General features: G+C 56.7%; 60 protein-coding genes, 1 tRNA gene and 1 pseudogene (1 of these 62 running past the window's edge). 29 read left to right on the top strand and 33 right to left on the bottom strand.

Translation table 11 applies throughout. From position 1 onward, the window contains the following. The first annotated feature begins 255 nt into the window (after positions 1 to 255). The 14 genes from FDM28_RS18040 (at position 256) to tatC (ending at position 8277) form a co-directional block, all read left to right on the top strand. On the top strand, positions 256 to 567 hold the full coding sequence (locus FDM28_RS18040) for a CopG family transcriptional regulator (RefSeq protein WP_240792061.1): 312 nt from the start codon (positions 256 to 258) through the stop codon (positions 565 to 567). After that, entirely contained in the window at positions 560 to 1024 is a 465-nt protein-coding gene (locus tag FDM28_RS17800; protein WP_206022004.1) for a PIN domain-containing protein, read from the top strand. Before FDM28_RS18040 ends, FDM28_RS17800 begins: the two co-directional genes overlap by 8 nt. Positions 1025 to 1042: 18 nt before the next feature. Then, the gene (gene hisC / locus FDM28_RS16715) at positions 1043 to 2191 is read left to right on the top strand and encodes a histidinol-phosphate transaminase (RefSeq protein WP_138517209.1); all 1149 of its coding nucleotides are present in this window, start codon (positions 1043 to 1045) and stop codon (positions 2189 to 2191) included. After that, a complete protein-coding gene (gene hisB / locus FDM28_RS16720) occupies positions 2188 to 2820 on the top strand; it encodes an imidazoleglycerol-phosphate dehydratase HisB (RefSeq protein WP_420853036.1) in 633 nt (210 codons plus the stop codon). Before hisC ends, hisB begins: the two co-directional genes overlap by 4 nt. After that, entirely contained in the window at positions 2820 to 3482 is a 663-nt protein-coding gene (hisH, locus tag FDM28_RS16725; RefSeq protein WP_138517211.1) for an imidazole glycerol phosphate synthase subunit HisH, read from the top strand. The genes hisB and hisH overlap by 1 nt, the downstream gene beginning before the upstream one ends. A gap of 68 nt (positions 3483 to 3550) precedes the next feature. Further along, positions 3551 to 4291 (top strand): 1-(5-phosphoribosyl)-5-[(5-phosphoribosylamino)methylideneamino]imidazole-4-carboxamide isomerase, encoded by a 741-nt coding sequence (gene hisA, locus FDM28_RS16730; protein ID WP_138517214.1) that lies wholly within the window; start codon positions 3551 to 3553, stop codon positions 4289 to 4291. A 3-nt stretch (positions 4292 to 4294) separates the two neighbouring features. Next, the gene (hisF, locus tag FDM28_RS16735; protein ID WP_087496505.1) at positions 4295 to 5074 is read left to right on the top strand and encodes an imidazole glycerol phosphate synthase subunit HisF; all 780 of its coding nucleotides are present in this window, start codon (positions 4295 to 4297) and stop codon (positions 5072 to 5074) included. A gap of 60 nt (positions 5075 to 5134) precedes the next feature. Then, a complete protein-coding gene (hisI, locus tag FDM28_RS16740; RefSeq protein ID WP_420853037.1) occupies positions 5135 to 5548 on the top strand; it encodes a phosphoribosyl-AMP cyclohydrolase in 414 nt (137 codons plus the stop codon). A gap of 16 nt (positions 5549 to 5564) precedes the next feature. Further along, a complete protein-coding gene (locus tag FDM28_RS16745) occupies positions 5565 to 5945 on the top strand; it encodes a phosphoribosyl-ATP diphosphatase (protein ID WP_138517216.1) in 381 nt (126 codons plus the stop codon). A gap of 9 nt (positions 5946 to 5954) precedes the next feature. Continuing rightward, a complete protein-coding gene (locus tag FDM28_RS16750; protein WP_138517218.1) occupies positions 5955 to 6356 on the top strand; it encodes a DUF4870 family protein in 402 nt (133 codons plus the stop codon). Then, positions 6353 to 6730: a histidine triad nucleotide-binding protein gene (locus FDM28_RS16755; RefSeq protein WP_138517220.1), complete on the top strand. Its 378-nt coding sequence runs from the start codon at positions 6353 to 6355 to the stop codon at positions 6728 to 6730. Before FDM28_RS16750 ends, FDM28_RS16755 begins: the two co-directional genes overlap by 4 nt. A gap of 47 nt (positions 6731 to 6777) precedes the next feature. Continuing rightward, positions 6778 to 7011, top strand: coding sequence for a Sec-independent protein translocase subunit TatA (gene tatA, locus FDM28_RS16760; protein ID WP_087496510.1), 234 nt, complete (start codon positions 6778 to 6780; stop codon positions 7009 to 7011). Between the two features lie 11 nt (positions 7012 to 7022). Continuing rightward, positions 7023 to 7466, top strand: a complete 444-nt coding sequence (gene tatB, locus FDM28_RS16765) for a Sec-independent protein translocase protein TatB (RefSeq protein ID WP_138517222.1) — start codon at positions 7023 to 7025, stop codon at positions 7464 to 7466. 22 nt (positions 7467 to 7488) lie between these two features. Then, on the top strand, positions 7489 to 8277 hold the full coding sequence (tatC, locus tag FDM28_RS16770) for a twin-arginine translocase subunit TatC (protein WP_138517223.1): 789 nt from the start codon (positions 7489 to 7491) through the stop codon (positions 8275 to 8277). A gap of 33 nt (positions 8278 to 8310) precedes the next feature. Here the strand turns inward: tatC and FDM28_RS16775 are convergent, their stop codons facing one another. Beyond that, positions 8311 to 9453, bottom strand: coding sequence for a S1C family serine protease (locus tag FDM28_RS16775; RefSeq protein WP_138517225.1), 1143 nt, complete (start codon positions 9451 to 9453; stop codon positions 8311 to 8313). Between the two features lie 483 nt (positions 9454 to 9936). On the opposite strand from FDM28_RS16775, the gene FDM28_RS16785 reads away from it, so the two are divergent. Together FDM28_RS16785 and pdxA are read left to right on the top strand one after the other, a co-directional pair. After that, entirely contained in the window at positions 9937 to 10692 is a 756-nt protein-coding gene (locus FDM28_RS16785; RefSeq protein ID WP_138517229.1) for a Nif3-like dinuclear metal center hexameric protein, read from the top strand. Continuing rightward, complete coding sequence (gene pdxA / locus FDM28_RS16790; protein WP_138517231.1) at positions 10689 to 11735, top strand: 4-hydroxythreonine-4-phosphate dehydrogenase PdxA; 1047 nt, start codon at positions 10689 to 10691, stop codon at positions 11733 to 11735. The genes FDM28_RS16785 and pdxA overlap by 4 nt, the downstream gene beginning before the upstream one ends. A gap of 72 nt (positions 11736 to 11807) precedes the next feature. On the opposite strand, the gene mscL is transcribed toward pdxA, so the two are convergent. Then, positions 11808 to 12236, bottom strand: a complete 429-nt coding sequence (gene mscL / locus FDM28_RS16795) for a large conductance mechanosensitive channel protein MscL (protein WP_138517233.1) — start codon at positions 12234 to 12236, stop codon at positions 11808 to 11810. A gap of 152 nt (positions 12237 to 12388) precedes the next feature. On the opposite strand from mscL, the gene petA reads away from it, so the two are divergent. The 6 genes from petA to FDM28_RS16825 all read left to right on the top strand — a co-directional run bounded on the left by petA (position 12389) and on the right by FDM28_RS16825 (position 16495). Next, a complete protein-coding gene (gene petA, locus FDM28_RS16800) occupies positions 12389 to 13003 on the top strand; it encodes a ubiquinol-cytochrome c reductase iron-sulfur subunit (protein WP_138517235.1) in 615 nt (204 codons plus the stop codon). Positions 13004 to 13013: 10 nt separating this feature from the next. Continuing rightward, positions 13014 to 14429 (top strand): cytochrome b, encoded by a 1416-nt coding sequence (locus FDM28_RS16805; protein ID WP_138517237.1) that lies wholly within the window; start codon positions 13014 to 13016, stop codon positions 14427 to 14429. An 18-nt stretch (positions 14430 to 14447) separates the two neighbouring features. Next, on the top strand, positions 14448 to 15203 hold the full coding sequence (locus FDM28_RS16810; protein WP_138517239.1) for a cytochrome c1: 756 nt from the start codon (positions 14448 to 14450) through the stop codon (positions 15201 to 15203). 100 nt (positions 15204 to 15303) lie between these two features. Further along, entirely contained in the window at positions 15304 to 15915 is a 612-nt protein-coding gene (locus tag FDM28_RS16815; protein ID WP_094482471.1) for a glutathione S-transferase N-terminal domain-containing protein, read from the top strand. Between the two features lie 19 nt (positions 15916 to 15934). After that, on the top strand, positions 15935 to 16372 hold the full coding sequence (locus tag FDM28_RS16820) for a ClpXP protease specificity-enhancing factor (RefSeq protein ID WP_138517242.1): 438 nt from the start codon (positions 15935 to 15937) through the stop codon (positions 16370 to 16372). Positions 16373 to 16419: 47 nt separating this feature from the next. After that, a tRNA-Thr gene (locus FDM28_RS16825) sits at positions 16420 to 16495 on the top strand. Between the two features lie 22 nt (positions 16496 to 16517). Here FDM28_RS16825 and FDM28_RS16830 read toward each other — a convergent pair. Further along, on the bottom strand, positions 16518 to 16826 hold the full coding sequence (locus tag FDM28_RS16830) for a DciA family protein (protein WP_420853038.1): 309 nt from the start codon (positions 16824 to 16826) through the stop codon (positions 16518 to 16520). A gap of 34 nt (positions 16827 to 16860) precedes the next feature. On the opposite strand from FDM28_RS16830, the gene FDM28_RS16835 reads away from it, so the two are divergent. The 5 genes from FDM28_RS16835 to FDM28_RS16855 all read left to right on the top strand — a co-directional run bounded on the left by FDM28_RS16835 (position 16861) and on the right by FDM28_RS16855 (position 23338). Beyond that, positions 16861 to 17817: a M23 family metallopeptidase gene (locus FDM28_RS16835; protein ID WP_138517246.1), complete on the top strand. Its 957-nt coding sequence runs from the start codon at positions 16861 to 16863 to the stop codon at positions 17815 to 17817. A 141-nt stretch (positions 17818 to 17958) separates the two neighbouring features. Further along, positions 17959 to 20712 (top strand): preprotein translocase subunit SecA, encoded by a 2754-nt coding sequence (gene secA / locus FDM28_RS16840; protein ID WP_138517248.1) that lies wholly within the window; start codon positions 17959 to 17961, stop codon positions 20710 to 20712. Between the two features lie 10 nt (positions 20713 to 20722). After that, a complete protein-coding gene (gene argJ / locus FDM28_RS16845) occupies positions 20723 to 21949 on the top strand; it encodes a bifunctional glutamate N-acetyltransferase/amino-acid acetyltransferase ArgJ (protein WP_138517250.1) in 1227 nt (408 codons plus the stop codon). Positions 21950 to 21974: 25 nt separating this feature from the next. Beyond that, entirely contained in the window at positions 21975 to 22838 is an 864-nt protein-coding gene (locus FDM28_RS16850) for an ATP-binding protein (protein WP_420853043.1), read from the top strand. Next, positions 22835 to 23338, top strand: coding sequence for an NUDIX domain-containing protein (locus FDM28_RS16855; protein ID WP_138517252.1), 504 nt, complete (start codon positions 22835 to 22837; stop codon positions 23336 to 23338). Before FDM28_RS16850 ends, FDM28_RS16855 begins: the two co-directional genes overlap by 4 nt. A 2-nt stretch (positions 23339 to 23340) precedes the next feature. On the opposite strand, the gene FDM28_RS16860 is transcribed toward FDM28_RS16855, so the two are convergent. From FDM28_RS16860 to rfbB, 10 genes are all read right to left on the bottom strand, one after another. Continuing rightward, positions 23341 to 23538, bottom strand: a complete 198-nt coding sequence (locus FDM28_RS16860; RefSeq protein ID WP_420853039.1) for a DNA gyrase inhibitor YacG — start codon at positions 23536 to 23538, stop codon at positions 23341 to 23343. After that, positions 23535 to 24290, bottom strand: coding sequence for a cell division protein ZapD (gene zapD / locus FDM28_RS16865; RefSeq protein WP_138517256.1), 756 nt, complete (start codon positions 24288 to 24290; stop codon positions 23535 to 23537). Before zapD ends, FDM28_RS16860 begins: the two co-directional genes overlap by 4 nt. 22 nt (positions 24291 to 24312) lie before the next feature. Continuing rightward, complete coding sequence (gene coaE / locus FDM28_RS16870; protein WP_138517258.1) at positions 24313 to 24921, bottom strand: dephospho-CoA kinase; 609 nt, start codon at positions 24919 to 24921, stop codon at positions 24313 to 24315. Positions 24922 to 24925: 4 nt separating this feature from the next. Next, a complete protein-coding gene (locus FDM28_RS16875) occupies positions 24926 to 25771 on the bottom strand; it encodes a prepilin peptidase (protein WP_138517260.1) in 846 nt (281 codons plus the stop codon). Then, the gene (locus FDM28_RS16880; protein WP_138517262.1) at positions 25771 to 26988 is read right to left on the bottom strand and encodes a type II secretion system F family protein; all 1218 of its coding nucleotides are present in this window, start codon (positions 26986 to 26988) and stop codon (positions 25771 to 25773) included. The genes FDM28_RS16875 and FDM28_RS16880 overlap by 1 nt, the downstream gene beginning before the upstream one ends. 19 nt (positions 26989 to 27007) lie before the next feature. Beyond that, positions 27008 to 28741: a type IV-A pilus assembly ATPase PilB gene (gene pilB / locus FDM28_RS16885; protein WP_138517264.1), complete on the bottom strand. Its 1734-nt coding sequence runs from the start codon at positions 28739 to 28741 to the stop codon at positions 27008 to 27010. Between the two features lie 107 nt (positions 28742 to 28848). Then, complete coding sequence (gene rfbC, locus FDM28_RS16890) at positions 28849 to 29397, bottom strand: dTDP-4-dehydrorhamnose 3,5-epimerase (RefSeq protein WP_138517266.1); 549 nt, start codon at positions 29395 to 29397, stop codon at positions 28849 to 28851. After that, positions 29397 to 30299, bottom strand: coding sequence for a glucose-1-phosphate thymidylyltransferase RfbA (rfbA, locus tag FDM28_RS16895; RefSeq protein ID WP_138517268.1), 903 nt, complete (start codon positions 30297 to 30299; stop codon positions 29397 to 29399). The genes rfbC and rfbA overlap by 1 nt, the downstream gene beginning before the upstream one ends. Position 30300: 1 nt before the next feature. After that, positions 30301 to 31206: a dTDP-4-dehydrorhamnose reductase gene (gene rfbD, locus FDM28_RS16900; protein ID WP_138517270.1), complete on the bottom strand. Its 906-nt coding sequence runs from the start codon at positions 31204 to 31206 to the stop codon at positions 30301 to 30303. Next, positions 31203 to 32288, bottom strand: coding sequence for a dTDP-glucose 4,6-dehydratase (gene rfbB, locus FDM28_RS16905; protein WP_138517272.1), 1086 nt, complete (start codon positions 32286 to 32288; stop codon positions 31203 to 31205). The genes rfbD and rfbB overlap by 4 nt, the downstream gene beginning before the upstream one ends. A 166-nt stretch (positions 32289 to 32454) precedes the next feature. On the opposite strand from rfbB, the gene FDM28_RS18150 reads away from it, so the two are divergent. Both FDM28_RS18150 and FDM28_RS16915 read left to right on the top strand, forming a co-directional pair. Next, positions 32455 to 32850, top strand: coding sequence for a pilus assembly FimT family protein (locus FDM28_RS18150; RefSeq protein ID WP_138517274.1), 396 nt, complete (start codon positions 32455 to 32457; stop codon positions 32848 to 32850). A gap of 26 nt (positions 32851 to 32876) precedes the next feature. Then, positions 32877 to 33515, top strand: coding sequence for a PEP-CTERM sorting domain-containing protein (locus FDM28_RS16915; protein ID WP_138517276.1), 639 nt, complete (start codon positions 32877 to 32879; stop codon positions 33513 to 33515). A gap of 79 nt (positions 33516 to 33594) precedes the next feature. Here FDM28_RS16915 and FDM28_RS16920 read toward each other — a convergent pair. From FDM28_RS16920 to epsE, 20 genes and pseudogenes are all read right to left on the bottom strand, one after another. After that, positions 33595 to 34044 (bottom strand): annotated as a pseudogene (locus FDM28_RS16920) (FxDxF family PEP-CTERM protein); the annotation flags it as partial. A 174-nt stretch (positions 34045 to 34218) separates the two neighbouring features. Beyond that, positions 34219 to 35202 carry a GDP-L-fucose synthase family protein gene (locus FDM28_RS16925; protein ID WP_138517281.1) on the bottom strand — a complete coding sequence of 328 codons (984 nt, stop codon included), beginning with the start codon at positions 35200 to 35202 and terminating at the stop codon, positions 34219 to 34221. A gap of 11 nt (positions 35203 to 35213) precedes the next feature. Then, entirely contained in the window at positions 35214 to 36329 is a 1116-nt protein-coding gene (gmd, locus tag FDM28_RS16930; RefSeq protein ID WP_138517283.1) for a GDP-mannose 4,6-dehydratase, read from the bottom strand. Positions 36330 to 36443: 114 nt separating this feature from the next. Continuing rightward, complete coding sequence (locus FDM28_RS16935; protein ID WP_138517285.1) at positions 36444 to 37880, bottom strand: phosphomannomutase; 1437 nt, start codon at positions 37878 to 37880, stop codon at positions 36444 to 36446. A gap of 159 nt (positions 37881 to 38039) precedes the next feature. Then, positions 38040 to 39362, bottom strand: a complete 1323-nt coding sequence (locus FDM28_RS16940) for a UDP-glucose dehydrogenase family protein (RefSeq protein WP_138517286.1) — start codon at positions 39360 to 39362, stop codon at positions 38040 to 38042. A 78-nt stretch (positions 39363 to 39440) separates the two neighbouring features. Further along, on the bottom strand, positions 39441 to 40547 hold the full coding sequence (locus tag FDM28_RS16945; protein WP_138517288.1) for a DUF1972 domain-containing protein: 1107 nt from the start codon (positions 40545 to 40547) through the stop codon (positions 39441 to 39443). After that, positions 40544 to 41602, bottom strand: coding sequence for a glycoside hydrolase family 99-like domain-containing protein (locus tag FDM28_RS16950; RefSeq protein ID WP_138517290.1), 1059 nt, complete (start codon positions 41600 to 41602; stop codon positions 40544 to 40546). Before FDM28_RS16950 ends, FDM28_RS16945 begins: the two co-directional genes overlap by 4 nt. Continuing rightward, complete coding sequence (locus FDM28_RS16955) at positions 41599 to 42717, bottom strand: glycosyltransferase family 4 protein (RefSeq protein ID WP_138517293.1); 1119 nt, start codon at positions 42715 to 42717, stop codon at positions 41599 to 41601. The genes FDM28_RS16950 and FDM28_RS16955 overlap by 4 nt, the downstream gene beginning before the upstream one ends. Continuing rightward, a complete protein-coding gene (locus FDM28_RS16960; RefSeq protein ID WP_138517295.1) occupies positions 42714 to 43943 on the bottom strand; it encodes a glycosyltransferase in 1230 nt (409 codons plus the stop codon). Before FDM28_RS16960 ends, FDM28_RS16955 begins: the two co-directional genes overlap by 4 nt. A gap of 5 nt (positions 43944 to 43948) precedes the next feature. Next, positions 43949 to 44884: a glycosyltransferase family 2 protein gene (locus tag FDM28_RS16965; protein ID WP_138517298.1), complete on the bottom strand. Its 936-nt coding sequence runs from the start codon at positions 44882 to 44884 to the stop codon at positions 43949 to 43951. Beyond that, the gene (locus FDM28_RS16970; RefSeq protein ID WP_138517300.1) at positions 44874 to 45896 is read right to left on the bottom strand and encodes a glycosyltransferase family 2 protein; all 1023 of its coding nucleotides are present in this window, start codon (positions 45894 to 45896) and stop codon (positions 44874 to 44876) included. The genes FDM28_RS16965 and FDM28_RS16970 overlap by 11 nt, the downstream gene beginning before the upstream one ends. Then, positions 45896 to 46981: an acyltransferase family protein gene (locus tag FDM28_RS16975; protein WP_138517302.1), complete on the bottom strand. Its 1086-nt coding sequence runs from the start codon at positions 46979 to 46981 to the stop codon at positions 45896 to 45898. Before FDM28_RS16975 ends, FDM28_RS16970 begins: the two co-directional genes overlap by 1 nt. 14 nt (positions 46982 to 46995) lie before the next feature. Continuing rightward, positions 46996 to 48489, bottom strand: a complete 1494-nt coding sequence (locus tag FDM28_RS16980; protein ID WP_170211833.1) for an O-antigen ligase family protein — start codon at positions 48487 to 48489, stop codon at positions 46996 to 46998. Further along, positions 48482 to 49672 carry a polysaccharide pyruvyl transferase family protein gene (locus FDM28_RS16985; protein ID WP_138517307.1) on the bottom strand — a complete coding sequence of 397 codons (1191 nt, stop codon included), beginning with the start codon at positions 49670 to 49672 and terminating at the stop codon, positions 48482 to 48484. The genes FDM28_RS16980 and FDM28_RS16985 overlap by 8 nt, the downstream gene beginning before the upstream one ends. Beyond that, complete coding sequence (locus FDM28_RS16990; protein WP_138517309.1) at positions 49669 to 50934, bottom strand: oligosaccharide flippase family protein; 1266 nt, start codon at positions 50932 to 50934, stop codon at positions 49669 to 49671. The genes FDM28_RS16985 and FDM28_RS16990 overlap by 4 nt, the downstream gene beginning before the upstream one ends. Before the next feature lie 28 nt (positions 50935 to 50962). Then, entirely contained in the window at positions 50963 to 51655 is a 693-nt protein-coding gene (gene epsI / locus FDM28_RS16995; protein WP_138517311.1) for an exosortase-associated protein EpsI, B-type, read from the bottom strand. A 1-nt stretch (position 51656) separates the two neighbouring features. After that, the gene (xrtB, locus tag FDM28_RS17000) at positions 51657 to 52556 is read right to left on the bottom strand and encodes an exosortase B (protein ID WP_206022006.1); all 900 of its coding nucleotides are present in this window, start codon (positions 52554 to 52556) and stop codon (positions 51657 to 51659) included. Beyond that, positions 52553 to 53404, bottom strand: a complete 852-nt coding sequence (gene epsG, locus FDM28_RS17005; RefSeq protein WP_138517314.1) for a chain length determinant protein tyrosine kinase EpsG — start codon at positions 53402 to 53404, stop codon at positions 52553 to 52555. The genes xrtB and epsG overlap by 4 nt, the downstream gene beginning before the upstream one ends. Then, positions 53401 to 54777, bottom strand: a complete 1377-nt coding sequence (gene epsF, locus FDM28_RS17010; protein WP_138517316.1) for a chain length determinant protein EpsF — start codon at positions 54775 to 54777, stop codon at positions 53401 to 53403. The genes epsG and epsF overlap by 4 nt, the downstream gene beginning before the upstream one ends. Before the next feature lie 13 nt (positions 54778 to 54790). Next, positions 54791 to 55259, bottom strand: partial view of a polysaccharide export protein EpsE gene (epsE, locus tag FDM28_RS17015; protein ID WP_138517318.1) — the 3' portion only. 335 nt of this gene lie beyond the right edge of the window; only the last 469 of its 804 coding nucleotides appear in the window; its start codon lies beyond the right edge, outside the window; its stop codon occupies positions 54791 to 54793.

Here is a 55259-nt window from a genome sequence, read left to right on the forward strand (position 1 = left end):
GCGTTCAGTTACCAGCTTTACAGCTTCAACCTTGAACTCCCGGCTGAATTGCCTTCTCGTTGCCATTTGCAATCTCCTGTTTCATCGACAACCTTAACAAAGTGTCTTTGAAACCGGCAGCAGCCCAGTAGCCATCCAAATTGGGGTCTGGCCCTCGTTGGATCTGCGCAAGCTGCTCATATAAAGATAGCGGAAGATCATCTTAAAGTCACACGAAATTCGTGCAACACGAATTTCGTGTAAACTGCATTCAAGATGAAAAACGTTACCATCACCGTCGAAGACGCCACCCTGGAATGGGTGCGGATCGAGGCGGCGCGCCGCAACACCAGCGTGTCGCGCCTGGTGGGCGAGATGCTGGCCGACAAGATGCAGCACGACGACGCCTACGCCCGCGCCCAGCGCGATTGGGTGGCGGATACGTCCAGCTTCAGCTCGGGTGGCAAGGCCTATCCGGCGCGGGACGCCGGTTTCGCCGCCGGGCCGCCCCAAGGGGAAACGCGTCCCCTTGGGGGGCAGCGAATGACGCGCAGCGCAGAGCGTGGGGGCCAACAACACCATGGCTAGCCCACTCGACACCTCCGGCGCCATCGTCTTTGTGGATACCAACGTGCTGTTGGCCGCGGATGATGCGTTTGACCCCGCTCGCCAAACTCGCGTACGCGAATGGCTGCAGGCCTTGTGGCAACGCAGGGCAGGGCGCTTGAGCACGCAGGTGCTTAACGCCTATTACGTGGGCGCCACCCGCCATTTCGCCATGCCACAGGGCGACGCACGCGCCAAGCTGCGCCGCTACCAGCTTTGGCAGCCCTGGCAGATTGATCACCAGACGGTGGAAACCGCCTGGGGCGTAGAAGCCCGCTTCGGCCTGCCGTATTGGGATGCGCTCATCGTTGCCGCTGCTGCGCAGAGTGGCGCGAGCCATGTGCTGTCCTTCGACCTGCAGCACGGCCAGCAAATCGACGGCATCACCATCCTGAACCCTTTGCAAGCCACGCCTGCCGATCTGGCGCTGGCCGACTAGTTACTTTGAAAGCCCCGCATGACAAACTCTGCCGACATTGCTGCTGACGTTCAGGCGCTCATTGCGCGCCGCATCCGCCAGGACGTGCAGGGCATGCATGCCTACGCGGTGCAGGACTCTAAAGGCATGGTCAAGCTCGACGCCATGGAGAACCCGTTTTCTTTGCCACCCCACCTGCAAGTCGCGCTGGGCCAACGCCTGGGCGCGTTGGCGCTGAACCGCTACCCCGATGGCCGGGTCAACGACTTGCGCACCGCCTTGGCGCAGTACGTGGGCATGCCCGCAGGTCACGACATTATGCTGGGCAATGGCTCGGATGAGCTGATTTCGCTGCTCTCCATGGCCTGCGACGTACCCGCCCAGCCCGGTGAGGCCCGCCCCGTGGTGCTGGCGCCTACGCCCGGCTTTGTGATGTACGCCATGAGCGCCCAGCTGCAGGGGCTGGACTTTGTGGGCGTGCCGCTGACCGAAGACTTCGCCCTCGATGTGCCCGCCATGGTGCATGCCATTGCCGAGAAGCAGCCCGCCATCGTGTACTTGGCCTACCCCAATAACCCCACCGCCAATTTGTGGGATGCCGACGCCATGGCCACTGTGATAGCTGCGGCCAAGCAAGCGGGCAGCATCGTGGCGGTGGACGAGGCTTACCAGCCGTTTTCCAGCCGCACCTACATGGATGTAATCCGCGCCAACCCGGCCGCCTACCCCCATGTGGTGCTGATGCGCACCCTCAGCAAGTTCGGCCTGGCCGGTGTGCGCTTGGGCTACATGACCGGTCCCGCTGCCCTGATTGCCCAGATCGACAAAGTGCGCCCGCCGTACAACATCAGCGTGCTGAACTACGAGTGCGCCTTGTTTGCCTTGGAGCACCAGGATGCATTCGCCGTGCAAGCGCAGGAAATATGTGCGCAACGCGCTATTCTTTTGGGAGCATTGCGTGCCATGCCCGGCGTGAAAGCCTGGGACAGCGATGCCAACATGGTGCTGGTGCGTTTCCCCGGCGAGGATGATGCGGCGCAAAAAATATTCGACGGATTGAAGGCCCGAGGGGTGCTGGTCAAGAACGTTTCTAAAATGCACCCATTGCTGGCCCGTTGTTTGCGTTTGACCGTCGGCACCGCCGAAGAAAACGCCCGACTGATTCAGGCCTTGCAGGAAGTTTTATGAGCACCAACTATCCCGTTACCGAAATCCCCGCAGCCATGCCTGCGCGCATTGCCGAAGTGTCCCGCAATACCGCGGAAACCAAGATCCGCGTGCGCGTGAACCTGGACGGCACGGGCGTGAGCCGCCTGTCCACCGGCATCGGCTTTTTCGACCACATGCTCGACCAGATCGCGCGCCACGGGTTGATTGACCTCGACATCGAAGCCGAAGGCGACTTGCACATCGACGGGCACCACACGGTGGAAGATGTGGGCATCACCCTGGGTCAGGCCTTTGCCAAGGCGGTGGGCGACAAGAAAGGCATCCGCCGTTATGGCCACGCTTATGTGCCCTTGGACGAAGCGCTGAGCCGCGTAGTGATCGACTTTTCCGGCCGCCCGCAGTTGGAAATGCATGTGCCCTTCAAGAGCGGCATGATCGGCGCGTTTGACACCCAGCTCACGCACGAGTTCTTCCAAGGCTTTGTGAACCACGCCTCGGTGACCCTGCACATTGACAACCTCAAGGGCGAAAACGCCCACCACCAGGCCGAGACCGTGTTCAAGGCCTTTGCCCGCGCCCTGCGCTCCGCGCTGGAGTTCGACCCGCGCGCATTGGGTGTGATTCCCTCCACCAAAGGTTCGCTCTGATGAAAAAGGTCGCTGTCGTTGACTACGGCATGGGCAACTTGCGCTCCGTCACCCAGGCGGTGATGCATGTGGCCGAGGGCACCGGTGTCGAGGTCGTCTGGGCCCGCACCCCGCAAGAAGTGATGGACGCGGAGCGCGTGGTGCTGCCCGGCCAGGGTGGCATGCGTGACTGCATGCGCGAGCTGCATGATTCCGGCATGTTCGATGCCGTGATGCACGCTGCAGCGCACAAACCCTTGATGGGGGTGTGCGTGGGCATGCAAATGCTGCTGGATCACTCGGAAGAGCTGGACACGCCTTGCCTGGGCTTGATTCCTGGAGAAGTGGTCAAGTTCGACCTTGCCGGTCAGCTGCAAGCCGACGGCAGCCGCTTCAAGGTACCCCAAATGGGCTGGAACCGCGTGTGGCAAACCGGCGGCCAAGATGCGGCCACGCGCCATCCGGTGTGGGGCGATGTGCCGGATGGCAGCTACTTCTACTTTGTGCACAGCTACTACGCCCAACCGTCAGATGCGCGCCACAGCGCGGGCGAGACCGACTATGGCCAACGCTTCTCCTGTGCGATTGCGCGCGATAATATTTTCGCAACACAATTCCACCCCGAGAAAAGCGCTGAACACGGTTTGGCCCTGTACCGCAACTTCCTGCACTGGAACCCTTGAATCTTTATCCTTGCCGCATCTCTGCACCTGGCAAAGCGACTCTCTTTTCCCTCCAACCCTGAAGCACCATGCTTTTAATTCCTGCGATTGACCTCAAAGACGGCCACTGCGTTCGCCTCAAACAAGGCGATATGGACCAATCCACTACCTTCGGCGAAGACCCTGCGGTCATGGCCCGGAGCTGGGTCGACAAGGGCGCGCGCCGCCTCCATCTGGTGGATTTGAACGGCGCCTTTGCCGGTCACCCCAAGAACGAGCAGGCCATCCGCAAGATCCTCAAGGAAGTGGGAAGCGAAATCGACGTGCAGCTGGGCGGCGGTATACGCGATCTGGACACCATCGAGCGCTACTTGGACGCCGGGTTGCGCTACGTCATCATCGGCACCGCAGCGGTCAAAAACCCCGGCTTTTTGCAGGACGCCTGCACCGCATTCGGCGGCCACATCATCGTGGGCCTGGACGCACGTGACGGCAAAGTAGCCACCGACGGCTGGAGCAAGCTCACCCGCCACGATGTGGTGGACTTGGGCAAGAAGTTTGAAGACTACGGTGTCGAGTCCATCATCTACACCGACATCGGCCGCGACGGCATGCTCTCGGGCATCAACATCGACGCCACGGTCAAGCTTGCCCAAGCGCTGACCATCCCCGTGATCGCATCCGGTGGCCTGTCCAACATGGCTGATATCGAAGCTTTGTGCGAAGTAGAGGACGAAGGCGTGGAAGGTGTGATCTGTGGCCGCGCGATTTATAGCGGCGATCTCGACTTCGAGAAAGCACAGCAACGCGCTGACGAGTTGAACGGCTAAACAGTGTTAGCCAAAAGAATCATTCCTTGCTTGGACGTGACCGGCGGTCGCGTCGTCAAAGGCGTCAACTTTGTCGAGCTGCGGGACGCCGGGGACCCGGTGGAAATTGCCGCCCGTTACAACGACCAGGGCGCTGACGAACTCACGTTTCTCGACATCACCGCGACCAGTGATGGCCGCGACCTGATCCTGCACATCATCGAGGCGGTGGCCTCCCAGGTGTTCATTCCGCTTACCGTCGGTGGCGGAGTGCGTACTGTGGACGATGTACGCCGTCTGCTGAATGCTGGCGCTGACAAAACCAGCTTCAACTCCGCGGCCATAGCCAACCCGCAAGTCATTGAAGACGCCTCGCTCAAGTATGGCGCGCAGTGCATTGTGGTGGCCATAGATGCCAAGCGCCGCTCCGAAGAAGATGCCTTGGTCCGTGGCCCCGGTTGGGATGTGTACAGCCATGGCGGCCGCAAGAACACCGGCCTCGATGCCGTGGCCTGGGCGACTGAGATGGCCCGGCGTGGAGCTGGCGAAATCCTGCTCACTAGCATGGACCGCGACGGCACCAAGAGCGGTTTCGATCTGGCACTGACCCGCGCAGTGGCCGATGCCATCAGCGTGCCGGTGATTGCCAGCGGCGGTGTGGGTAACCTTGACCACTTGGCGGACGGCGTGCAGCAGGGCGGTGCCGATGCGGTGCTGGCCGCCAGCATCTTCCACTACGGTGAATACACCGTGGGCCAAGCCAAAGCGCGTATGGCGGAGCGGGGCATCCCGGTCAGGATTTAAGCCTTTTGGGGCTCTGGCGCCCGTCAATGCTGCGCGAGCAGCTATCAAAGAAATAGCAAAATGGAATCACCAAACACCCCTCCCGTGAGCTGGATCAAGCACATCCGCTGGGACTCCAAGGGCCTGGTGCCCGTCATTGCCCAGGAGCAAAGCACCGGCGATGTGCTCATGTTCGCGTGGATGAACCGCGAAGCGCTGCAGAAGACGGTGGAGCTGGGGCAGGCGGTGTATTTCAGCCGTTCGCGCGACAAGCTTTGGTTCAAGGGCGAGGAGTCCGGCCATGTGCAGAAAGTCCATGAGATTCGCATGGACTGTGACAGTGACGTTATCTTGCTCAAAGTGACCCAGCTTGGCCATGAACCTGGCATCGCCTGCCACACCGGTCGCCACAGCTGTTTCTTCAGCGTGTTGAAAGACGGTGTCTGGCAAGCGGTAGACCCGGTGCTCAAAGACCCTGAATCCATTTACAAATAAAGCGCGTACCACCACCATGCAAGACAAGCCCACATCGCAAGACGCGCTGGCTCATTTGGCTGCCGTCATCGAGAGCCGCAAAGCCGCGAACGGGGGGGACCCCGAAGCCAGCTATGTGGCTCGCCTGCTGCACAAAGGCCCCGATGCCTTTTTGAAGAAAATTGGCGAAGAAGCCACCGAAGTGGTGCTCGCCGCCAAAGATGCCGACCATGGCGGCGACAAGTCCAAGATCGTTTACGAAATGGCCGACCTGTGGTTCCACAGCATGGTGGCTTTGGCCCACTACGGCCTGAGCCCTGCTGACGTCATCAGCGAGCTGGAGCGCCGCTTGGGTACCAGTGGCCTGGAAGAAAAGGCCTTGCGCAAGGCCGTCGCCCGCGAAGCCGAATCCAACTAAGGAGTCGCCATGAGCCAGGACTTCACCACCCCCGCCACGCCGGACCAGGCCCTGTTGCTCAAGTTGCAGGGGCTCAATACGGTAGGCACCATCAGCTACGTGCTGCACCTTATCGTGGCAGTGGCCGCGTTCATTCCCGGCGGGCAGTTCGGCATGACGCTGCTGGTCGTGGCGTTGATTCTGGACATGGTCAAGCGCGATGACGCAGCCGGCACCTGGCATGCATCGCATTTCCGGTGGCGGATCCGTTCTGTCATTTTTGCGGGGCTGGCTTACCTGCTGACATTCCCGTTGTTTTTGTTGTTCTACTTTCCCGGAGCGATTGCCTGGGCTGTCATCTCTGTGTGGTTTCTCTACCGTATCGTGACGGGCTTTGTGGCAATGAATAAAGGTCAGGAGATTGGTGCATGAGCGAGCACACCCACAGCGCCCACGATCCGAACTGCATTTTTTGCAAAATCGTGGCCAAGCAGATTCCATCCAAGGCGGTGTACGAGGACGAGCATGTGTACGCCTTCCACGACATCAACCCCTGGGCGCCGGTGCATTTCTTGCTGATACCCAAGGCCCACATTCCGAGCATGGCGCACATCGGGTCGGAGCATGGTGCCCTCATGGGCCACATGATGGCGCTGGTTCCCAAACTGGCGTTGCAGGAAGGGTGCAACCCCTACCCCGAAGGCGGCTACCGTCTGGTGACCAACACCGGTGTGGAAGGCGGGCAGGAAGTCCATCACTTGCATTTCCATGTCATGGGCGGTCCGCGCCCTTGGCTGCGGGGTTGAGACCGCCGGGCGGCGACTAGAATTCACTTATTCGTTAGGAGTACATCATGGGTTCATTTTCTATCTGGCACTGGTTGATCGTTCTGTTGATCGTCGTCATGGTCTTCGGCACCAAGAAACTCAAAAACATCGGTTCTGATCTGGGCGGTGCGGTCAAGGGTTTCAAAGACGGTATGAAAGACGGCTCTACGCCGGACGACAAGCCTGCAGCCCCTGCACAGCAAGTGGCCAACGCCTCTGAAAAAACCACGATCGACGTGGAAGCCAAGCAAAAGAACTGAGCTAGTCCTGCGTGATTGATCTCGGAATCTCCAAGATGGCGCTGATCGGCGCGGTGGCGCTGGTCGTCATCGGGCCGGAAAAGTTGCCGCGTGTCGCGCGCACGGTGGGTGCTTTGCTCGGCAAGGCCCAGCGCTATGTGGCTGATGTGAAAGCCGAGGTCAACCGCTCCATGGATCTGGAGGAGTTGAAAAAGATGCGTGAAACCGTGGAAGACGCGGCGCGCAACGTGGAAAACTCCATCCAGACCTCGGCCAGCGACTTTGAAAAGTCTTGGACCGATGCGACGGACGCCGCGCTGGAGCCCGAATTCCCCAGCTACAAGCACCCCAACAAAAACTGGCGCCTCAAGCAGGGCGCCATGCCGCACTGGTACAAGGCCCGCAACGGCGTGCGGACGCGTGCGCTGTCGGGTGCTGCCCGGGTCGCCCGCTTCCGTCCACCTCGCGTCCGCTAACGCGGCGCCCACTTTCCTCCTCATGTCTACTGAAAATCAACCGCAAGACGAGCTTGCCGGCACCGAGCAGCCTTTCGTCCAGCATTTGATAGAGTTGCGTGACCGCTTGGTCAAAGCCCTGCTCGCCGTGGGCGTGGCGCTGGCGGTGTTGGCGGTGTTTCCCGGCCCAGCTGCGCTCTATGACATCCTGGCGCAACCCTTGGTGGCTTCGCTGCCTGCCGGTGGCAAGCTGATTGCTACCTCGGTGATCTCCCCGTTTCTCGTGCCTCTGAAGATCATGCTGATGGCGGCGTTTCTGCTGGCGCTGCCAGTGGTGCTGTGGCAGCTTTGGGCCTTTGTGGCGCCCGGTCTTTACAGCCACGAAAAGAAATTGGTCTTGCCTCTGGTGATCTCCAGCACCGTGCTGTTTTTCATAGGTGTGGCCTTTTGTTATTTCTTCGTGTTTGGTCAGGTATTCAAGTTCATCCAGGGGTTTGCGCCTAAGAGCATTTCTGCGACGCCGGATATCGAGTCTTATCTCGACTTTGTGCTGTCCATGTTTCTGGCGTTCGGGCTGGCGTTTGAGGTGCCGGTCGTGGTCGTCGTGTTGGCCCGCATGGGCTTGGTCAGCATCGAGAAACTCAAGGCTTTCCGTAGCTATTTCATCGTGCTGGCTTTTGTGGTGGCAGCTATCGTGACGCCGCCGGATGTAGTGTCGCAGTTGGCATTGGCAATACCCATGTGCATCTTGTACGAAATTGGTATCTGGGCCGCCCAAGTATTTATCAAGCACACCAAGGCGCCTGAAGAAGAAAGCGCCTCCGCCGGATAAATAAAAATGCCCTCCTTGGAGGGCATTTTGTTGTCAGCGCTTGACCGCTTTAGGCTTGGGGCGCACGCCCGGACTAACTTGGAGCTGTAGTTGCTCTGATTTGCGCTGCACCACAAAAGCTGCTTCCACGCCCGGCTTCAAAGAGGACACCAGAGACAGCAGTTGCGTCACATCACGCACCGGCTTGCCTGCAATGCTCACAATCACATCCCCTGGCTTGATGCCGGCTTGGGCAGCCGGGCCGTTTTGCAGCACGCCGGTGATGATGACGCCCTCTTTGGTTTTCACGTCAAAGGTTTCGGCCAGCTCGGCAGACAAGTCGTTGGGCTCTACCCCAATCCAGCCTCTGGTAACTTTGCCATCTTTCACTATGTCTTCCAGCACCTGCTTGGCAGTGGCAACTGGAATGGCAAAACCGATGCCCATGCTGCCGCCCGAGCGCGAGTAAATGGCAGTGTTGATGCCCAGCAGGTTGCCATTCGTGTCCACCAAGGCGCCGCCGGAGTTGCCGGGATTGATGGCCGCATCGGTCTGGATGAAGTTCTCAAAGGTATTGATGCCCAGCTGATTGCGCCCCAGTGCACTCACGATACCGCTGGTGACTGTTTGGCCCACACCAAAGGGGTTGCCGATGGCCAATACCTGGTCGCCCACTTGCAGCGCATCGGAGTCACCCAGCACGATGGTGGGAAGCTTGTCGAGTTCCACTTTCAGCACCGCGAGGTCGCTGTCGGGGTCGGTGCCGATGACTTTGGCCGTGGCTTTGCGCCCGTCGTTGAAGAACACTTCAATCTCGTCTGCCTCTTCCACCACATGGTTGTTGGTCAGGATGTAGCCTTGGGGGCTCACGATGACGCCGCTGCCCAAGCCACCCTGGGGCTCATCGCCCTGGTCGCCATAAAAAAAGCGGAACCAGGGGTCGTTGGCATTGGGGTTTTTACTGGCCACTTTGCTGGTGTTGATGCTCACCACGGCAGAGGATGCCTTTTGTGCCGCCACCCGCAGGCTGCCAGCCGGGACTTCGCCTGCTTGCGGGGCTGGCGCCTCCAGCATGGCGATGCTGCCGCGCACGCTGTTGCCCGGGCTCACCCATTGCGGCTTGAGCGTGGCCACCACAAAGTAGGCCGCCAACAGCACGGTGCAGGATTGGGAAAACAGCAACCAGAATTTTTTCATGAGTTCAGTGAGCAAGTCGCGCGCACCAGTGCACGCTGTGCGGCAAATTGTAGGCTGCTAAGCTTGGTTGCAAGCTTAGCCACCACGCCGTACACCGCCCCATGTCCCTGCGCACGATCCACATCCATCCGGCTGCGCCACCCAAGCCCGTGGTGGGCGCTGTTTGCAATGGCTGCGGAGTTTGTTGCCTGGCGGAGCCTTGTCCGGTGGGCATGCTCATCAGCCGCCGACGGCGCGGCGCGTGTGATGCTCTGCTGTGGGTGGACGGTGAGCGCCATTACCGCTGCGGGGTATTGGTGGCACCTTATGCGGTGTGGGTTCAGGCATTGCCCGCTGCACTGCGATGGATGCGCTGGCCGCTGGGCGCCGTGCTCCGGGTCTTGGGCCTGCGTTGGATTGCAGCGGGCACCGGGTGCGACAGCTCGCTGGAGGTACCCGTACAGTCTGGGACAATGCAAGCCCCTCCCCAAAGCCCTCCTCACCATGATGGACCGTGACGAACTGCTCCGCCGTTTCAACACTCTGCTGCAGCCCGAGCGCTTCAAGGACTATTGCCACAACGGCTTGCAGGTGGAAGGGCGTGCTTCGGTGCAGCGCATCGTGTCGGGCGTCACCGCCAGCGAAGCGCTGATCCGTGCCGCGATTGCCCAGGGCGCGGACACCATTTTTGTGCACCATGGCTTGTTCTGGAAAGGCTTTGATGGCCGCATCCAAGGGTGGATGCGCCAGCGTTTGCAGCTGCTGCTGGCTCACGAGATCAACCTGTTTGCCTACCACTTGCCCCTGGATGCACATCCCTCGCTGGGCAACAACGCCCAGTTGGGCGCGCTGCTGGGGCTGGTAACGGAGTCCACCTTCGGGGATCAGCAGTTGGGCCATCTGGGTAACAAGGCAGAAGGCGAGTGGGCGTCGGACCGGGCGCTGCAAAACCATATAGAAGCAGTGCTGGGCCGCTCTGCCACGCTGGTGCAAGGCCATGCCGGGCCCGTGCGGCGAGTCGCTTGGTGCACCGGCGGTGCGCAGGGTTACTTTGAGGCGGCGATTGCTGCGGGCGCGCAGGTGTTTGTGACGGGTGAAATTTCCGAGCCGCAGGCCCATTACGCGCGGGAATGTGGTGTGTCTTACATCGCCTGCGGGCACCATGCCAGTGAACGGTATGGCGCCCCGGCCGTCGTGGCTCAGATCGCCGCAGAGTGCGGAATAGCCCACACGTTTATTGATATCGAGAATCCCGCATGAGCACCCCAGTTATCGCCATCACCATGGGAGATGCCGCAGGCATCGGCCCGGAAATCATTGCCGATGCGTATCGCTTGGCGCCGGACGTCATGCGTCATTGTTTTGTGGCCGGCGACGTTGCGGCCATGCGGCGTGCCGCGCAAGTAGCCGCACGCGGAGGCATTGCGTGGCCGGTGGCGCAACTGGACAGCCCGTCTGAGGTCTTGAATCTGCCGGCCGTCTGCTTACCGGTGTTGCAAATCGGGACGCCGCTGGAGCCTGTGGCGTATGGTCAGGTCAATGCCACAGCGGGGGAGTTTGCTGGCCGGTGTGTGTCGTGGGCTGCGGATGCCGCTTTGGCGGGCGACATTGCCGCGCTGGTCACTGCGCCCATCCACAAAGAGGCCTTGAGTGCCGCAGGTGCGCCTTACAGCGGCTTCCCTGGCCACACCGAGTTGCTGCAGGCCCGTGCGGCGCTTGCGCAGGGTGTGGATGTTGCGCAAGTCCCGGTGCGCATGATGTTGGCCAACGAGGAGTTGCGCACCGTGTTGGTGAGTATCCATGTGTCGCTGCGGGCGGCTATTGAGGCGGTCATGTTTGACAATGTGTTGCAAACACTGGCGATCACCCGCACATCCCTGCGCACCGTGCTCGGGCGTGAGCCCCGGATAGCGGTTGCCGGATTGAACCCACACGCCGGGGAGGGCGGACTGTTCGGCTCGGAAGAGTTGGAAGTGATTGTCCCGGCGATAGAGGCGGCACGGCTGCAGGGAGCGGATGTGCAAGGCCCCATTGCACCCGACACCGTATTCATGCGTGCGCGGAATGCGGACGACCACCCGGGCGAGTTCGATGTGGTGGTGGCCATGTACCACGACCAGGGCTTGATACCGGTGAAATACCTCGGCGTGGAGCAGGGGGTGAACGTAACCTTGGGCTTGCCCCTGATCCGTACCAGCCCGGATCACGGTACCGCGTTTGATATCGCTGGCAAGGGCATCGCCAGCGCGCACAGCCTGCTGGAAGCTGTGCGCATGGCCAAGGCAATGGCCGGTTTGGCATGAATAAGCCGCTAGCGCCCGTGTAGATTGCGCGAGTGGCTATGAAAAATATAGCAACTCGCGCGGGAGGCTGGCTTATTTTTTCAGGCTGTCGCGAATTTCGCGGAGCAACAGCACGTCTTCCGGAGTCACTGCGGGCGCTGCTTCTGGTGCGGGGGCTTCTTTCTTCAGGCGGTTGATCTGCTTGACCATCAAAAAGATGATGAACGCCAGAATGGCGAAGTTCACGGCCACCGTGATGAAGCTGCCGTAAGCAAAAACAGGTACGCCAGCCTTCTTCAGGGCATCCAGCGTTTGAACCGTGCCTTCGGGCACGGTACCCAACACCAAAAACAAATTGGAAAAATCCAGTTTGCCGATCACTGCGCCCACCAACGGCATGATCAGGTCGCCTACCACGGAGTCCACAATCTTGCCGAATGCGCCACCGATGATCACACCCACAGCCAGATCGATCACATTGCCTTTGACAGCAAATTCCTTGAATTCTTTCAACATGCCCATGACGCGGATCTCCTCAAAATATTAAAACCGCAAGTATCCCCGATCTCGGAGGGGGCAAAGGCAAGCAAGCTTGCAGTGGCGCGTTGAATAGCCCTACACCTCTCAGCTACAATCCCGCTCTACCCTACTAGCGATGTTCATTGAGGATTCTCATGAGTGAAACCCCTGTCGACAGCAAAAAGATCGACTCCAGCAAACGGACTTGGCTCATTGCCTCCAGCTGCGCTGGTGCAGTAGGCGGTGTTGCTACCGCCATACCTTTCGTGAGTACCTTCCAGCCTTCCGAGCGCGCCAAGGCCGCCGGTGCTGCGGTGGAAGTGGACATCGCGGGGATCAAACCCGGTGAAAAAATCACTGTGGAGTGGCGAGGCAAGCCCGTGTGGATTGTGCGTCGCACGCCCGAGCAGGTGGCTGCATTGCCCGGCAACGATGCGCAGTTGGCGGACCCCAAGTCCGAGCGCAAGCCCTCCGAGCTGACCCCCGAGTACGCCCGTAACGAAGGTCGCTCCATCAAGCCCGAGTTTTTTGTGGCGGTTGGCATTTGCTCCCACTTGGGTTGCTCGCCTTCCGATAAGTTCCAGACCGGCGCGCAACCTTCGTTGCCCGACAACTGGGCTGGCGGCTTCTTGTGCCCTTGCCATGGTTCTACCTTTGATATGGCGGGTCGTGTGTTCAAGAACAAGCCTGCGCCTGACAACTTGGAAGTCCCTCCCCATATGTTCCTGTCCGACAGCAAGCTGCTGATCGGTGAAGACAAGAAAGCCTGAGGAATAGCACATGGCTCGCGAATTCACAGAGATTTCTCCTAACGCTTCTGCCGGCGAAAAGGTGACAAACTGGTTTGAAAACCGTTTCCCCACCGCTTTCGACGCGTACAAGGTTCATATGTCGGAGTACTACGCTCCGAAGAACTTCAACTTTTGGTACATCTTCGGCTCGCTGGCACTGTTGGTGCTGGTGATTCAGATCGTGACCGGTATTTTTCTGGTCATGCACTACAAGCCAGACGCGAACCTGGCGTTCGGCTCTGTGGAATACATCATGCGTGATGTGCCATGGGGTTGGCTGATCCGCTATATGCACTCCACAGGCGCCTCCGCGTTTTTTGTGGTGGTGTACCTGCACATGTTCCGTGGCCTGATTTACGGTAGCTACCGTAAGCCCCGCGAGCTGGTCTGGATCTTCGGTTGCGCCATTTTCTTGTGTTTGATGGCCGAGGCATTCATGGGCTACTTGCTGCCATGGGGCCAGATGTCTTACTGGGGCGCACAGGTGATCGTGAACTTGTTTGCTGCTGTACCCTTGGTGGGCCCGGACTTGGCTTTGCTGATCCGCGGTGACTTCGTGGTGGGCGATGCCACCTTGAACCGCTTCTTCAGCTTCCACGTGATTGCCGTGCCTTTGGTGCTGCTGGGCTTGGTGGTGGCGCACTTGCTGGCCTTGCATGATGTGGGCTCCAACAACCCGGACGGCGTAGAAATCAAAGGCCCGAACGCACCACGCGATGCGCAAGGGCATCCGCTGGATGGCGTGCCTTTCCACCCCTACTACACCGTGCATGACATTTTTGCAGTCAGCATGTTCTTGATGGTGTTTACTGCCATCATCTTCTTCGCGCCGGAGTTTGGTGGTTACTTCTTGGAGTACAACAACTTCATTCCCGCCGACCCGTTGAAGACGCCTGCACACATCGCGCCCGTCTGGTATTTCACGCCCTTCTATTCGATGTTGCGTGCCATCACCAGCGAAATGATGTACGCCTTGATTGCCTGTGTGGTGGGTGCCGCCGCATTCGGAGCGTTGAAAACCAAGCTGCCGGTTATTTTCAAGGGTGCCGCTGTGGGGGCTGCATTGGTGGTTTCCGCTGCCATGCTGTCGATTGACGCCAAGTTCTGGGGTGTGGTCGTGATGGGTGGCGCAGTTGTGATTCTGTTTTTCTTGCCATGGTTGGACAACAGCCCGGTCAAGTCGATTCGCTACCGCCCTGACTGGCACAAATACCTGTACGGTATTTTTGTGATCAACTTTGTGATCCTTGCCTACCTGGGTGTACAGCCGCCGTCCCCTGTGGGTGAGCGCGTGTCTCAAGTGGGAACCTTGTTCTACTTCGGTTTCTTCTTGTTGATGCCTTGGTGGAGCACCGTGGGCAAGAGCAAACCGGTTCCCTCCCGCGTGACTTTTGAAGCCCACTGAGTGCCGGAGAAACAATTTATGAAGAAACTTCTTTTGACTTTCGCAATGGCATTCGGGCTGTTGTCTGGTGTGCACGCGAATACGGGCGGTATCGCATGGGACAAGGCGCCTGCGAAAACCAACGATTTGGCTTCCTTGCAGAATGGTGCCAAGGTATTCGTGAACTACTGCTTGAACTGTCATTCGGCAGCATTCATGCGTTTTAACCGCTTGAAGGACATTGGTCTGACCGACCAGCAGATCAAAGACAACCTCTTGTTCACCACCGACAAGGTCGGCGAGACGATGAAGGCTGCCATTGATCCGCGTCAGGCGAAAGAGTGGTTTGGTGCTAACCCGCCTGACTTGACTGTGATTGCCCGCTCCCGTGCGGGTGCACAAGGTACCGGTGCGGATTACCTCTATACCTACTTGCGTACCTATTACGCAGACGACACCAAGGCAACCGGCTGGAACAATCTGGCTTTCCCCAATGTAGGTATGCCGCATGTGTTGTGGGAGTTGCAAGGTAAACGTGTTCCGGTTTACGACACGGTCGTCAATCACGGCCACGAAGAACATGTGTTCAAAGGCTGGGAGCAGGTGACGCCTGGAGCCATGTCGCCAGAGCAATATGACCAGACGATTGGTGATCTGGTGAATTACTTGCAGTGGATGGCTGAACCAGCCCAAAACACCCGTGTGCGCATCGGTGTGTGGGTGTTGCTGTTCTTGTCGGTATTGACACTGTTTGCATGGCGATTGAATGCCGCGTTCTGGAAAGACGTGAAGTAATTCGTTAACTGTTTTTCCGCTCTCTGCGAGGGCGGTAATAGGTCCAGAGTGGGTCCGCCGAAGCGTCCCACTCTTTTTCATTTTTTAGGAGTCTCTCGCCATGATGGTGCTGTATTCAGGAACAACCTGCCCTTTTTCCCACCGCTGCCGTTTTGTTTTGTTTGAAAAAGGTATGGATTTCGAGATCCGCGATGTGGATCTGTACAACAAGCCTGAAGACATCAGTGTCATGAACCCTTACGGCCAAGTGCCTATCTTGGTTGAGCGCGATCTGATTCTGTATGAATCCAACATCATCAATGAGTACATTGACGAGCGCTTTCCGCATCCTCAGTTGATGCCCGGAGATCCGGTGGATCGTGCGCGCGTTCGCCTGTTCCTGTTGAACTTTGAAAAAGAACTTTTTGTTCACGTCAGTACTTTGGAAGCTCGGGCTTCCAAAGGTAACGAAAAAGCGCTGGACAAAGCACGAGCCCATATTCGCGACCGCTTAACCCAATTGGCTCCCGTATTTTTGAAGAACAAATACATGTTGGGCGAGAACTTCTCCATGTTGGACGTGGCTATTGCTCCGCTGCTGTGGCGTTTGGATTACTACGGCATTGATCTGAGTAAAAATGCCGCGCCATTGCTGAAATATGCTGAGCGTATTTTTTCGCGCCCCGCTTACATCGAAGCATTGACGCCCTCCGAAAAGGTGATGCGCAAGTAATTGCGACAACGGTTGCCCGATGATGGACTCTCAAGACACTCCCTCCACCCGTCCCTATCTCATTCGTGCTTTGTATGAATGGTGTACTGACAATGGCTTTACTCCCTTTTTGGCTGTGCGAGTGGATGACTCCGTTCGTGTGCCCATGGAGTTTGTGAAAGACGGAGAGATTGTCTTGAACGTCAGCTTTGATGCCACCAGTGCATTGAAGTTGGGGAATGACTACATTGAGTTCAAAGGTCGGTTTGGGGGTGTGGCGCGCGACATTTTGGTCCCGGTTCGCCAGGTCCTTGCGATCTATGCTCGCGAAAACGGGCAGGGCATGGCGTTCCCTGTCGGGGTCGGTACGTCCTCGCCGGTAATGCATTCGGTAGATGGTGATGTGACCGAAGGTGATACGCCGCCACCGCCCAAGCCCCCGGTGCCAGGAAAGCCCTCTCTGACCCGAATAAAGTAAGCAATTCTCGAAAACCCGGTGCAATGCTGGGTTAGAATTCGCCCCGTGCCGGTTTAGCTCAGTTGGTAGAGCAACCGCCTTGTAAGCGGTAGGTCATCAGTTCGAATCCGATAACCGGCACCATTTCCCCTCTCATCGCATGCTTTTATAGCGATGGCGACATTTGTACCTTGAGTCGAATTGAGGTAACCTCCCACCCCTTGGTACGCAGATGGGCTTGCACAGCGGGCATAAGTTGCCTGAGCTTTGCGGCGACCGCATTGTTCTCAAGAATCAGGCACCAAGTTCCCCCTTCGATCGGGCCGGCTTGGATGCTTTTCATCAGAGTGCGTGGCAGCAGACCTTCCAAGCTTTGAAGGCGCGCGCGGGACTCTGCTGCCAACTGCGCCAAATGTGCCAGGGCTGGCGATTCATGAGCAGCTTGTAGTGCGCTCAAAGAACGGTGGTTTTTCATGATGGCTGCTTATTGAATGCGAAGGGCTGGCTGAATGCAAGTGATTATCACGGACGCTTGGATGGCAAAAACACGTGCCTTCCATCTGAGTGGGGCGAAGTTGATAGCAGCCTTGTTGGCGCTGTCGGTAGCCTTGATGTTGGTTTCTGCAGGTCTTTACCACTGGGTGTTTCTTAAAGGTGCCCGAGAGGGCTGGCCGATTGTGGGTTCCCTGGTGCGGTTGGTGGTCAAAGACGAGGTCGCGCAGCGTGACCGGTACGTCAAGGAAAACATTGAAGTGCTTGCGAAAAGGCTGGGAGAGATGCAAGCCAAGATGCTCCAGTTGGAATCCTTGGGCGAACGTGTTTCCGGGCTGGCAGGTATCAACCCTGCAGACATCAAAGTTCGGCCTGGCCAAGGCGGCGTCTTGGTAAGCGGCAGGGATCTCACGATGGAGGAGCTCGACGCGACCCTGAGTGAATTGGATGCACTCGCCGGGCAACGCACCGACGTCATGACGGTGATTGAATCCCGCCTGTTCGAACAAAAAATCAAAAAAATGATGGTGCCAACCCAAATTCCGGTTCCGGATGCCAGCTTGGGTTCTATTTTTGGCTGGCGCATCGACCCGATTACCGGCCGGTCTGCCTTGCACACGGGCTTGGACTTTCCCGCAACGCCAGGGACCGCGATCTATGCCGCTGCCGGTGGCATGGTGGTAACCCAAGAGTTTCACGCGCAGTACGGCAACATGATTGAAGTGGACCACGGCAATAATCTGATTACGCGGTACGCCCATGCCTCCAAAATATGGGTGAAAAAAGGCGACCTCATCAAACGGGGGCAAAAGATTGCTGAAGTTGGGAACACGGGCCGCTCAACAGGGCCGCACTTGCACTTTGAGGTGCTGGTTCAGGGAGTGCCGCAGGACCCGCAGAAGTTTCTGACCGCCGGAAAGAACTTGGGAGACTCTTCCAAGCACGCGGTCCATAGCGAGATACCGCAACGCTAAAATGCAGCGTTTGGTTTTACCCCGGCAGCAAGTGCTAAGCGCTACTTGACTTCAGCGGTATCGCCACCATTTCATCCAGACTTATAAAAGGACTGCGCCGTAGCAGGCGCCCATGGTGGGCGCGTGTGCGGGCTTGCATTGATGGCTATTAACATCCTCACCAAAATTTTTGGCAGTCGCAATGACCGCTTGCTCAAGCAATACAAGGCTGTAGTCACCAAAATCAATGCACTGGAGCCGCAGCTCGAAGGTTTAAGCGACGAGGCTTTGAGGGCCAAAACCCAGGAGTTCAAGGACCGTGTCGTCGGCGGTGAGAGCCTGGATGCGATATTGCCCGAGGCATTTGCCGTGGTTCGCGAGGGGTCCAAGCGCATCATGAAGATGCGCCATTTCGATGTGCAAATGCTTGGCGGCATGGCGCTGCACTACGGAAAAATTGCGGAGATGCGTACCGGCGAGGGTAAAACGCTCACCGCCACATTGCCGGTATACTTGAATGCGCTCAGCGGCAAAGGCGTGCACGTGGTGACGGTCAATGATTACCTTGCCAGCCGGGATGCACGCTGGATGGGGCGTCTCTACAACTTCCTGGGTTTGACCGTGGGGATTAACTTGCCCCAAGCCCCTCGGGACGAGAAGCAGCAGGCCTACGCCTCGGACATCACTTACGGCACCAACAACGAATACGGGTTCGACTACCTGCGCGACAACATGGTGTACGAGGCATCGGACCGTGTACAGCGCGGTTTGAACTACGCCATCGTGGATGAGGTGGACTCGATTTTGATCGACGAGGCCCGCACACCGCTGATCATCAGCGGCCAGGCGGAAGATCACACAGAGCTGTATATCGCGATCAATAAAGCTATCCCCCGGCTTACCAAGCAAGAGGGCGAGGCGGACCCCCATACCGGGCAGGGCATTACCAAGCCCGGCGACTTCACCCTGGATGAAAAAAGTCACCAGGTGTTCCTGACGGAGCAGGGCCACGAGGCGGCTGAGGCCATATTCGCAGAGCTGGGCCTGATTCCCGCCGGCTCCTCGTTGTACGACCCGGCCAACATCACGCTCATGCACCACTTGTACGCTGCCTTGCGTGCTAACCACCTGTACCACCGCGATCAGCACTATGTGGTGCAAAACGGCGAAATCGTCATTGTTGACGAGTTCACCGGCCGCCTGATGACCGGGCGCCGTTGGAGCGATGGTTTGCACCAAGCGGTAGAAGCCAAAGAAGGCGTTCAGATTCAGGCAGAAAACCAGACGCTTGCGTCCATCACGTTCCAGAACTACTTCCGCCTCTACGGCAAATTGGCTGGTATGACCGGCACAGCCGACACAGAGGCCTACGAGTTCCAGGAAATTTATGGCCTGGAAACCGTCGTTATTCCCCCCAACCGCATCAGCCGCCGCGATGACCAGTTGGACCGCGTGTACAAAACTACGCGTGAAAAATACGAAGCGGCCATCAAGGACATTCGCGAATGTTATGAGCGCGGGCAGCCGGTGCTGGTGGGCACCACGTCTATTGAGAACTCGGAAATCATTGCCCAACTGCTAGAGAAAGAGAAGCTGCCCCATCAGGTGCTCAACGCCAAGCAGCATGCCCGCGAAGCCGACATCGTGGCCCAGGCCGGACGCGCCAAGATGATCACCATTGCCACCAACATGGCTGGCCGTGGAACGGACATTGTGTTGGGCGGCAACATGGACAAGGCGATTGAAGCCGTGGAGGCCGATGAGTCTTTGGATGAGGCAAGCAAGCAGGCGCGCATCCAGGAGTTGCGTGCGCAATGGCAAAAAGACCACGATGCCATCAAGGCGCTCGGCGGGTTGCGCATCATCGCGACCGAGCGGCACGAGTCACGCCGTATCGACAACCAGTTGCGTGGCCGCTCGGGCCGCCAGGGCGACCCTGGTTCTTCCCGCTTCTACCTGAGCCTGGATGATTCTTTGATGCGCATTTTTGCCGGTGATCGCGTGAAGTCCATCATGGACCGCTTGAAGATGCCCGATGGCGAAGCGATTGAGGCCGGCATTGTGACCCGCAGCATCGAAAGCGCGCAGCGCAAGGTAGAGGCGCGCAACTTTGATATGCGCAAGCAATTGTTGGAATACGACGATGTATCTAACGATCAGCGCAAAGTCATTTACCAACAACGCAACGCCATTTTGGATGCGACAGATCTGACCGCTCAAATTACCGGTTTGCGGGAAGGTGCTGTCCATGACGTCGTGCGCCAGTATGTGCCTGCAGAGTCGGTGGAGGAGCAGTGGGACATTCCGGTGCTGCAAAAAGCGCTGGTTGATGACTGGCAGCTCGAGCTCGATTTACAAAAGCAAGTCACCGAATCCAGCTCCATCACCGATGAAGAAATCGTGGAAACAGTGACCGCAGCCGCCAACGCCGCGTTTGAGGCCAAAGTGCAGCTGGTCGGCCAAGAAAATTTCACCCAGTTTGAACGCATGGTGCTCTTGCAGAGCCTGGACACCCATTGGCGCGACCACTTGAGCGCACTGGATTATTTGCGCCAAGGTATTCATCTGCGTGGCTATGCCCAGAAGCAGCCCAAGCAAGAGTACAAGCGCGAGGCCTTTGAACTCTTCGGCCAGTTGCTGGATTCGGTGAAAAACGAAGTCACCAAGATTCTGATGACCGTCAAAATCCAATCGAATGAGCAGCTCGAGCAGGCTGCCGATGCGATTGAAACCAAAGGCGAGTCCATCGCCAATGTGACCTACACCGCCCCCACCGAAAGCGGCGAAGTAGAAACGACTGTCGACTCCAGCACCGTCGCCCCTTCAGCGTCTGATGTGCCGCGGGTGGGGCGAAACGATCCTTGCCCTTGCGGCAGTGGCAAAAAGTACAAGCAGTGCCACGGCAAACTCTCTTGAAAGTAGCGCCATGCCAGTAAATCTCCCTATTCCAGCCGCCAGTTCTTTGCATGCCGTGAATGGTGTGCGTATTGGGGTGGTCGAGGCCGGTATCCGCAAGGCCGGACGCAAAGACCTCACCGTGATGCTTTTGGATGACGGCTGCAGTGTGGGCGGCGTGTTCACTACTAACCGCTTCCGCGCAGCTCCCGTGCAAATTTGTCGCAACCACTTGGTCGCAGGCAACACCCGTGCCGTAGTGATCAACACCGGCAACGCCAATGCGGGTACTGGTGCGGATGGGCTTGCCCGTGCCACCCAAAGCTGTGCGGCGCTGGCAAAGCGTTTGAACTTGGACGCCACACAGGTGCTGCCGTTTTCAACCGGCGTCATCATGGAGCAACTGCCCGTAGACCGCATTGAAGCCGGTCTGGATGCCGCGATTGCAGACGCTCGGGCAGACCATTGGCTCAAGGCAGCCGAAGGCATCATGACCACCGATACCCAGCCCAAGGCTTACAGCACCCAAGTGGTGGTGGAAGGCCGCACGGTCACGGTCACGGGTATCAGCAAAGGGGCCGGCATGATCCGTCCCAACATGGCGACCATGCTCGGCTTTATTGCCACGGACGCCTGTGTGGCCCCGTCGTTGATGGCCGCCTTGGCGCGCGAATTGGCCGAGGGTTCATTCAACCGCGTCACCGTGGATGGCGATACCTCCACCAACGACTCCCTGTTGGTCATTGCGACCAACAAGGCAGGGCATGCACCTATCGTGGATCTGCAATCCCCAGCTGCCCTCGTGCTCAAAGCGGCCATGTTGGAGGTGGCGCGCCTGCTTGCGCAGGCCATCGTCCGGGACGGCGAAGGAGCCACCAAATTCATCACCGTGCAGATTGACGGTGGCCGCACCGAAGAGGAGTGCCGCAAAGTTGCCTATGCAATCGCCCACTCGCCGTTGGTGAAAACAGCCTTTTTTGCCAGTGACCCTAATTTGGGTCGCATCCTGGCCGCGGTGGGTTATGCCGGCATTGACGATCTGGACCAAGGCCTGATCGAGCTGCATCTGGATGATGTGCACGTCGCCACCCAAGGTGGGCGTCATACCGCCTACCGGGAAGAAGACGGCCAGCGGGTGATGAAGCAAAGTGAAATTACCGTGCGCGTGGGCCTGGGGCGCGGCACCGCATCGCAAACGGTGTGGACTTGTGATTTCAGCCACGACTACGTCACCATCAATGCTGACTACCGCTCCTAAGAAAGACGGCGCTGTGGCTGATACGATGGAGCGCTTCATGGCGCGGGTGGAACTGTTTATGGCCCGCGTGGAGGCCTCGTTGCCCCACACCCTGACCGCTCCGGATTGGGCTGCGTCCATCGCGTTTCGCTACCGCCGCCGTAGTTCGGGCCAAGGCGTCATTTCGCCGGTCGCCCATGTCGGCGCCATGGCGCTGGACGATTTGCGCGAAATTGATGACCAAAAGGAAAAAATCCAGCGCAACACGGCTCAGTTTGTTGCCGGGCGCACTGCCAACAACGTGCTGCTGACCGGGGCGCGTGGCACCGGCAAATCGTCGCTGATCCGGGCTTGCTTGCACACCTACGCAGCCCAAGGCCTGCGTCTGATCGAGGTGGACAAAGCGGATCTGATCGACCTGCAAGACATCATCGAGCTAGTAGCCCAGCGGCCCGAGAAATTCATCATTTTTTGCGATGACTTGAGTTTTGACGACGGCGAGCCTGGCTACAAAGCCCTCAAATCAGTGCTGGATGGCTCGGTAGCAGCATCCACCCCCAATGTGCTGATCTACGCGACCAGCAATCGTCGCCACCTGTTGCCCGAGTACATGTCGGACAACCAAACCTACAAGCACACAGAAGATGGTGAAGTGCACCCCGGCGAAGGAGTGGAAGAAAAAATCTCCCTCTCCGAGCGCTTTGGCTTGTGGATCAGTTTCTACCCTTTCAGCCAGGACGAGTACTTGGCGATTGTGGGCCAGTGGCTGGCCCACGCGGGTTTCGCGCCGGAGCAGATCGCGGCTGCCCGCGCCGAGGCCTTGCTGTGGTCTTTGGAGCGTGGTGCGCGCAGTGGTCGTGTGGCCTTCCAGTTCGCCCGTGATTTTGCAGGCCGGACCGCCCCGCTATGACCTCTCCCTTGATTGCTGATCCGCAAGCCCTGCGCGCGGGGGGGCCAGACCGTAAAGTTGTGGAAGTGGCGGTGGGGGTGCTGATTCGGGAGGATGGTGCTTTTCTGCTCACTTCCCGCCCTGAGGGCAAAGCCTACGCGGGGTATTGGGAGTTTCCGGGCGGCAAGGTGGAAGCCGGTGAAACGGTAGAGCAGGCCCTGCGCCGGGAGTTGATGGAAGAAATCGGCCTGCACATCGGCCCCGCCATTCCGTGGCGGGTGGAGATGGTGGATTATCCCCATGCCTTGGTCCGGCTGAACTTCTGCAAAGTGTTCACATGGCAGGGTGAGCTGGAGATGCGGGAATCGCAAACCTGCGCGTGGCAGCAATTGCCGGTTGCCGTAGCGCCGGTGTTGCCCGGCACAGTGCCGGTGTTGGGCTGGTTTGCGGAGGAGCGAGTTTTTGATGCTGCTCCTATTTTAGGAGCTGCTCCCGCACAATCTACGCGCGCTAGCGCCTGATTTTATTGCAAACGTGGGTCGCCGAAGAGCTGGTCTTCAGGCGGCGCCTCGGTAGGCACCCGAAAGGATTCGCTGGCCCAAGCTCCCAGGTCCATCTGCTTGCAGCGCTCGCTGCAAAACGGGCGATAGACATTGCGGGCGCTGTAAATGCTGTCGCCACCACAAGCCGGGCAGCGCACAATTTTTTCAATCTCGTTCACGAGCACAAGGTCAGTTCAAACGCGCCATCCTGGCCGCTGGCGTGCAGGCGGTCATCCGCTTCGTGGCGCATGAGGCGGATGGATACCATCAGACGGTTTCCGCTGATTTCCGGAATCACGCCGTCTTCCGGATCCAAAGCCAAGCGCAGCAGCTGGAAGGTGCGCCCTTGGGGCAGGTTTTGCTGGAACTGGCCGCCGACCGCCATGACTTTTTGCGGCGCACCGGAGTCACGCAGCATTTTGAGAAGCAGGTGAATGGATTCCGCCAAAGGCGCCAAAGTGGCCGCCCAGCGCTGCAAATCCTGCTGCCGGGTTTCTGCGTCGCGGTGCTGCCAAGCGTAATAGGCCGGCAGATCAAATTCACAAGTGCCGCCGGGAATACCGACGCGGCTGCGAATGCTCATGAGCCAGTCGTTTTCTGTCAAAGACTGGCCTGCTTTACCCGCCAAGCCGTTCAGGCCATTAAAACAATGGTCCAACTGCGCAATGACTTGGTCCAATACCGCTTCTGAAATGGCGGGATTACCACGGTAGCCGTTGAGGATTTGCTTTTGCTTGTCGAGGTCTTTGAGGACGTCGGATTTCAAGTCAGCGCGTGCACCGACATCCATCACTTCAAAAATAGTGGTGAGCGCAAAATGGTGATCCAGCGGCTCGGTGCGAGCCATCAACTCCGCCAGCCGGAGAAACAAATGCTCCAGTCGCAAGTAGGTGCGAATGCGTTCGTTGAAAGGGTATTCGTAGAGGATCACGCTGTATTTTCCGGTCGCTGAATCATAGCCCGAACTGTGTGCTTATTTGCTGCACAAGCCACTCAAGTTCAAGCAAGGTCACACCATCGTTGAAGATGACGGAATCTGCCGCTGCCAGGCGGGTTTTGCGGCTGGCTTGTGCTGCCATGATGGCCTCCACCTCGTGCTGTGCCAGCTGGTTGCGCTGCATGACACGGGTGATTTGCGTGTGCTCCTCGCAGTCCACGACCAGAACCGTGTCCAAGCTACGCCGCCAATGCGCGGACTCCACCAGCAGCGGAATGTCATACACCACGCAGCGGGCCTGTTGTGCCTCGGCCTCTCGGCTTGCTTTGTCGATGGCAGCGCCTACGAGCGGGTGGATGATTCTTTCGAGCTGGCTGCGCGCTCCGGGGTCTTTAAAAATCAAGGCACGCATGGCCTGCCGGTCCAGCGCACCGTGGGGGGTGATCAAGCTCGGGCCGAACGCGTGCTCAATCTGTGGAATGGCGGCTCCGCCACTGGCGGTGACGGCGCGTGAGATGGCATCCGCGTCAATGCAGTGGGCCCCCAACCGGGCCAGCATCGCTGCCACGGTGGATTTGCCACTGCCAATGCCACCGGTGAGCCCGACACGCATGCATTTCGCCATGGTGCTAGAGGTTTACAAGGGCGCGCAGGGTGTTCGGGCCGAGCAGCAGAGCAGCAAACCCCGCGCCTGCCAGAAACGGGCCGAAAGGCACATAGCCACCTTCCCGCAGGCCGGTGGTGAACTTCATGGCAATGCCCACCACCGCGCCGATGATGGACGCGATCAAAATCATCGGAATCAGCACCGGCCAGCCGAACCACGCCCCCAGTGCCGCAAACAGCTTGAAGTCGCCATAGCCCATGCCTTCTTTGCCGGTCACGATTTTGAAGAGCCAGTACACCGACCACAGCGACAAATACCCCGCCACAGCGCCCCAGAACGCGGTGCTGAGGCTCACAGGTGTCCACTGCATTGCGGCAGCTACCAGGCCCAACCAAAGCAGGGGCAGCGTCACATCATCGGGGAGCAGGGTCGTGTCCCAATCGATCATGGCTAGCGCCACCAGCGCTGCGCTGAATGCACACCATGCCAGCGCGGTGGGGGTGGCGCCCCATTGCGAGGCGCAAAAGTAAAACAGGCCGCCGGTCACCAACTCCACGAGGGGATAGCGCGCGCTGATAGGCCTTTTGCAATCGGCACACCGGCCGCGCAAGGCCAGGTAGCTGATGACGGGTATGTTTTCGTACCAGGCAATCAAGTGCCCGCAGTGGGGGCACCGGGAGCGTGGCACCAGCAGGTTGAAGGCTTCTTGTTCTGGGGCAGGCTTGCCACTCAGCTCCGCACACTCTGCGGCCCACTGCCGCTCCATCATTTGGGGCAGTCGGTGGATCACCACATTGAGAAAACTGCCAATCAAGAGCCCCAATACGCCAATCAGGGCGGCGTCCAGCCACGGTAGACCAGAGAGCATCAAACCACTTGCCCCAGCTTGAAGATAGGCAGGTACATGGACACCACGATGCCACCAATCACCGTACCCAGCACCACAATAATGATGGGCTCCATCAGGCTGGAAATACCGGCCACCATATCGTCCACTTCGGCTTCAAAGAAGTCCGCGGCTTTGCCCAGCATGTGGTCGATAGAGCCGGACTCTTCACCAATGGCACACATCTGCAGCACCATCGAAGGAAACAGATTGACGTTGCTCATGGCGGCCGTCAGGGAAGTGCCGGTGGACACTTCCTGTTGAATGCGTTGGGTGGCGTTTTGGTACACGATGTTGCCCGAGGCGCCGCCCACAGAGTCCAGAGCCTCCACCAAAGGCACACCGGCTGCAAACATGGTCGATAGGGTACGCGTCCAGCGGGCCACACAGCTTTTGTCCACCATGACGCCGAAAATCGGTAATTTCAGCATCAAGCGGTCCATGAACGCCTGCACCTTCTCATTGCGCCTCCACGCTTGCATGAAGAAATACAGCCCGCCGCCAATGCCACCAAATATCAGCCACCAGTAGGAAATAAAGATTTCACTCAGCCAGATGACAAATAACGTGGGTGCCGGTAACTCGCCCCCAAAGGACGTAAACACCTGCTTGAAGGACGGGATCACAAAAATCATGATCACCGACACCACCACAAACGCCACCACCAGCACCGCAATCGGGTACATCAAGGCAGATTTGATCTTGGACTTGATGGCCTCAGTTTTTTCCATGTACACCGCCAGCCGGTCCAGCAGCTGATCCAAGATACCGGCGGACTCGCCTGCTTCGACCAGGTTGCAGTACAGGTTGTCGAAATACAGCGGATATTTGCGGAACGCTGCACTCAGGGATGTACCGGTTTCCACGTCCGAGCGGATGTCACTGAGCAACTTGGTCACACTGGGGTTGGGGTTGCCGCGGCCCACAATGTCAAAGGCTTGCAGCAAGGGAACGCCCGCCTTCATCATGGTTGCGAGTTGGCGGGTGAAAATCGCCATGTCTTTGGGCTTGATGGATTTGCCCGAGCGCATACGGCGCTTTTTGATCTTGGTGGGTGTGACGCCCTGGCGGCGCAGCATGGACTTGACCTGGTTTTCACCCACGGCCCGAGTCTCCCCCCGGACTTGCTTGCCGTTGCGGTCCTTGCCTTCCCACTCAAACACTGCGTCTTTGGTTTCCGCAGATTTTGCTGTTGCCATAGTTCCCCCGGGTTGCTTTTTATTCGTTGGTCACTGCAAGCACTTCTTCCAACGAAGTCAGCCCTTGTTTCACTTTGTGGAGGCCGGATTGGCGCAAAGACCGCACACCCTCCGCCTCCGCTTGCGCGGCAATATCCATGGCGCTGCCGTCACGCAGAATGATGCGTTGAATTTCATCGCTGATCGGCATCACTTGGTAAATGCCAACACGCCCCTTGTAGCCGTTGTTGCACGCCGAGCAACCCACTGCCCGGTAGGGCTTCCAGCTGCCATCGAGGTCAGCCGGCTTGAAGCCGGCGTCTAGCAAGGCCTTTTCTGGTACATCAACGACCTGTTTGCAGTTGGTGCATAGCCTGCGGGCCAGCCGCTGCGCCGTAATCAGGATCACGCTGGACGCAATGTTGAAGGGCTGTATGCCCATGTTGCGCATCCGTGTGAGTGTCGTCGGTGCGTCGTTGGTGTGCAACGTAGATAGTACCAAGTGACCGGTTTGTGCCGCTTTGATGGAGATGTCCGCCGTTTCCAGGTCGCGGATTTCCCCCACCATGATGATGTCCGGATCTTGGCGCAGAAAGGACTTGAGCGCAGCCGCAAAGGTTAGGCCTGCCTTTTCGTTCACGTTGACTTGGTTCACCCCGGGCAGGTTGATTTCCGAGGGATCTTCCGCCGTGGCGATATTCACCCCCGGCTGGTTGAGCATATTCAGGCAGGTGTACAGCGATACGGTTTTGCCCGAGCCGGTAGGGCCTGTGACCAAAATCATGCCGTAGGGGCGGCCAATCGCCTTGAGCAGGCGCTCTTTTTCCTCTACCTCATAGCCCAGCGCATCAATACCCAGCTTGGCACTGCTGGGGTCCAAGATACGGATCACGATCTTTTCGCCAAACAAGGTGGGCAGTGTGCTCACCCGGAAGTCGATGACACGGTCCGCGCCGACCTTCAGTTTCATGCGGCCGTCTTGCGGCACCCGCTTTTCTGAAATGTCCATGCGCGAAATCACCTTGATCCGCGAGGCCAGCTTGTCTTTGATGGCAATCGGCGGGCTGGCAATTTCGCGCAACTCGCCATCGATGCGGAAGCGCACCCGGTATTGGTGCTCGTAGGGCTCAAAGTGCAAGTCCGAGGCCCGCATGCTGAAAGCATCCATCAGCATTTTGTGCAAAAAACGCACAACCGGAGCATCGTCTACTTCGGCAGTAGCGCTTTGGGTTGTATCCACCGCGGCTTCAGCTGCCGTCTCATCAAACTCAAAATCGCCGCCGATGATTTCTTCCATCGCCTCGCTGGCGGTGACGGTGGCGGCCTCGACGATTTTGGAGAGCTTGTCGTACTCTGCAATCACCCAGTCAAAACCCATTTGGGTCGAGAACTTGATGCGCTCTGCCGCTTGCTGGTCCGATGGGTCGGCGGTGGCAATGATGAGGCGGTTATTGCGTTTGCTTAGCACCACTACCCGGAAGTCGGTGCAAATTTTGGCGTCCAGCAGCCCTTTGGGTAGGCGTTGCAGATCGACTGCATCCAAGTCGATCAGCGGCGCTGCAAATGCGTTGGAAAGGGTGTTGGCCAAATCTGCCGAAGACACCGCAGCCGACCCCACCAGTTCGGCAATGAAATTGTTTTTGCCGGTAACTGCTTTTCGGTAAATATCTTCCGCCGTTTTTTGCGGAATTTTGCCAGCGGCAACCAACGCCCGACCGATACCTGGCAGGGCAATCGTCGCGGAATCTCGGGTCGAGGTGTCAACTGAAGCCATAAGCCGATAAGGATAGCCGATGCTGCCCGCAAACAGACCGGCAGATTCAACACGTTACCAAATTTACCTTGCCAAATCGGCTAGTTATTCCGCTCAGGCCGTGCAGCTCACCGTCCTGTTTGCGCGTCCGCGAAGCGACTGCCCGCCATATCTTTGGCTGATAGCTTGGGCGCAATGGTCAACTCAGGCCACTCAATGGCTAAGGTCGGGTCATTCCAGGCAATGCAGCGCTCATGCTCGGGGGCGTAATAGTCGGTGGTTTTGTACAAAAACTCGGCGGTTTCAGAAATCACCAAGAACCCGTGCGCCAGGCCCGGTGGCACCCACAGCTGGCGCTTGTTGTCCGCAGACAGCACCTCCCCCACCCACTTGCCGTACGTTGGGGACTCAGGGCGGATATCCACAGCCACGTCAAACACGGCCCCTTGCACCACCCGCACCAGCTTGCCTTGCGCTTGCTTGAGCTGGTAGTGCAGGCCACGCAACACCCCGTAGCCGGATTTGGAATGGTTGTCCTGCACAAAGGGCAGCGTTACACCCGTGGCCTCACGGAATACGCGTTCGTTGAAGCTTTCAAAAAAGAAGCCGCGCTCGTCACCGAATACTTTGGGCTCCAGCAGCAGCACATCGGCAATCGCCGTTTTAGTCACTTGCATCAGTACACCTTCTCTTTCAGCAAGCGCAGCAGGTATTGCCCGTAGCCGGATTTGGCCAGCGGCTGTGCCAGCGTTTGCAGTTGGGCATCGTCAATCCAGCCACTGCGCCACGCAATTTCCTCGGGGCAAGCCACTTTCAGGCCTTGGCGGTTCTCGATGGTGTGGATGAACTGGCTGGCTTCCAGCATCGACTCGTGCGTACCCGTGTCCAGCCAGGCGTAGCCCCGGCCCATGGTTTGCACATCCAGCGCACCTTGCTCCAAGTACATGCGGTTGAGGTCCGTAATCTCCAATTCACCCCGCGCGGAAGGTTTGACCTGCTTGGCCATCTCCACCACGTTGGCGTCGTAGAAATACAGGCCTGTCACTGCATAGCGCGATTTGGGGGCTTTGGGTTTTTCTTCCAGGCTGATAGCTTTGCCCTGGGGGTCAAACTCCACCACGCCGTAGCGCTCAGGGTCATTCACTGCGTAGGCAAATACGGTGGCACCGCTCGCTTGCTGTGTGGCGTTTCGCAGCAGTCCCGCAAAGTCGTGCCCGTAAAAAATGTTGTCCCCCAATACCAAAGCGCTGGGTGCACCATCCAGAAACTTCTCGCCAATCAAAAAGGCTTGTGCAAGCCCGTCTGGTGACGGTTGCACCGCGTATTCAATCTGAATGCCCCACTGGCTGCCGTTGCCCAGCAATTGCTCAAACCGCGGGGTGTCTTGCGGGGTACTGATCACCAGTACCTCCTTGATGCCCGCCAGCAGCAGCACGCTCAAGGGGTAGTAAATCATCGGCTTGTCGTAGATGGGCAGCAGTTGCTTGCTGACCGCCTGGGTGGCCGGGTACAGGCGGGTGCCGGAGCCGCCGGCCAAGATGATGCCTTTGCGCTGCTTGGTGCCAGATGTGTTGGTCATGTTATTTCCCTGAAATTTCAGTCAGCATCCGGGTGACACCGGTTTGCCAGTGCGGCAAGGTCAAGCCGAAGGCGGCTTGCAGTTTGGTCGTGTCCAAGCGCGAATTCAGTGGGCGCTGGGCGGGGGTGGGGTAGCTGCTGGTGGCTGTGGGGGCTGCCTTGTCTGCGGTGGCCTTAAGCGGCAACCCCAGGGCTGCTGCCTGCTCCAGCACAAACTGGGCATAGCCATGCCAAGTGGTCTCACCCGCAGCAATGCAGTGGTAGAGCCCAGCGAGTTCCGGCTGGGTTTGCAAGTTGCGGATGGCGTGCGCGGTCACATCCGCCAGCAACTCGGCCGAGGTGGGGGCGCCAAACTGGTCGTTGATGACGGTGAGGCTGTCCCGTTCACCTGCCAGGCGCAACATGGTTTTGGCAAAGTTGCCGCCCCGGGTGGCATACACCCAGCTGGTGCGCAAAATCAGGTGTTTGGGGTTCTGCGCCACTGCTTGCTCACCTTCGAGCTTGGTTTGGCCGTACACGCTCAAAGGGCCGGTGGCGTCTTGTTCGGTCCAAGGCTTGCTGCCACTGCCGTCAAACACATAGTCGGTGCTGTAGTGAATCAGCCACGCTCCTGTTTTGATAGCTGCTCGCGCAAGTGCGGCGGGCGCCAGGGCATTAATGGTTCGTGCAAGCTCGGGCTCGCTCTCGGCCTTGTCCACCGCAGTGTGAGCCGCGGCATTGACGATCACGTCCGCTTGCACGGTCTCGACGGTGCGTTCCAAGCCGGGCAAGTCGGTGAAGTCGCCGCACAGGCCTTGGGGGTTCTGGCTGGCATCAAAGTCCAGTGCCACTACCTCACCCAGTACGCTCAAGGAGCGTTGCAGCTCCCAGCCGACTTGGCCACCACGGCCGAACAACAGGATTTTCATGCGGGGGCCTTCTCAGCGCTTTTGTCACCATATTGTTTGCTGACCCAGTCGCGATAGCCGCCACTCAGCACGTTGTCCACCCATTGCGGGTTGTCCAAGTACCACTGTACGGTTTTGCGGATGCCGGTTTCAAAAGTCTCGGCAGGCTTCCAACCCAGTTGTTGCTCAATCTTGCGGGCGTCAATCGCGTAGCGGCGGTCGTGGCCAGGCCGGTCGGTCACATAGGTAATTTGCTCTTTGTAGGGCTTACCGTCTGCACGGGGCTTGAGCTCGTCCAGCAGGGCACACACGGTGTGCACGATCTCCAGGTTGGGTTTCTCGTTCCAGCCACCTACGTTGTAGGTTTCGCCCAGCACGCCAGCTTCCAGAACACGGCGGATGGCGCTGCAATGGTCTTTGACGTACAGCCAATCGCGGATCTGCTGGCCGTCGCCATACACCGGCAGGGGTTTGCCGGCTTGGGCGTTGACGATCATCAGCGGGATGAGCTTCTCGGGGAAATGGTAAGGGCCGTAGTTGTTGCTGCAGTTGGTGGTGAGCACCGGCAGGCCGTAGGTGTGGTGGTAAGCGCGCACCAGGTGGTCGCTGGCCGCTTTGCTGGCCGAATACGGGCTGTTGGGCTCGTAGCGGTTGGTTTCTGCAAAGGCCGGGTCGGTTTTAGACAAGGAGCCGTAAACCTCGTCAGTAGAGACGTGCAAGAAGCGGAAGGCAGCTTTGGCCTCAGTTGGCAAGGCGCCCCAGTAGGCGCGTACGCTTTCGAGCAAATGGAAGGTGCCGACGATATTGGTCTGGATGAACTCGCCAGGGCCGTGGATAGAGCGGTCTACATGGCTCTCAGCGGCGAAGTTCAATACCGCCCGTGGCTGGTGTTCTTGCAGCAGGCGTGTGATTAATGCGGCGTCCCCAATGTCACCCTGCACGAATACATGGGCGGGGTTGTCGGCCAAGGGAGTCAAGTTCTGCAAATTCCCGGCATAGGTGAGCTTGTCCAGGTTCACCACGGTTTCTGACAAGCCAGCCAGCCAGTCCAGTACGAAGTTGCTACCGATGAAGCCGGCTCCGCCGGTTACCAAAATTGTCATTGCTTTATTCCCTTAAGGCCCGTAAGGCGCAGTCAATTATCTACGCGGAGCGTGACAGTTTTAGGGGCGTTTGGTCTCGTTAGTCCTTATGGACCAATCAATTGGACTATTTCCAGCCAGCACCGACTTCACTATGATGCTGTAACAACTCGTTACGTCCTGGTGCATGCGCAACTACTCAGCCATTCCCAATGCTCAAGCCGGCTTCACGCTCATCGAACTCGTCATGGTGATCGTGATTTTGGGTATTTTGTCTGCCGTGGCGATTCCCAAATTCGTCGATTTGCGGGGCGACGCGCAAACTGCCGCTACGCAGGCCGTTGCCGGGGCCGTATCGACCGGTGCAGTCATCAATGTGAGTATCCGTAAGGTGAACAGCAGCAAGGGAGAGGCAGTGACGGATTGTGCGCATGGCACTCGACTTATTCAGGGGGGGTTGCCCACGGGTTACAGCATGGGAGGCGCTTTGCCATTGCCCATACCAGATGGCAGCACAGTCAATTGCACGTTGACCGGGCCTAACGGCACTTCTGCGAACGCCACCTTGATCGGCATTCCTTGATAAACGAGAAAATTTGGGAGAACAAAATGTTTCACTACCGTTATCTCCGTTCTAGCTTAGCGGCAGCTGTATTGAGTTACTGCGCTGTAGCGCAGGCGCAAAACATCACGCTGGCGTTTGATGACATGGCTTCTGCCCAAGGCGCATTACCTTACGGTTTTCAACTCAGCCATACCAGCGAAAATCACTTCATTCTTGAAGGCAACTCCTATCTCAGCGCCCCGGTTCCCAGCGGCAAGTTTTTGGCCTACTACTCTCTGGAGTCGCAAAGCGAGTCGATTTTTCTTGCCTCAGGTGCTGCGGGCACATTTGCTCTGAATAGTCTGGACCTAGCCGGTCTTATTGGTGGCGGTGGATTTCAGTCCCAAGAAAATCTATCGATACAAATTACGGGTGTCAAAGCCAATGGTGGCACGGTAACGGCCAGCCAAAGCTTTGGTTTGACGGCGGGCCAATTCACCACCTACGGCAGCCAATATTTCAACGGTTTTACGGGCCTGACATCTATCAAGCTCAGTGGCACCGGCACTAACAACGCTCGCTATGTCGGTGTGGATAACGTGTCCCTCACCATCACCCCCGTGCCTGAGCCAGAAACGTATGCACTCTTGTTGGCGGGGTTAGGCGTAGTGGCTGCTGTAGCCCGCAAGCGCAAAACAGCCTGATTTTCCGGCTCTGGCCGGTGAGGTAATAAAAAAGGGACTGTGAAGACAGTCCCTTTTTCGTGGAGGCAAGCCTCGCTAATTAGGCGGCAGTCTTGCTGCGGCGGCGGGCAATAGCGCCCATCACGCCCAAGCCAGCCAGCAGCATGGCGTAAGTCTCGGGTTCTGGCACGGGGGTCACGGTGTAGCTGGTGATCAAAACATTGAAGCCACCGTTGGCCACGGTGCCAGAGGCCTTTAGGGTGTAAGTGCCGCTCAGCAAATTGCTGAAGCTGTAGTTCAAGCCTGTGGAAGTGCCCTTCAGCGCATTACCGAGGTAAAGCGATGTTGTCAGGCCTGTAACCGCAGAGCCAACATACGAAGCGCCAGAAGCACCAGTCGCGCTCACCAGATAATCAAAAGAGCCAGTCACGTTTGACAGGCCGGTCACGATCACATTCGTAACCTCTTGGTTTGTGAAGCTGCCTACGACAGAAGTTACGCCGTTACCGGTGATGACGGACGCCTGAGCGCCCAAAGACGCTGCCGCTACGGCAACGGCTGCAATTGCAGTTTTGAATTTCATATCCATCCCTTATTTCAGTTGTGAGCTGAAACTACTTCAGCTGAATTCATATTAGGGTTAGCCCTTGGGCTTGTACATAGCCCGTTCGGGCCCAAAAGCTTATGCCGTAGTGCCTAATTGGATCAAAGCCGTTGATGCTCTTTAGAGATGGTCAAAGCGTTGAAAATCTAAATATGCAGCCGCAATGCCTGATGAGAGAGCTGTCTGAGCTTTCCACCCAATACTGTTAAGCAAGCTCACGTTCATTAACTTACGCGGCGTACCATCCGGTTTGCTGGTATCGAAGGCGATCGAGCCTGTGTAGGCTACCGTGGTACTCACTGTTTGAGCTAACTCGCTGATGCTCACATCGTGTCCCACCCCGATATTGATCAACGGCGGCTCAAACTTGCCTGTTTTTGACTCATCGCTGCCCAGCAAGCTTTGGTATTTGTCATCCGGCAAATTCATCAAGAACACACAAGCATCTGCCATGTCATCGCTGTACAAAAACTCGCGCTTCGGTGTACCAGTGCCCCATACGGTCACTGTGTTTGCACCGTTAACTTTGGCTTCGTGAAACTTGCGGATCAGCGCCGGTATCACGTGGCTGTTTTGAGGGTGGTAGTTGTCGCCCGGGCCATACAGGTTGGTGGGCATGGCTGCCAAATATTTGGTGCCGTATTGGCGGTTATAGCTCCAGCACATTTCTACGCCGGCAATCTTGGCCAGGGCATACGGGCGGTTGGTCGGCTCCAAGGGGCCGGTTAGCAAGTGCTCCTCGCGCATGGGCTGGGGCGCCAGCTTGGGGTAAATGCAGCTGGAGCCCAAAAACAGCAGCCGCTTGACCTGGTTCACATAGGCCGAATGGATGATGTTGCTCTGGATGAGCAAGTTGTCGCGTATGAACTCAGCCGGGTAGGTGTTGTTGGCGACAATGCCACCCACTTTGGCGGCTGCCAAAAACACGTACTCTGGTTTCTCCGTTTCAAAGAAAGCGGCAGTAGCCACCTGATTGGTCAGGTCCAGCTCCGCGTGGGTGCGCAATAGCAGATTGGTGTAACCCGCAGCCTGCAAGTTGCGCACAATGGCCGAGCCTACCAAGCCACGGTGGCCCGCCACATAGATTTTTGCGTTCTTGTCCATGGCGGATTGACTTACTCGTGATGGTCGTAGGTTTGGAAACCGGCCAGCTTGACCAGCGCATCGCGCTTGGCGGCTGTAAAGTCGGCTTGCACCATTTCAGCCACCAACTCTTGCAGGCTGGTGGTGGGCACCCAGCCCAATTTTTCTTTGGCCTTGGTGGGGTCGCCCAAAAGGGTTTCTACTTCGGTGGGGCGGTAGTAGCGGGGGTCTACCTTCACAATCACATCACCCACTTTGCATTTGGCCTCGGTGCCAGTTACGCCCACTACGGTGCCAATTTCAGTTTCAGCTTCACCAGTCCATGCGAGCTGAATGCCCAGCTCAGCAGCTGCAAACTCCACAAACTGGCGCACGCTGTATTGCACGCCAGTGGCAATCACAAAGTCTTCTGCCTTGTCTTGCTGCAGCATCAGCCACTGCATTTCCACATAGTCGCGGGCGTGGCCCCAATCGCGCAGGGCACTCATGTTGCCCAGGTACAGGCAGTCTTGCAGGCCCAGCACAATGCGGCTGATGGCGCGGGTGATTTTGCGGGTAACGAATGTTTCGCCACGCAGCGGGCTTTCGTGGTTAAACAAGATGCCGTTGCAGGCATACATGCCATAGGCCTCGCGGTAGTTCACCGTGATCCAGTAAGCGTACATCTTGGCCACCGCATAAGGGCTGCGGGGGTAGAAGGGTGTGGTTTCCTTTTGTGGAGTTTCTTGCACCAAGCCATATAGCTCTGAGGTTGAGGCTTGGTAAAAGCGGGTCTTCTTTTCCAGGCCGAGGATGCGGATGGCTTCCAGAATGCGCAGGGTGCCCATGCCGTCCGCGTCCGCGGTGTACTCGGGGCTCTCAAAGCTCACTGCCACATGGCTCATGGCGCCCAAGTTGTAAATCTCATCTGGCTGCACCTGCTGGATGATGCGGATCAGGTTGCTGCTGTCGGTCAGGTCGCCATAGTGCAGCACAAAATTGCGGGTAGACACATGCGGGTCTTGGTAGAGGTGGTCGATGCGATCAGTGTTAAAGCTTGAGGCCCGACGTTTGATGCCATGCACTTCGTAACCTTTGTTGAGCAAGAGCTCTGCCAAATAAGAACCGTCTTGGCCAGTTACGCCCGTAATCAGTGCTACTTTTTTCATTCGTTTAAATTGCTTGTTTGAAAACTCCCCACATTATCAACGGTGGCATCCCTGATCATCGGCGGCCTGCGTACATCGTTGCTGCCGCAATATTCGTGCGGCGCTATCGCAGCTTTATGCTGCAGCTTTTATTACCCGCAGCAAACAGTCGTCACACAGCTGCTTGGCGCTGCGCACGCTGGTGCTCTCGGCGTAGCAGCGCAGCTCGGGGGCGTTGCCGCTGGGGCGCAGGTGGACGATGTCGCCGGAGGCAAAGTGCACCCGCAAGCCGTCAGTTTCGTCGATTTGCTCCACCGGGCCGGCCTGCGGGGCCAGTAGCTTGCGTAGCAGCATATGGTCTTCGCGCAGGCGGGCAATAAGCGCACGGCTGGCGGTGGTGGCAAAGTTTTGAATGCGGTCGCTCGCGGTGTAGCGCTTGGGCAAGCGGTAGCCCACTTCGGACATCTTCAGCGCCTGCGCCTTGGCGCCGCACAGCAGCGCCAGCATGGGCAGCATGGCATCGCGAGTGGGCAAGGGGCCCAGGCGCTGGCCGTTGCGCAGCACCTGGCTGCCCAGCAAAAAGCCGCCATTGGCTTCATAGCCCACTACCAGCCCGGCACCTGCATCGGCGGCTTGCCGCATGCCTTCAATCACATACGGCGAGCCAATGCGGGTGCGGATCACCTGCGTGAACGACTGGCTGCGCTCCAGCGCCGTGTTGCTGCTCACCGGCGTGACCACCGCAGTGGCTTGCAGCAGCTGGGCGGTCAGTACACCCACCACATCGCCGCGCAGCCACTCGCCGGTTTCGTCGCCAATCAGGGGGCGGTCGGCATCGCCGTCGGTGGAGACGATGGCATCAAAGTCATACAGCTCGGCCCACTCGCGGGCTTGCTCAATGTCTTCATGGCGCACCGCCTCTGTGTCTATAGGCACAAAGGTGTCGGTGCGGCCCAGCGAGATCACCTCGGCGCCCAAGGCTTCCAAAATCTGGCGAATCACGTCGCGCGCCACGCTGCTGTGCTCATAGACCGCAATGGTTTCGCCCTGCAAGGCCTCTTTGCCAAAGAAATGGATGTAGCGGTCCAGGTAGGCCTGCTGCACGCGCGGGTCGGGGGCAGGCAGGGCGGGCAGGGCCAGCTGCTTGGGTAGACCCACCAAAAAGTTCAGCATGGCCTGCTCGTCAGGCTTGCTGATTTCGCCGTTTTCTTTATAGAACTTGATGCCGTTGCGGTCAAACGGAATGTGGCTGCCAGTGACCACAATGGCGGGCGAGCCGGTTTGGGCGGCGTACAGCGCCAGTGCCGGGGTGGGCAGGGCGCCGCCATACACCACTTCAATACCCAGGCTCTGCATGGCGGCCATGCAAGCCGCTGCAATCTCGGGGCTGCTGGGGCGCAGGTCGTGACCCAGCACGATGGTGGTGGCCTTGGGCACCACGGCGTTGATGAACGCGGTGGTGTAGGCGTGGCACAGGTCGGGCGTCATGTCGGCCACTTTGCCGCGCGCGCCGCTGGTGCCAAAGGCCACGCCCGATTGGGTGGCCATGTCTTGGAGGGTGAGTACTGTCATAGAGGTATTTAGCGATTGGCGGGCATCGTAAACGCCTGATATTAACCAGTCTATAGCTCCTTTGGGCGCCTCGCGGTTACATGCCAAAATGGGCTGTAGCGCACACCCAATATGCGCAAGCAGCTCCTTTTTTTATAGCAAATTTACTTGCGACGCTGTCTATCGCCCAATCGCTTGGTACTCAATCCCCATGCCGCGCACCAGCTTCGGGTCGTAAAGGTTGCGGCCATCAAAAATTAGCGGATGCTTGAGCTTGGCTTTGATGGTGTCAAAGTCCGGGCTGCGGAACTCGCGCCACTCGGTCACGATGATCAGCGCATCCGCTCCCTCCAACGCCGCAGTCTGGTTGTCGGCGTAGGTCAAGCGGGTCTCGTTCGGGAAGCAGTGTTGTGCCTCCTTGGTTGCTACTGGGTCATAGGCCGTGACGGTGGCGCCTGCATCCAGCAAATCCTGAATCACCTCGCGGCTGCTGGCCTTGCGCATGTCGTCTGTGTTGGCCTTGAAAGCCAGGCCCCACAAGGCAAAGTGTTTGCCGGTCAGGTCTGTGCCGAAGCGCTTCAGCACCTTGCGGCCCAGTACCCGCTTTTGCGCGTCGTTGGCTTCTTCCACCGCATGCAGCACCTTGAGCTCTATGCCCGCATCAGCTTGAGCAGTCTTGATCAGTGCCTGCACATCTTTGGGAAAGCATGAGCCACCGTAGCCCGCACCGGCATACAAAAAGTCGTAGCCAATGCGTGGGTCTGAGCCAATGCCCTTGCGCACGTTTTCAATGTCGGCCCCCAGCTTCTCGGCCAGGTTGGCCAGCTCGTTCATAAAGCTGATGCGGGTGGCCAGCATGGCGTTGGCGGCGTATTTGGTCAGCTCCGCACTGCGCACATCCATCACCATCAGGCGGTCGTGGTTGCGCTGGATGGCCGCGTAAATGGCACGCATATAGGCAATGCCTTGTTCTTCGTCGCAGCCCACCACAATGCGGTCCGGCCGCATGAAGTCTTCAATGGCGGCGCCTTCCTTTAAAAACTCGGGGTTGCTCACCACGCTGAAAGGGGCCGTTACACCCCGTGCATCGCGCTGTGTGGCAATCGCTTCTTTGACCCGGCTGGCAGTGCCCACTGGCACTGTACTTTTGTTGACCACCACCTTGTAGTCGGTCATGTAGCGGCCAATGTTGCTGGCTGCTGCAATCACATATTGCATGTCGGCAGAGCCGTCTTCGTCGGGCGGGGTGCCTACGGCAATGAACTGCACCGTGCCAAAGTGCACGGCTTTTTCTACATCGGTCGTAAAGTGCAGCCGGCCTGCCGCCACATTGCGCTTGACCATCTCTTGTAGGCCCGGCTCGTAGATCGGAATGCCGCCTTCTTCCAGGATTTTGATCTTGGCCGGATCCACATCGAGGCAGAGCACATCGTTGCCGACGTCTGCAAAACAAGCGCCAGACACCAAGCCCACATAGCCGGTGCCGATTACCGTAATTTTCATAAGTGCCGCATCAAAATGTCACAGACCACCGCCAGCCCGGCCGCGTTGTGCAGGCAGGGTGACGGGCTGGTGACAGATTTAATGCGGCAAATATTTCAGCAGTAAGTCTTCATATTGCTGCAACACATGGGGCCACGTGAAGTCCGCTCGGTAGCGCGCCTGGCCTTGTTCGCGCAGGCGTTGCAGCAGTGCAGGGTCGGCTGTCACCTGGTCCATGCATGCAGCAAAACCTTCAACCCCAGTGAAGTACAAAGCCCCTTCACCCACCACCCAGCGGTTAAAGCGGTTGTCTTGCGCAATCACCGCGTTGCCTGCGCCCAGTGCCTCCACCAGCGAAGGATTGGTGCCCCCCACCTGGTGGCCATGCACATAGGCCGCGCTGTGGAAGCGCAGCGCCTGCACCACTGTTTTGTCGTAAATGGCGCCCACGAACTTCACCTCAGGGCCAGCGGCTTCTTTCACAGCACGGTGGTAAACGTTGGCATCGGAATAGTTGCCCAGCACCACCAGTTGCATGCCGCGTGGCTTGGCAGAAAAGCCCTTCACGATCTCCAGCAACGAGTTTTCAGGCTCCGGGCGTGCAATCACGGTCATGAATCGGCCAGGCTGCAAGCCCAGCGCCTCGACAGGCTCCACCGGTGCGCTTGTAACGGCATCCGCGCCGTAGGGAATGGTGGTGATCTTGTCTGCCCGCACGCGGCTGGTCAGGTGCACCTTGATCTGCGGGTGGTCTGCCACCAAGTGGTTGCCCAGCCAGCAGCCCGCCCAATCGTTCATCCAAAACCAGGTTTTGGCGACAGGCCCCCACTTCATGCGAGACCACTCAATGCCATCCATGTTGATGACGTTGGGTATGCCCTTGATGCGCAGCAGACTGCAAAACACGGCGGTGTTGTAGCCCAAGGTCAGGCACAAGTCACGGTGCGTGGCTGCGTGTGCGGTGGCCAACCAGTCAAACACAATGGTGCCCTTGGGCCCTTCTTGCTCTACCGGAATGCGCACACGCTCCACACCTTGCCAGGTGTCCTCAAACACGGGGCCGGTGCCGTCTTCCTGGCAGTACACCACCACGCGCCAGCCTTGGGCAACGAGGTAGAGCGACAGGTACTCGGCAAAGGTTTCAAAGCCGCCGTGGGCAGCAGGCACGCCGCGGGTGCCGAGAATGCGCAGAGTCTTTTGCGTCATGGAGTACCAAATACTTTCTTTACTTTTTCGAGGTAGCTGAATCCGTCCTTCTTGGTCGGTTCGATGTACGAGCCCTCGCCAAACTCGTTCCAGCAGCAAATGACCCCCATCTTGGGGGCATCGGTTTTGATGGAATCCATCGTCGCCTTTGCTGCCCTGAGGTGGCCCTCAAACAAACCGGGCTCGCCGAAAGACATGTCATGCAAAGGGTCCTTGCTGCCACCCCAAGGCCGCTTGTCCCAGCCTGAGGTCATGGGAACTACCAGTGGCAGATTGCCTTTGCTGACGAATCGGGACCAATGCTCTCTGTAGGCCTTGTCTAGTTGCTCGTAGTTGTGCGATTGAATCGGCGAATACAGGCCTTGGTGATAGTTGTAGGCAGACAGGGCTGAGTACCCTGCATCTTTGGCAAAGCTATCGATCATGGGACTCGCAGCGCCCGTGCCAGCAACAAAGTAAATGCCTGGTAAGCCGTTTTGTTTGGCGATGTTTTGGGCTGACTCCAACAGCGCTTTGGTACTTGAACCAAACTTTGCCGCGTCTGCTTGCAAGAAATCAGCATAGAAAACAAATACAACAGGCTTACCTTCTATGCGCAAGAACTCCGGGCGCTGAAAGTAGTACTTTGCCCAATAAGTCACCATGCGCTCAAAGTTATCTTTGCTCGCGAGCATGCCATCGTGGTTGGCCCAGAGTAAGGAAATCTTTACTTTCTCTCGATTGGGCGCCCGCATATGTGCAGCCAATGCATGTTCAAGGAAAACCTTGTTGTCCTTGCCCCAGTACCAGTCATAGGCCACAAAGTTAATGCCGTATTCCGCCATCCAGTCGATATGCTGGCGTGTTACCTCATCGCTGCCTTCTTTGTACCAGCCCAGCTTGGGCTCCCGCTCAGGGAACGGTTTGATTTTTTCCCAGGGTTGGGGAAAAACCGCGCCTTTTTGGTTGTCAGCCCAGCCGGGAAAGTAATACACGCCTATGTTGTATTTGTCTGTCTGCGCTTGCGCCAACAAACTACAAAGGGCCAAGCCCAAAGCCCCGATAAGTTTTTTCATGTGAGCCCCTTAGCCAAGACGGCTCTGTATTGAGCAGCAACTCTGTGTGCAGCCTCATTCCACTGATACTTTTCAACTTGTGCCAGCCCCTTGGCCGCCAAGGCTTGGCGTAACGCTATGTCGCTTGTTACAGCCGCCAGAGCGTCGCGCAAACCGGCCACGTTGGTGGACTCGACCAACAAGCCTGCGCTACCCACAACTTCGGTCAGTGCTGTGTTGTCGGCTGCGATCACGGGTACCCCGCTGGCCATTGCCTCCAAGGGTGGCATGCCAAAACCTTCAGCCAGAGACGGGTAGGCAAAAGCAAGGCAGTGGCGGTAAAGCGCAGGCAACTCTTTGTCTCCCACGTTCTCCAAGAAATGGACCTTTTGTGCCAAGCCAGCTTGCCTTATTACTTCAAACATGGCTTCAAAACCAAAGTCCTTTTGCCCTACTACCACCAGTGGCGGTGCGTCAGCACCAAGTGCTGCATACGCCTTAAAGAGCGTTACATGGTTTTTGCGTGGTTCCAGGCGGCCAACTGTCAACAAGTACTTGCCGGGCTCCAGCCCTCTGCCAGCGACTAGTTCTGCACCTTCTGTACCTGGGTAAAAGCGGGTTTTGTCTGCAGCATTGGTCGTTACCGTAAGGCGCTCTGCGGCCACTCCATAGCGTGCACTGATCTCGCGTTTTGAGAACTCACTCACCGTAAACACGTGCTCTGCGGCAAATGCCGCCCACCGCATCAAAACGCGCGAGCGCAAGCGAAAAATTGGTTGAAAGTACTGTGGGTGGCTCTCAAACAGTACGTCATGGATCGTGACCATCGTTTTGGATAGCGATGGCAATGGAATGATGTATTGGGTGTGCAGCAAATCCAGCTTCAAGCGGCGCTGCATCTTGGGCAGCTCCCACATCAGCCTGCGCACCGCGCCGGTATGGGCGAGCCGTTCCAAGTGCACATTGGGCAAATCAAAAGCCGGGTAGTTTTTCAGGAACGCGTCGGTGTCATCCAGCAAGCAAACAAATTCAATTTCCGGGCAAAGCTTTGCCACTCTTGAAAAAAGCTCAATCACATGGGTCCGAGAGCCTTGAAAAAGGCCGTCGACCACGTGCAGGTCAAAACCTACTCTCATTGCTGTGTACCTTTATCTTGAACCGCAGCCTGTTGGTGTTTGGATACGCTGGCATCCAACAGGCCATTGAGGGAGGCCCATTTGGCCTGCCATGAAAAACGTTTTGCTATCAATGCTTTCGCATTGCTGCCCAAGCGCTGGCTCTGTACCGGATCAGACAACAAAGAGTTGATGTGCATGGCAAATGCAATCGGCGTGTCCGCAATCAGCATGTGCTCGCCCGATATGGCACCAGTTTCTTCTGCGCCAATGCTGGTTGCCACAATCGGACACCCGGTGGCCATGGCCTCCAGGGTTTTGATCTTGATTCCACCACCGCTCAGGACGGGTACCACCACCACCGCAGCAGAACGCACAAATGCGTAAGCATCCGGCACAACCCCTGCAAACACCAAATTTTTGCCCGCCCGTACCTTTAAGTCAGCAGGTACTCCTTTGCCGGCAACCTCAAATACCGCATCGGGGTGGGCCTGCAAAACGAGTGGCCAAACAGAGTCTAAAAAGAAACGCAATGCAGCCACGTTTGGCAAATGAGTAAATGAACCGATGAATGCAACGCGCTTGCTGTCAGACGGTGCCCATTTCAGATCGGGTAAGCCCACGGCTGCCGGGCTTGTAGTCGCGCCTAGCCCCGGGCTAAAGACCTCAAGGCCCAGCCTGTCCTGCTCAGTTATGGCAGCCACCGCAGTAAACCGCGGATACCACTTGGCTTCGTAGCGCAGCCATCCCAGCCAGTTCAAAAAAGCTTGTATACGCTTGAGCCAGCCGCGTGTGGACTTGAACTGCCGGAACGATGAAACTGAATAGGCATCCTGCACATCCATCAGGGTTGGCAGGTCAGTGGCATCTTTCACGTACTGCGCCATCTGAGGAAACTGCATGAGTACCGCATCAGGGCGCATGTTCTTTTTAAGCTGAAGAAGCGCCGAATGCATGGCTGCAACATTGCATATGGATGCGCCCACAGGCTTCAGCGCCAGTTGTGCAACCTTGGCACGAAGGATGGTGAGCTTGCCCAGCGGCTGATGCACCGTGGTTACCGAGGCGCAAATGCGCTCTAAATGCGGCAGTGCAGCGGTAAGCTCCGCTGAGCCATCTTGCGCAAAGGCCAAGAAGTGGACTTCGTGCTTCTCCGCCAAGCCCTCCAACTGCCCCCAGCACAAAGCCCCACCACCATGGGGCACTCCCGGGTAGACCACAAAAGGCGACACAACCAAAAGTTTCATGACTGTCACCCCGGTACCTTGGTAAGGGCTTGGCGTGCCGCCGCCGCATAGGCCTTGGCCTTATCGCCAGCGATGGCGTTGCCCCGCAGCTTGTTCAACGCAAAGTACACAGGCACCCGCAGCCAAAGCACTGCAGCCAGCAGCGCACCGGTCAGGCGGGCTACCAAGGCGCCATAGTGTTTGGCCAAATACAGCTTGTAGGAGCGCACAGTGCGTGTCAGTGCGGCCTGGCCAATCCATGCCTTGCCCGCACCTTCGTAGTGGCACACGCACACCTCTGGCAGGTAGGCAACCTTGAACCCATGCAACTGCACATGCTTGCAATAGTCCACGTCCTCTACGTACATGAAGTAGCGCTCGTCCAGACCGCCAATTGCATTCCAAAGCGTGCGGCGTGTGAGCAAAAAGGCGCCCGACACCCAAGCCACATCGGCATGCGCCCGGTCATAAAAAGCGCTGTCGGTTTCCGTACGGCGAAACACATTGGGCAACGCGGCCACAGAGGCCAAGCCCAACCACGACAGCACAATGCGCGCAGGTGTGTGCTCATACCCCACCGAGGGCTGGTTGCGCCCATCTCCGTAAAACAGGTGCACGCCCAAAGCGCCCAAACTGGCGTCTTCAAATGCTGCCACAGCAGCATCTATCGGGGTGAGGAGCTTGGTGTCGTTATTCAACAGCAGCACAAGCTCACCCTTGACTGCACGCACTCCGATGTTGTTGCCACCGGTGAAGCCCGTGTTTACTGCGCTTGCTATCAGGCGCACTTGCGGGAAGTTGCGCTCAATGTAGGCCACGCTGTCGTCTGCTGATGCATTGTCCACAATGATGACCTCGTGGCTGCAATGCACGTGGGCGGTGATGGACGCAATGCATTCGTCCAGAAAACGCAGGCCGTTGTAATTGACGATAACAATGGAAAGCAAAGGCTCAAGCTGCATAGTGCCCTCCGGTATGGCGCATGGCCATCAGGCCGTTAAGCGTGGCCCGCAGGGCTACGCGCAGGGTCTTGAACTGCTTGCGCTTGGTCAGCACCAGCATTTCAAAAGCAACGCGCACCATGCTGCTTGCAAAGTTGGCGCGGTTGTAGCGCCAGTTGAAGATCACGCGGTTGCGATAAAGGTATTTAGTGGACGTGGCAGATGGCTCTTTGGTGCTGCTGGAGCCAATGGAGCCCCCCTCTTTGTGCCAGACCACGCTTGCATCTGCATAGGCCAGCTTGAACTTGCCCTTAGCGCGGAAGGCCCAGTCGATCTCTTCAAAATACAAAAAGTAGTCTTCGCACATCAGCCCCACGGTCTGCAAAAACGGTGTACTGACCAGCATGGACGCACCCACTATATAAGCCGTTTGGGCCTCTACCGCCGCCACGTCGCAAGCCGCCTCTACGGGCGCAAACTGCCCTATAGGCACCACCACGCCACGTCGCGCATCAAACGCCGAGCCGCCATAGGCCTGCACCTGGCCGCGCTGGTGGTAGAACACCAACTTGGAGCCACACATGCCAATTTTCGGGTCCTGCTGCATGCGGGCTACCAAATGCTGCAGTGCATCGGGGGCGACAACGGTGTCATTGTTGAGCACCCACACATAGTCAAAACCGCCATGGGCCAGGCAATAGCGCAAGCCCACGTTGTTACCACCTGCAAAACCTAGGTTGGCACCAGTTTGAATCAGCACAAGGGGAGCTTCCTCGTCCGCCATGCCCCCGCTCTCTGCCTGTGCGCGGTCATAAAGGACAAACGGCGTGCCGTTGGCATTGGCCCAAGTTGCTATTTTTTCTAGAGAGTTGTCTTGAGAGCCGTTGTCGCAAACCACGATACGGAATTGCACCGCCGTGCTCTTTAAAACGCTTTCCAAGCATTCAACGGAATCCGATGAGCCGTTCCAGTTCAAAAGTAACACGGCGCATGACGGATGAGCGTTCAGTTCGGGTTGGTTTGTGGGTGCCATCACTTGATAGCTCCTGCAGAAATCTGAGTTTTGTCGGATGACCAAAAGAAACTGACTCGCTTGCCAAATGCAATGGATGGAAGCTCTACGAACCGGTAGCCAATCCAAGCGAGCAAAAAAGAAAAAGCAAGCATGAGCGGAATGGCAAGTAATCCCCAATCACGCAGGTATGGGGTCAACACAAATTGCACTAGAACGTGCAGCAAATATGCTGAGTAACTTATTTGGCCGACCCAGCTCAACCATTTGGGCCAGAACAGAGACCGCCGAAATGACACCGCCAGAAGAAAAACCAACAACCCAAACAACCAAGCGCTAAGCATTGGCGTTAGGGTAAGTGCGCCGCCAGCAGCCGAAGCATCTCGCCCATTGAAGGAAGTGAATGCAGTCAAAATAGCCACCATTACGCCAACACCGATGACGACTCCTGTTTGTTTCTGACTGCTGGATCTCTCTTGAGCTTCGCTAACGACCCACCCAATTAGCATCAACTGAATATGAAAGAGGCCATACGCAAAGTACTTGCCCTGGACGAAATACATCCAAAAGGCAACAAGGGCGATACCGACTGAGTAGGCCAAACAAATGTAGAACGAGTGTTTCATTAACCGAGCAAAAGCTATGGCGGTCATCAAGAAGTAGAAGACTAGCTCGAACTTTAGACTCCAAAAAACACCTATAACGTTTTTGGAGCCCACGAAACCTTGCAGCATTGAGAAATTCACAAAAATCTCAGAAACCTTGAGATTTTGTGGGAGACGCATCAATCCAAAGTACGCAAGAGCACAAGCAAGAAGAATCGAGCACCAGTAAATTGGAAATAAGCGAAAAAATCTATGTATCCAAAATACCTTCAACGATCTAGCGGAGGAGATTGATCTCGGGATAATATACCCACTAATTAGAAAGAAAATCGATACACCCGCCTGCCCTAACTGAACGTATGAATTATTGACTGTGTAAAAAAAAGGAATGCGACCTTCTGCGAAATGGGTAAGCATTACCATTAGGACTGCAGCGCCACGCATGCAGTCCAAAAAAGATAATCGCGGCACCAAATGAACGGTGGTGCGAGATTCTTTCACATGTTTTCCAATTTTCAATCTCGACCCCGATGATTCAAATGTCGGTGGATTGAATGACGTTTGCTTCGGGCGTCTGCTTTAATTGAAGGGTCGGCACTATGTTGTCCATATCTCGGGGTATGCTTTAAAAAGTGAGCAGCTGCAAGTAAAAAAGAAGTGTATGCAATGAAGGCGGGACTTAGAATTTCAGGCTGTGTAACTGCGAGAAGCAACACACCCAAAAGTGTACCGGCGGCTGCACCGAGAAATATTCTCTCTTCTTCTGTATTCTTTTTGCTATAAGCAGTAAAAATAGATATAAATACGGAGGCAATAAATACAGCAAAAGATACTAGCCCAATAGTGCCGAATTTCAGTGGGATGAAGTAGTAGCTATTATGAATATAGCTCGTCTGATTTGGAAATAATTCAGTTGCGACAAGCGGGGGTTTATATTCCCCACCTAAACCAATACCCAAGAGTGGATTTTTGACAATTGATTGGGCGGCGAACGCATTTTCACTCAAGCGCCAACCAAACGAGGAAGATGAACGTCCCTCCAAAGTGACACTTAATGCTCTATCTATGACTGCATCGTAGACAGCAGGGCTGACTATGGCCAATAGAGATAGCCCAGTGAAGCTCAAGAAAATCACTATCGTTGTTAACTTGACAGAGTGCCTTAAGCCTAAAAAAAGTGCAGATATAAATATGCCAAAAGCCGCACTTGCCCAAAGTGCTCTCCCGAAGCTCACAAGTAGCGCAAAGGCTAATATGCAAATGCATATAAATTGAACGCTAATGGTAAGAATTCCACCATCTCGCCTAATCACTATGGGGATAAGAATGAATAAGCAAAAAAGCAGAAAAAGCTTACCAGGGATCGTGGCTCGAATAATATTACCATCGATGTTTCCTAGTGTTTCTAGTTGTTCGACTCTGCCGCCAAGCGAGACTCCAGTCGCATACTGAAAAATCGATGCTATGCCAATAAGTAAACCGATGGCTGCTGTGAGTCTTATTAATTTATTAAAGGCAGTTTTCTCGTCGAAGCAGACTAGTAGTGATGGGAATATAAGAAAAGCAAGTGTCTGCTGAAATTCACCTAATGCAAATACTGAATTATTATTCAGATATTTGACTCCATAAAAATACCCCCATAGCATGGTTATTGAGTATATTCCTACGGGGTACCATGCCCGGCTGCTAACGCGAGGAGCGCCATTTCTCTTGGCCAGAGAAAGGGCAATGCTTAATATGCAACTGGCAACAATAAGTACAGGATATAGTCTTCCTCCCTTGGGGATAGGTATTACATCGCAAATAACAAGTACAATAAAAACAATCGGAAGAAATGTATATTTTTTAGAGGCGAGTAGTCCGATAACTAACGCTCCACCTGCAAGTGCTAGAAATGGACTGAAGGTAGTGATTGTGATTGCAGTGAAAAATGCTACAAAAATAGTAGCAATAGCCGCCACGACATAAAGGGCTAACTGTCTATTCGATGCATTCACTAAGCTATCCACCTTCTGGGCCTAGAAAAACAGCCTGATAAATGGGGAAGTGCGTCATTTTCCCGAGTTGTTCGGCCGTTTTTCTCAATTGAATTGAAATACGTCCATGTTCGGAAAGCAACCTATCTAGTCCAACGTTTAGTCGATCAGAAGACGAATTCTTCACGTCGACACAGTAACTCTCCATTCTGGTGTAACGGCAGGCTTCATTCATCTTGCTTTCGTAGCTGATGGCATAAAAAGGAACACCATTTTTCGCAGCCAAAATTACGCCGTGATAGCGCATAGTAATTACGACATGACAGCTGGCAATTGCTATGTCATATTCATCAGACGACTGAACCCAGTCTGCAATGACCGTTCGTTCGGCTGGCATTCCTTTTTCAATTAATGCCGTGCGGATTTTTTCTAGTAATGTTCGCTCATCCAAATGTCCGTAGAGATGTGGAATGATATGGAGCACTAGATTCTCATTTGCTGTGAAGCGCTTTATGAATCCATCGTCTAGTTGATCGACGATAAACAGAGATTTATTCGATTGATGGTCGGGGTGCCAATTCAACCCTGTTGGTACCAAGCCGATTATTTCTTGCGTATAAGTTGTCGGCTGTGGTGCCGGAAGCGCAAATGCGCTGTCTGGTCCAAACCTTGAATGTAGCCCCCAAGTTTTGAGTTCTTCAAGGCATCGTGCCTCCCTTACAAACACCATAGACCGACTGAGTGCAAATCGTGCCAGTAAATCGAATGCACGATTTCCAGATTTGCCGACAGTGTTTAAGTGAAAGATCAATGTCTTGCCATGGATCGCAACTTGTAGAGCAACCTTTAAGGCGTTCCAGTCTTGATAAATTCCAATATTGGCCCCCGAAGGGGAAACGAGCACGTGGTCACACCAGTCAAGGTCATTGCTTAACGCATCAAACTCCACATTCTTGTATTTGGGTTTTATGCCTAGTTTTCGCTTTAAATATGTACGTGCGAGGTCGATGTATGCAGTCTTCCCACCCATCCCACCCATCACCCGATGGCTAATTTCCGTTCCCAATACTGGCACCGTGCCAGACCACGCGCGAGGACCGTATAGGAATCGAATTTGAGACTTGGTGTCAACTGAGCGAATGATGTGGGCTAACGCTTGCGCAGCGATATCGTCGCCATAGTTATCTGTGTTTTGATTCAGGATTAGGTATTTCATTTCTTTTTCCACTCGCGGGATTTAATTGCTATATATCCGCTTGTCGTGTAGCCGACTAAAAGAAGAACTTCAGCGGCTAAGCAAGCATAGGCGGCGGCAATCCCACCCAGGCTTGCTCCAGCTATGGCCGTGGTGCTGATTCCTACTGCCGCACTCAGCATCTGTAATTGGAGTCGCTTTTGCTGTAACCCCAAGGAGGTAAGAATTGCCGCAGGAATGAAGCAAAGCGAATGTAAGAAATAAACTATAGCCATCAGGCTGAGTACTGATGCGCTGGAACGGTACTTTTCACCGAGCAACAAATGAACGATCAATGAGTCCCATATAACCATCGTAAGAGAAATTGGGAAAACAATTGAAGCAATTTGGATTGCTGATTTTTTTGCCTTTGTCAGGTATGTTTCTTTAGACGAGAGGGACTCCGCTAGAAGCGGGAGAGTCCATTGGTATATCACCCCTGGGATTATATAGCCGGCGGTAATTAATGATGCGATAACGGAATATCGTGCGACTTCAGCACTTGTTGTGACAGAAATAAGGACAATCGCGCTACCTTGTGTGTAGGCGAAGGCCATCACGTCTGACAGCAAGTATGACGAGTTCTTGAGTACTGCTGCGCGAATGCCTATTTTAAATTGCCGAATGGTAGGTAGCCTAGGCCATGTTGCTGCCCCATTATTGAGGTAAATCTTGTATGCATTTGTCCCAATGCAATACATCAGTAGCGATGCAATTAGGCTGGTAGACAAATAGCCGAGCTTTTCGAGATTAAATGCATACAACGCGACTAAGCTTAGAATCGCAGCGGTTGAAAAAACAAGTTGCGAGTCAACAAACTTTTGATTGTTGCCATTGGTTTGAAGGGTTGCTGAGATCACGCCAACTCGCTGTGAATCAATATATCCCCGTGCATACACTAAAAAAAATATCCAAATGACGGTTACTGATGCGATTTCCCTTGGAATCAACAGTAGCGCTAATGCTAAACCTGGCACAAACATCAAAAGCACTGTACTGTTTTGAAGCTTGTCCATCAAAGTGATGTAGGCTCTTTTCGTACTGTGTGTCCTTGCTTTTGCTGCACGCACGATTGAGTATTCATTCAAACCCAATCTAGAGACCGTTAAAAAGAATGCGGCGATAGTGGCGATTGAGACAATAAGACCATAGTCATCCTTGCTCAGATGTCGGGCGATGAGTATTCCGGATATGCCAACGATTGCCCTGGCGAGCACGCCTTTGATGAGTGCGAATAACTTCATGCACTGTAACTATTAGAGTCGAATTTGTTTAAGACGTGGACTTTCCGAGCAGATACGCGCGCGTATCTTCTGGAACTGACTTCAGTAGGTCGTCAATAAACTGCTGTTGCGTTGCATAGGCCTTGCCGTTGTCGGTAGCGATACTCGATACACGAAACAAGATTCCGTCAGCCACGACGCCATTCAAGCCATACTGCATGCGCGCAAAGCCTTGCTCCAGGTTGCCTCGCACGACTTTTTCACCAATCCGAACCCAATAGGTGATGGGCTCATTGCGCTGGCCGAGTTTGGCGACTAATTGCATTGCCGGTACGCTTCCTGAGGTGGTGGTTAGGCTCGTCTTGTTCGTGCTGATGATCTGAAAGCCCTGCGCGGAATAGCACACTTCAGGGCGATGAATTTGCAGATCCCTAGATTGGTTTGCTCCATAGGCGAGCGAAAGCATGATGGCGGCGCCGTTGGAATTCACATACACGCGCGAAAGCGTTTCGGAATAGATTTCTTCCAGTATGGCTGTTTGCTGCGGGTTAACGATCTGCCCGCCGGATTGGGGCAGTTCTTTCCAGTCGCCAAAACTGGTAGGAATGAGCGTGGCCAAAGGGGTTTTTGCACGTTGCTCAGACATGAGCGTCCGCGGGTGCATGGCCCATGCAGCTACGGCAGCTCCCAGCATCAGCAGACCGAGAGTGAAGCCAATGAAATTGCTTTTGGTAGTTTTCATTTCAGCTTTGTGCTCGGATTTTTTGTTGGCGGAAGTTTTCGAATGTCTGGAGTGCGGTGTCGAACGCAATGATCAGTAGCAGTGCACTCAAGAACAGCACCATGCCGGCAAAGCCGTGCAAGAAGCCTTGGCCGGCTTCGTCGCCAAAGTGGTAAGTGATCAGGCTCAGGGCCATCACGCGGATGACGTTGGCGGTAAACGAGATGGGCACGATCAAAACGGCCAGGCCCACGTTGCGGAATAGTGAGTCGCGGCGCACAAGGTTGAGGTACAGCAGGCCCAGTGCTTCGAGGGTCAGCAAGGTGTGCAGCCCGGCGCAAGCGTCTGCCACCAGCAGCATGTATTGCCCGATTTGCAAAATCACGCCGTTGCGGCCTATGGGGTAACCCACCCAAAACAGTACATGCTCCGCTACATAAGACACGGCCATCTTCATGGGCATGGTCACGGTGTCCACTACCACGCCGGGGAGAGGCACCATAAATAGCATGAAGAACAAGGCAAACCATTGCGCCTTGAGCGCTTTGGGGCCCAGATTCAGCAGTGCAATGCCAATCAGCAGCCAGATGACCGAGCCGATTTCAAATAGCAAGATGTCTTGCGAACGGCCCAGTGTGTACAAAAGCAAGCCGATCACAAAAAACAACCATCCCCAAGTGCTGCTGTGTTCGCCATGGCTGGCCTCCAGCATGGCGGGCCAGTTGCGGTAAATCAGCCAGCAGGATATGCCCAGCACGATGGGGCCGTGCATTTGGGCGTCTTCCGCCCAGATACCGTGAAACAAGTCCCATAAGCTGGGCAAGTACAAAACGGCAAGGCCCACCACAACAGGAAGCCACTGCAGGGCCACGGCGGTAAGGCCGGGTTTGCCAAGGTACACGCGGGGCATGGGGGTGCTCATGTGTCGTTCAGCACAGAGCCCACCAGGGCCACGCCGCTGTCTTGCAGGCGGCGGGCCAGTTGGCTGGCTTGGGGCACCAAGCTGGTGTTTTGCCGCGCCACAAGCAGCGCGGCACCTGCGCGTGCCGCGGTAATTTCCGCATCCGCAAATTCGGCACCGGCGGGGGTGTCGATGATGATCACATCAAACTGTTGGCTGGCAATGCGCAGCAGGTCGCCAAAAGCGGGGCGCCCCAGCAGCTCTTGCGGGTTGGGGGGCGTGGCACCTGCGGGCAACACAGCTAGGCCGGGCAGGCCGGGAATGAGCTGTGCCACCTCCAGCCCGGCACGGTTGGCCAATATGGCCGACAAGCCTGCGCTTTTGCCTAGTTTGAACAAGGTGTTTTGGCTACGCTCGGGTTTGGAGCGCATGTCAGCATCAATGAGCAGGGTGCGCTCACCTTGCTGGGCAAACACAATGGCCAAGTTGGCGGCCACAAAGCTGCGGCCTTCGCCGTTGCCCGGGCTCACAATCGCCATGACTTTGCGGGCAGGGTCCGTGTTAAACCAGCGCAGCATGAGCTGGCTGCGTACAGCGCGCAGGTTTTCGCCCACGCGGCTGAAGGGCTTGTAGGCCGCTACTAGCTCGGTGCTGACGCTCTGGTCTTGGTCGCTCAGGTACGAGTAGTCAAACTGCTTGCTCAGCGCAAAGTCAATGTCGTCTTTGCTGAGCACCTTCAGGGCCAATGCAGCTTCGCCGAACTGCACTTTGTCTTGGTGCTGGCGCTCTACGATGCGGGCCGCATCTTCTTGGCTCAGACGGCCGGTGGCCACCAAGATGTCGCCAATGGTTTTGGTGTTGTTGCTCATGCCCGTACTCCAATGGCGGTGCGTTTAAACATGCCGGATGCCGAGCTGATGGTGCCCAACACGGGTAACTCAAGGGCTTCAACCAAGTCGTCGGTGGACCGGACGCGACGGTTCATCAGCTCAAGTACCAACGCAAGGCCCACCGCCAAGATGCCGCCTAAAAAGATGGATACCAAGGTGTTCAGCAGCACTTTGGGTTTGGACGGGTCTGGCGGCGGGCTCGCGGGGTTGAGCACCGCGATATTGGTTTGGTTGGTTTGGCTCTCAATATTGGTTTGCGAGGCCCGCTGGCTCACGATCTCGAAAGCGCGCTGGGCAGATTCAATGTCGCGGCGCAGCACGTTGAGTTCATCGCGCTGTTTGTTCAGCAGCAGCACGCGGGCCTTCTGGCTAGCCAAGGCGCCTTGCAGTTGGGCCTCGCGCTGTTTGCCTACCTGGTAGGTGGTGTCGATCGACGCGGTGATTTTTCTAGTCTCTGCATCCAGTTGCGCCTTAAGGGCGGCTAGCTCTGCTTCTGTGCGCTGGATTTGCGGGTGGTTTTTGCCCAGGTTGCCGCTGGCTTCAATCAGCTTGGCTTCCAGGCGGGCAATGTCGGCCTTCAGGCCGTTGACCAGGGGGCTTTGCATGACTTCTGCAATGGTGTCTGCCTTGGTGCTTTGGCGTTTGCTCTGGCTATCGGTAGTCAACGCTTGCACGCCGGTGAGCTGGCTGCTGGTTTCGTTGAGCTTGGCGGTTTCAAAGTCCATGCGCTCGTCGGCAGAGGTAATGCCGTTGGCCTGCTGGTAGTCAGACAAGGCTTGCTGGGCCGCTTCCAGCTTGCTGCGGGCAGCCTTAGTTTGCTCATCAAAAAATGCAGCAAATTGGCGGGCGGGGGCTACGCGCAGCTCCAGGTTCACGTCCATATAGGCCTGCGCGAATGCGTTGGCTACTGCGGCGGCAAACTCGGGGTCGGTGCCGGTGTAGTTGACGTTGATGACGTTGCTTTCGCGGCTGGGTTTGACATCCAGGTTTTTTTGCAACAGCGTGGCCAGCCAGTCGCGCAACTGGCCTTTGCCTTGGGTGGCTTCTTGCCACTGGGCTTGAATGGCGGGGCTGGTTTCCATGCGCAGATTTTTCACCACGGCTTGGGCAACACGGTCACTGTTGATGATGTCCACTTGGGTGGCCATGTAGCCGGGGGCCATCATGCCTTGCAGCATCATGCCGCTGACCGGGTCGGGGGACTTGACGTCCACCACCACTGCGGCGCTGGCGGTGTATTGCTTGGGGAGCAGCAGGCTCACAGTGACGGTGGTGGCTACGGTCAATACAAAAGCCAGTAGGGCTACTTTCCAGCGGGCGCGCAATATGAGTAGGAATTGTTGGAGTGTCATGGCGGGGCCCGGTTTAGAAAATGCTTTCTTTGACGTAGAGCACGTCGTTGGCCTGCACGGTGTCAGTCAACTGGGGTTCAATTTGTTGCACCGAGCCGTTGGGCAGTTTGCGGTGCAGGCGCAGGCGCTTCTCCGACCCGCGGGCGTTGGGGCCGCCGCCTTGGGCCAGAGCTTGCATGATGGTCATGTCGCGCTCAATGCGGAAGGAGCCGGGGCGCTGCACTTCGCCATAGATAAAAAACACGGGCGCGCGGTGCACATAAATGGTGTCGCCACCCTGCAGCAGCAGGTTGTCCTGGGCTTTGTCGTTCAAAAAGATGGACGGAATGTCGATCTCTTTGCGAAAGACCTTGCCATCGCGCACGCCGGTAACTATCACCACGTCGTCTCCCGCGTTGGTCGCACCGCCGGCGTTAGCCAGCATGTCGCTCAGGCGGGTGTTCACAGTTTCCAGCGGAAAGCGGCCGGGGCGTGCTACCTGG

The organism is Rhodoferax bucti (genome assembly GCF_005876985.1).
GTDB lineage: Bacteria > Pseudomonadota > Gammaproteobacteria > Burkholderiales > Burkholderiaceae_C > Allorhodoferax > Allorhodoferax bucti.

Bases quoted from the DNA above. Each gene is read 5' to 3' on its own strand.
- FDM28_RS18040 (WP_240792061.1), top strand. From the start codon at position 256: ATGAAAAACGTTACCATCACCGTCGAAGACGCCACCCTGGAATGGGTG.
- FDM28_RS17800 (WP_206022004.1), top strand. From the start codon at position 560: ATGGCTAGCCCACTCGACACCTCCGGCGCCATCGTCTTTGTGGATACC.
- hisC (WP_138517209.1), top strand. From the start codon at position 1,043: ATGACAAACTCTGCCGACATTGCTGCTGACGTTCAGGCGCTCATTGCG.
- hisB (WP_420853036.1), top strand. From the start codon at position 2,188: ATGAGCACCAACTATCCCGTTACCGAAATCCCCGCAGCCATGCCTGCG.
- hisH (WP_138517211.1), top strand. From the start codon at position 2,820: ATGAAAAAGGTCGCTGTCGTTGACTACGGCATGGGCAACTTGCGCTCC.
- hisA (WP_138517214.1), top strand. From the start codon at position 3,551: ATGCTTTTAATTCCTGCGATTGACCTCAAAGACGGCCACTGCGTTCGC.
- hisI (WP_420853037.1), top strand. From the start codon at position 5,135: ATGGAATCACCAAACACCCCTCCCGTGAGCTGGATCAAGCACATCCGC.
- FDM28_RS16745 (WP_138517216.1), top strand. From the start codon at position 5,565: ATGCAAGACAAGCCCACATCGCAAGACGCGCTGGCTCATTTGGCTGCC.
- FDM28_RS16750 (WP_138517218.1), top strand. From the start codon at position 5,955: ATGAGCCAGGACTTCACCACCCCCGCCACGCCGGACCAGGCCCTGTTG.
- FDM28_RS16755 (WP_138517220.1), top strand. From the start codon at position 6,353: ATGAGCGAGCACACCCACAGCGCCCACGATCCGAACTGCATTTTTTGC.
- tatA (WP_087496510.1), top strand. From the start codon at position 6,778: ATGGGTTCATTTTCTATCTGGCACTGGTTGATCGTTCTGTTGATCGTC.
- tatC (WP_138517223.1), top strand. From the start codon at position 7,489: ATGTCTACTGAAAATCAACCGCAAGACGAGCTTGCCGGCACCGAGCAG.
- FDM28_RS16775 (WP_138517225.1), bottom strand. From the start codon at position 9,453: ATGAAAAAATTCTGGTTGCTGTTTTCCCAATCCTGCACCGTGCTGTTG.
- FDM28_RS16785 (WP_138517229.1), top strand. From the start codon at position 9,937: ATGATGGACCGTGACGAACTGCTCCGCCGTTTCAACACTCTGCTGCAG.
- pdxA (WP_138517231.1), top strand. From the start codon at position 10,689: ATGAGCACCCCAGTTATCGCCATCACCATGGGAGATGCCGCAGGCATC.
- mscL (WP_138517233.1), bottom strand. From the start codon at position 12,236: ATGGGCATGTTGAAAGAATTCAAGGAATTTGCTGTCAAAGGCAATGTG.
- petA (WP_138517235.1), top strand. From the start codon at position 12,389: ATGAGTGAAACCCCTGTCGACAGCAAAAAGATCGACTCCAGCAAACGG.
- FDM28_RS16805 (WP_138517237.1), top strand. From the start codon at position 13,014: ATGGCTCGCGAATTCACAGAGATTTCTCCTAACGCTTCTGCCGGCGAA.
- FDM28_RS16810 (WP_138517239.1), top strand. From the start codon at position 14,448: ATGAAGAAACTTCTTTTGACTTTCGCAATGGCATTCGGGCTGTTGTCT.
- FDM28_RS16815 (WP_094482471.1), top strand. From the start codon at position 15,304: ATGATGGTGCTGTATTCAGGAACAACCTGCCCTTTTTCCCACCGCTGC.
- FDM28_RS16820 (WP_138517242.1), top strand. From the start codon at position 15,935: ATGATGGACTCTCAAGACACTCCCTCCACCCGTCCCTATCTCATTCGT.
- FDM28_RS16830 (WP_420853038.1), bottom strand. From the start codon at position 16,826: ATGAAAAACCACCGTTCTTTGAGCGCACTACAAGCTGCTCATGAATCG.
- FDM28_RS16835 (WP_138517246.1), top strand. From the start codon at position 16,861: ATGCAAGTGATTATCACGGACGCTTGGATGGCAAAAACACGTGCCTTC.
- secA (WP_138517248.1), top strand. From the start codon at position 17,959: ATGGCTATTAACATCCTCACCAAAATTTTTGGCAGTCGCAATGACCGC.
- argJ (WP_138517250.1), top strand. From the start codon at position 20,723: ATGCCAGTAAATCTCCCTATTCCAGCCGCCAGTTCTTTGCATGCCGTG.
- FDM28_RS16850 (WP_420853043.1), top strand. From the start codon at position 21,975: ATGGAGCGCTTCATGGCGCGGGTGGAACTGTTTATGGCCCGCGTGGAG.
- FDM28_RS16855 (WP_138517252.1), top strand. From the start codon at position 22,835: ATGACCTCTCCCTTGATTGCTGATCCGCAAGCCCTGCGCGCGGGGGGG.
- coaE (WP_138517258.1), bottom strand. From the start codon at position 24,921: ATGGCGAAATGCATGCGTGTCGGGCTCACCGGTGGCATTGGCAGTGGC.
- FDM28_RS16875 (WP_138517260.1), bottom strand. From the start codon at position 25,771: ATGCTCTCTGGTCTACCGTGGCTGGACGCCGCCCTGATTGGCGTATTG.
- FDM28_RS16880 (WP_138517262.1), bottom strand. From the start codon at position 26,988: ATGGCAACAGCAAAATCTGCGGAAACCAAAGACGCAGTGTTTGAGTGG.
- pilB (WP_138517264.1), bottom strand. From the start codon at position 28,741: ATGGCTTCAGTTGACACCTCGACCCGAGATTCCGCGACGATTGCCCTG.
- rfbC (WP_138517266.1), bottom strand. From the start codon at position 29,397: ATGCAAGTGACTAAAACGGCGATTGCCGATGTGCTGCTGCTGGAGCCC.
- rfbA (WP_138517268.1), bottom strand. From the start codon at position 30,299: ATGACCAACACATCTGGCACCAAGCAGCGCAAAGGCATCATCTTGGCC.
- rfbD (WP_138517270.1), bottom strand. From the start codon at position 31,206: ATGAAAATCCTGTTGTTCGGCCGTGGTGGCCAAGTCGGCTGGGAGCTG.
- rfbB (WP_138517272.1), bottom strand. From the start codon at position 32,288: ATGACAATTTTGGTAACCGGCGGAGCCGGCTTCATCGGTAGCAACTTC.
- FDM28_RS18150 (WP_138517274.1), top strand. From the start codon at position 32,455: ATGCGCAACTACTCAGCCATTCCCAATGCTCAAGCCGGCTTCACGCTC.
- FDM28_RS16915 (WP_138517276.1), top strand. From the start codon at position 32,877: ATGTTTCACTACCGTTATCTCCGTTCTAGCTTAGCGGCAGCTGTATTG.
- FDM28_RS16925 (WP_138517281.1), bottom strand. From the start codon at position 35,202: ATGGACAAGAACGCAAAAATCTATGTGGCGGGCCACCGTGGCTTGGTA.
- gmd (WP_138517283.1), bottom strand. From the start codon at position 36,329: ATGAAAAAAGTAGCACTGATTACGGGCGTAACTGGCCAAGACGGTTCT.
- FDM28_RS16935 (WP_138517285.1), bottom strand. From the start codon at position 37,880: ATGACAGTACTCACCCTCCAAGACATGGCCACCCAATCGGGCGTGGCC.
- FDM28_RS16940 (WP_138517286.1), bottom strand. From the start codon at position 39,362: ATGAAAATTACGGTAATCGGCACCGGCTATGTGGGCTTGGTGTCTGGC.
- FDM28_RS16945 (WP_138517288.1), bottom strand. From the start codon at position 40,547: ATGACGCAAAAGACTCTGCGCATTCTCGGCACCCGCGGCGTGCCTGCT.
- FDM28_RS16950 (WP_138517290.1), bottom strand. From the start codon at position 41,602: ATGAAAAAACTTATCGGGGCTTTGGGCTTGGCCCTTTGTAGTTTGTTG.
- FDM28_RS16955 (WP_138517293.1), bottom strand. From the start codon at position 42,717: ATGAGAGTAGGTTTTGACCTGCACGTGGTCGACGGCCTTTTTCAAGGC.
- FDM28_RS16960 (WP_138517295.1), bottom strand. From the start codon at position 43,943: ATGAAACTTTTGGTTGTGTCGCCTTTTGTGGTCTACCCGGGAGTGCCC.
- FDM28_RS16965 (WP_138517298.1), bottom strand. From the start codon at position 44,884: ATGCAGCTTGAGCCTTTGCTTTCCATTGTTATCGTCAATTACAACGGC.
- FDM28_RS16970 (WP_138517300.1), bottom strand. From the start codon at position 45,896: ATGGCACCCACAAACCAACCCGAACTGAACGCTCATCCGTCATGCGCC.
- FDM28_RS16985 (WP_138517307.1), bottom strand. From the start codon at position 49,672: ATGAAATACCTAATCCTGAATCAAAACACAGATAACTATGGCGACGAT.
- FDM28_RS16990 (WP_138517309.1), bottom strand. From the start codon at position 50,934: ATGAAGTTATTCGCACTCATCAAAGGCGTGCTCGCCAGGGCAATCGTT.
- epsI (WP_138517311.1), bottom strand. From the start codon at position 51,655: ATGAAAACTACCAAAAGCAATTTCATTGGCTTCACTCTCGGTCTGCTG.
- xrtB (WP_206022006.1), bottom strand. From the start codon at position 52,556: ATGAGCACCCCCATGCCCCGCGTGTACCTTGGCAAACCCGGCCTTACC.
- epsG (WP_138517314.1), bottom strand. From the start codon at position 53,404: ATGAGCAACAACACCAAAACCATTGGCGACATCTTGGTGGCCACCGGC.
- epsF (WP_138517316.1), bottom strand. From the start codon at position 54,777: ATGACACTCCAACAATTCCTACTCATATTGCGCGCCCGCTGGAAAGTA.